At 71.3% G+C, this 57,671-nt stretch carries 49 protein-coding genes (2 of these 49 cut by a window edge); 30 read left to right on the top strand and 19 right to left on the bottom strand.

Features of this window, described 5'->3' with window-relative positions; translation table 11 throughout:
- A protein-coding gene (locus tag ACFVTF_RS30000; protein WP_363369779.1) for a TrkA family potassium uptake protein crosses the window boundary here: on the bottom strand, nt 1-110 show its 5' portion. The gene continues 559 nt to the left of window position 1, outside the view; 110 of the gene's 669 nt are visible here — the first part of the coding sequence; the start codon lies at nt 108-110; the stop codon falls past the left edge of the window.
- 229 nt (nt 111-339) lie between these two features.
- On the opposite strand from ACFVTF_RS30000, the gene ACFVTF_RS29995 reads away from it, so the two are divergent.
- Nucleotides 340-2,409, top strand: a complete 2,070-nt coding sequence (locus ACFVTF_RS29995) for an APC family permease (RefSeq protein ID WP_363588359.1) — start codon at nt 340-342, stop codon at nt 2,407-2,409.
- 383 nt (nt 2,410-2,792) lie between these two features.
- A complete protein-coding gene (locus ACFVTF_RS29990; protein WP_363588367.1) occupies nt 2,793-4,139 on the top strand; it encodes a class I SAM-dependent RNA methyltransferase in 1,347 nt (448 codons plus the stop codon).
- 155 nt (nt 4,140-4,294) lie between these two features.
- On the opposite strand, the gene ACFVTF_RS29985 is transcribed toward ACFVTF_RS29990, so the two are convergent.
- Nucleotides 4,295-4,492 (bottom strand): hypothetical protein, encoded by a 198-nt coding sequence (locus ACFVTF_RS29985; RefSeq protein WP_159398428.1) that lies wholly within the window; start codon nt 4,490-4,492, stop codon nt 4,295-4,297.
- A 387-nt stretch (nt 4,493-4,879) separates the two neighbouring features.
- Between ACFVTF_RS29985 and ACFVTF_RS29980 the strand changes: the two genes are divergently transcribed.
- The 3 genes from ACFVTF_RS29980 (at nt 4,880) to ACFVTF_RS29970 (ending at nt 9,766) form a co-directional block, all read left to right on the top strand.
- Nucleotides 4,880-5,839 (top strand): LysR family transcriptional regulator, encoded by a 960-nt coding sequence (locus ACFVTF_RS29980; protein WP_063347594.1) that lies wholly within the window; start codon nt 4,880-4,882, stop codon nt 5,837-5,839.
- A 230-nt stretch (nt 5,840-6,069) separates the two neighbouring features.
- Nucleotides 6,070-8,709 (top strand): collagenase, encoded by a 2,640-nt coding sequence (locus tag ACFVTF_RS29975; protein ID WP_387817489.1) that lies wholly within the window; start codon nt 6,070-6,072, stop codon nt 8,707-8,709.
- 349 nt (nt 8,710-9,058) lie between these two features.
- Complete coding sequence (locus tag ACFVTF_RS29970) at nt 9,059-9,766, top strand: DUF3800 domain-containing protein (protein ID WP_387817488.1); 708 nt, start codon at nt 9,059-9,061, stop codon at nt 9,764-9,766.
- A gap of 209 nt (nt 9,767-9,975) precedes the next feature.
- Here the strand turns inward: ACFVTF_RS29970 and ACFVTF_RS29965 are convergent, their stop codons facing one another.
- Genes ACFVTF_RS29965 through ACFVTF_RS29950 form a run of 4 tightly spaced genes read right to left on the bottom strand, consistent with a single transcriptional unit; the run spans nt 9,976 to nt 15,113 of the window.
- Nucleotides 9,976-11,133, bottom strand: a complete 1,158-nt coding sequence (locus ACFVTF_RS29965; RefSeq protein ID WP_387817487.1) for a TniB family NTP-binding protein — start codon at nt 11,131-11,133, stop codon at nt 9,976-9,978.
- A gap of 4 nt (nt 11,134-11,137) precedes the next feature.
- Complete coding sequence (locus ACFVTF_RS29960; RefSeq protein WP_387817486.1) at nt 11,138-13,267, bottom strand: transposase; 2,130 nt, start codon at nt 13,265-13,267, stop codon at nt 11,138-11,140.
- Nucleotides 13,264-14,034, bottom strand: a complete 771-nt coding sequence (locus ACFVTF_RS29955) for a TnsA-like heteromeric transposase endonuclease subunit (RefSeq protein WP_387817485.1) — start codon at nt 14,032-14,034, stop codon at nt 13,264-13,266. The genes ACFVTF_RS29960 and ACFVTF_RS29955 overlap by 4 nt, the downstream gene beginning before the upstream one ends.
- Nucleotides 14,031-15,113 (bottom strand): TniQ family protein, encoded by a 1,083-nt coding sequence (locus ACFVTF_RS29950; RefSeq protein ID WP_387817484.1) that lies wholly within the window; start codon nt 15,111-15,113, stop codon nt 14,031-14,033. The genes ACFVTF_RS29955 and ACFVTF_RS29950 overlap by 4 nt, the downstream gene beginning before the upstream one ends.
- Nucleotides 15,114-15,303: 190 nt before the next feature.
- Here ACFVTF_RS29950 and ACFVTF_RS29945 point away from each other — a divergent pair, with 190 nt between their 5' ends.
- The gene (locus ACFVTF_RS29945; RefSeq protein ID WP_387817483.1) at nt 15,304-15,543 is read left to right on the top strand and encodes a helix-turn-helix domain-containing protein; all 240 of its coding nucleotides are present in this window, start codon (nt 15,304-15,306) and stop codon (nt 15,541-15,543) included.
- A gap of 137 nt (nt 15,544-15,680) precedes the next feature.
- Here ACFVTF_RS29945 and ACFVTF_RS29940 read toward each other — a convergent pair whose 3' ends face one another.
- Nucleotides 15,681-16,685 carry a hypothetical protein gene (locus tag ACFVTF_RS29940; protein WP_387817482.1) on the bottom strand — a complete coding sequence of 335 codons (1,005 nt, stop codon included), beginning with the start codon at nt 16,683-16,685 and terminating at the stop codon, nt 15,681-15,683.
- A gap of 867 nt (nt 16,686-17,552) precedes the next feature.
- Here ACFVTF_RS29940 and ACFVTF_RS29935 point away from each other — a divergent pair.
- The gene (locus tag ACFVTF_RS29935) at nt 17,553-18,707 is read left to right on the top strand and encodes a hypothetical protein (protein ID WP_387817481.1); all 1,155 of its coding nucleotides are present in this window, start codon (nt 17,553-17,555) and stop codon (nt 18,705-18,707) included.
- Nucleotides 18,708-18,752: 45 nt separating this feature from the next.
- On the opposite strand, the gene ACFVTF_RS29930 is transcribed toward ACFVTF_RS29935, so the two are convergent.
- Together ACFVTF_RS29930 and ACFVTF_RS29925 are read right to left on the bottom strand one after the other, a co-directional pair.
- A complete protein-coding gene (locus tag ACFVTF_RS29930; protein ID WP_387817480.1) occupies nt 18,753-19,367 on the bottom strand; it encodes a hypothetical protein in 615 nt (204 codons plus the stop codon).
- 31 nt (nt 19,368-19,398) lie between these two features.
- Nucleotides 19,399-20,745 carry a transcriptional regulator gene (locus tag ACFVTF_RS29925; RefSeq protein ID WP_387817479.1) on the bottom strand — a complete coding sequence of 449 codons (1,347 nt, stop codon included), beginning with the start codon at nt 20,743-20,745 and terminating at the stop codon, nt 19,399-19,401.
- 162 nt (nt 20,746-20,907) lie between these two features.
- Here ACFVTF_RS29925 and ACFVTF_RS29920 point away from each other — a divergent pair, with 162 nt between their 5' ends.
- From ACFVTF_RS29920 to ACFVTF_RS29885, 8 genes are all read left to right on the top strand, one after another.
- Nucleotides 20,908-21,114, top strand: a complete 207-nt coding sequence (locus tag ACFVTF_RS29920; RefSeq protein ID WP_387817478.1) for a hypothetical protein — start codon at nt 20,908-20,910, stop codon at nt 21,112-21,114.
- A gap of 72 nt (nt 21,115-21,186) precedes the next feature.
- Entirely contained in the window at nt 21,187-22,230 is a 1,044-nt protein-coding gene (locus ACFVTF_RS29915; RefSeq protein ID WP_387817477.1) for a UDP-glucuronic acid decarboxylase family protein, read from the top strand.
- A complete protein-coding gene (locus tag ACFVTF_RS29910; RefSeq protein WP_387817476.1) occupies nt 22,227-23,105 on the top strand; it encodes a glycosyltransferase family 8 protein in 879 nt (292 codons plus the stop codon). The genes ACFVTF_RS29915 and ACFVTF_RS29910 overlap by 4 nt, the downstream gene beginning before the upstream one ends.
- 20 nt (nt 23,106-23,125) lie before the next feature.
- On the top strand, nt 23,126-24,658 hold the full coding sequence (locus ACFVTF_RS29905) for a glycosyltransferase (RefSeq protein WP_387817475.1): 1,533 nt from the start codon (nt 23,126-23,128) through the stop codon (nt 24,656-24,658).
- On the top strand, nt 24,655-25,302 hold the full coding sequence (locus ACFVTF_RS29900) for an AAA family ATPase (RefSeq protein ID WP_387817474.1): 648 nt from the start codon (nt 24,655-24,657) through the stop codon (nt 25,300-25,302). The genes ACFVTF_RS29905 and ACFVTF_RS29900 overlap by 4 nt, the downstream gene beginning before the upstream one ends.
- Entirely contained in the window at nt 25,299-26,267 is a 969-nt protein-coding gene (locus ACFVTF_RS29895; protein WP_387817473.1) for a Gfo/Idh/MocA family protein, read from the top strand. Before ACFVTF_RS29900 ends, ACFVTF_RS29895 begins: the two co-directional genes overlap by 4 nt.
- Nucleotides 26,254-27,222 carry a phosphotransferase family protein gene (locus ACFVTF_RS29890; RefSeq protein WP_387817472.1) on the top strand — a complete coding sequence of 323 codons (969 nt, stop codon included), beginning with the start codon at nt 26,254-26,256 and terminating at the stop codon, nt 27,220-27,222. The genes ACFVTF_RS29895 and ACFVTF_RS29890 overlap by 14 nt, the downstream gene beginning before the upstream one ends.
- 44 nt (nt 27,223-27,266) lie before the next feature.
- Entirely contained in the window at nt 27,267-28,475 is a 1,209-nt protein-coding gene (locus ACFVTF_RS29885; protein ID WP_387817471.1) for a DegT/DnrJ/EryC1/StrS family aminotransferase, read from the top strand.
- Here the strand turns inward: ACFVTF_RS29885 and ACFVTF_RS29880 are convergent.
- The 4 genes from ACFVTF_RS29880 to ACFVTF_RS29865 all read right to left on the bottom strand — a co-directional run bounded on the left by ACFVTF_RS29880 (nt 28,465) and on the right by ACFVTF_RS29865 (nt 31,342).
- The gene (locus ACFVTF_RS29880) at nt 28,465-29,526 is read right to left on the bottom strand and encodes a homoserine kinase (RefSeq protein ID WP_387817470.1); all 1,062 of its coding nucleotides are present in this window, start codon (nt 29,524-29,526) and stop codon (nt 28,465-28,467) included. The two genes, ACFVTF_RS29885 and ACFVTF_RS29880, sit on opposite strands and share 11 nt — an antisense overlap.
- A gap of 159 nt (nt 29,527-29,685) precedes the next feature.
- On the bottom strand, nt 29,686-30,474 hold the full coding sequence (locus ACFVTF_RS29875) for a restriction endonuclease (RefSeq protein ID WP_387817469.1): 789 nt from the start codon (nt 30,472-30,474) through the stop codon (nt 29,686-29,688).
- Complete coding sequence (locus ACFVTF_RS29870) at nt 30,471-31,139, bottom strand: restriction endonuclease (protein ID WP_387817468.1); 669 nt, start codon at nt 31,137-31,139, stop codon at nt 30,471-30,473. The genes ACFVTF_RS29875 and ACFVTF_RS29870 overlap by 4 nt, the downstream gene beginning before the upstream one ends.
- Nucleotides 31,139-31,342: a hypothetical protein gene (locus ACFVTF_RS29865; RefSeq protein ID WP_387817467.1), complete on the bottom strand. Its 204-nt coding sequence runs from the start codon at nt 31,340-31,342 to the stop codon at nt 31,139-31,141. The genes ACFVTF_RS29870 and ACFVTF_RS29865 overlap by 1 nt, the downstream gene beginning before the upstream one ends.
- Nucleotides 31,343-32,286: 944 nt before the next feature.
- Here ACFVTF_RS29865 and ACFVTF_RS29860 point away from each other — a divergent pair.
- Both ACFVTF_RS29860 and ACFVTF_RS29855 read left to right on the top strand, forming a co-directional pair.
- Nucleotides 32,287-33,582 carry an HNH endonuclease gene (locus ACFVTF_RS29860; protein WP_387817466.1) on the top strand — a complete coding sequence of 432 codons (1,296 nt, stop codon included), beginning with the start codon at nt 32,287-32,289 and terminating at the stop codon, nt 33,580-33,582.
- A 63-nt stretch (nt 33,583-33,645) separates the two neighbouring features.
- Nucleotides 33,646-34,758 carry a TniQ family protein gene (locus tag ACFVTF_RS29855; protein ID WP_387817465.1) on the top strand — a complete coding sequence of 371 codons (1,113 nt, stop codon included), beginning with the start codon at nt 33,646-33,648 and terminating at the stop codon, nt 34,756-34,758.
- A 315-nt stretch (nt 34,759-35,073) separates the two neighbouring features.
- Here ACFVTF_RS29855 and ACFVTF_RS29850 read toward each other — a convergent pair whose 3' ends face one another.
- Nucleotides 35,074-35,973, bottom strand: a complete 900-nt coding sequence (locus tag ACFVTF_RS29850; RefSeq protein ID WP_387817464.1) for a TniQ family protein — start codon at nt 35,971-35,973, stop codon at nt 35,074-35,076.
- Between the two features lie 209 nt (nt 35,974-36,182).
- On the opposite strand from ACFVTF_RS29850, the gene ACFVTF_RS29845 reads away from it, so the two are divergent.
- Together ACFVTF_RS29845 and ACFVTF_RS29840 are read left to right on the top strand one after the other, a co-directional pair.
- Complete coding sequence (locus ACFVTF_RS29845; RefSeq protein WP_063347592.1) at nt 36,183-36,419, top strand: toxin-antitoxin system HicB family antitoxin; 237 nt, start codon at nt 36,183-36,185, stop codon at nt 36,417-36,419.
- On the top strand, nt 36,416-36,838 hold the full coding sequence (locus tag ACFVTF_RS29840; RefSeq protein WP_387817463.1) for a fic family toxin-antitoxin system, toxin component: 423 nt from the start codon (nt 36,416-36,418) through the stop codon (nt 36,836-36,838). The genes ACFVTF_RS29845 and ACFVTF_RS29840 overlap by 4 nt, the downstream gene beginning before the upstream one ends.
- A gap of 95 nt (nt 36,839-36,933) precedes the next feature.
- Here the strand turns inward: ACFVTF_RS29840 and ACFVTF_RS29835 are convergent, their stop codons facing one another.
- Nucleotides 36,934-37,794: a GNAT family N-acetyltransferase gene (locus ACFVTF_RS29835; protein WP_387817462.1), complete on the bottom strand. Its 861-nt coding sequence runs from the start codon at nt 37,792-37,794 to the stop codon at nt 36,934-36,936.
- A 284-nt stretch (nt 37,795-38,078) separates the two neighbouring features.
- Between ACFVTF_RS29835 and ACFVTF_RS29830 the strand changes: the two genes are divergently transcribed.
- The 6 genes from ACFVTF_RS29830 to ACFVTF_RS29805 all read left to right on the top strand — a co-directional run bounded on the left by ACFVTF_RS29830 (nt 38,079) and on the right by ACFVTF_RS29805 (nt 43,525).
- On the top strand, nt 38,079-39,080 hold the full coding sequence (locus tag ACFVTF_RS29830; protein WP_387817461.1) for a RimK family alpha-L-glutamate ligase: 1,002 nt from the start codon (nt 38,079-38,081) through the stop codon (nt 39,078-39,080).
- The gene (locus ACFVTF_RS29825; protein WP_387817460.1) at nt 39,077-39,877 is read left to right on the top strand and encodes a RimK family alpha-L-glutamate ligase; all 801 of its coding nucleotides are present in this window, start codon (nt 39,077-39,079) and stop codon (nt 39,875-39,877) included. The genes ACFVTF_RS29830 and ACFVTF_RS29825 overlap by 4 nt, the downstream gene beginning before the upstream one ends.
- 143 nt (nt 39,878-40,020) lie before the next feature.
- Entirely contained in the window at nt 40,021-40,851 is an 831-nt protein-coding gene (locus ACFVTF_RS29820; protein WP_350886198.1) for a putative RNA methyltransferase, read from the top strand.
- A gap of 94 nt (nt 40,852-40,945) precedes the next feature.
- Nucleotides 40,946-42,298 (top strand): AAA family ATPase, encoded by a 1,353-nt coding sequence (locus ACFVTF_RS29815; RefSeq protein WP_387817459.1) that lies wholly within the window; start codon nt 40,946-40,948, stop codon nt 42,296-42,298.
- Between the two features lie 15 nt (nt 42,299-42,313).
- Nucleotides 42,314-42,733: a nucleotide pyrophosphohydrolase gene (locus ACFVTF_RS29810; RefSeq protein ID WP_387817458.1), complete on the top strand. Its 420-nt coding sequence runs from the start codon at nt 42,314-42,316 to the stop codon at nt 42,731-42,733.
- A 165-nt stretch (nt 42,734-42,898) separates the two neighbouring features.
- The gene (locus ACFVTF_RS29805) at nt 42,899-43,525 is read left to right on the top strand and encodes a DUF6099 family protein (protein WP_387817457.1); all 627 of its coding nucleotides are present in this window, start codon (nt 42,899-42,901) and stop codon (nt 43,523-43,525) included.
- Here the strand turns inward: ACFVTF_RS29805 and ACFVTF_RS29800 are convergent.
- Nucleotides 43,465-43,707 carry a hypothetical protein gene (locus ACFVTF_RS29800; RefSeq protein ID WP_371516953.1) on the bottom strand — a complete coding sequence of 81 codons (243 nt, stop codon included), beginning with the start codon at nt 43,705-43,707 and terminating at the stop codon, nt 43,465-43,467. The genes ACFVTF_RS29805 and ACFVTF_RS29800 overlap by 61 nt on opposite strands.
- Before the next feature lie 482 nt (nt 43,708-44,189).
- The gene (gene dapD, locus ACFVTF_RS29795) at nt 44,190-45,179 is read right to left on the bottom strand and encodes a 2,3,4,5-tetrahydropyridine-2,6-dicarboxylate N-succinyltransferase (RefSeq protein ID WP_387817456.1); all 990 of its coding nucleotides are present in this window, start codon (nt 45,177-45,179) and stop codon (nt 44,190-44,192) included.
- Between the two features lie 176 nt (nt 45,180-45,355).
- Between dapD and ACFVTF_RS29790 the strand changes: the two genes are divergently transcribed.
- The 3 genes from ACFVTF_RS29790 to argF all read left to right on the top strand — a co-directional run bounded on the left by ACFVTF_RS29790 (nt 45,356) and on the right by argF (nt 50,936).
- Complete coding sequence (locus tag ACFVTF_RS29790; RefSeq protein ID WP_387817455.1) at nt 45,356-46,984, top strand: 3' terminal RNA ribose 2'-O-methyltransferase Hen1; 1,629 nt, start codon at nt 45,356-45,358, stop codon at nt 46,982-46,984.
- Nucleotides 46,981-49,740: a polynucleotide kinase-phosphatase gene (locus ACFVTF_RS29785; protein WP_387817454.1), complete on the top strand. Its 2,760-nt coding sequence runs from the start codon at nt 46,981-46,983 to the stop codon at nt 49,738-49,740. Before ACFVTF_RS29790 ends, ACFVTF_RS29785 begins: the two co-directional genes overlap by 4 nt.
- 194 nt (nt 49,741-49,934) lie before the next feature.
- Nucleotides 49,935-50,936 (top strand): ornithine carbamoyltransferase, encoded by a 1,002-nt coding sequence (argF, locus tag ACFVTF_RS29780; RefSeq protein WP_387817453.1) that lies wholly within the window; start codon nt 49,935-49,937, stop codon nt 50,934-50,936.
- A gap of 39 nt (nt 50,937-50,975) precedes the next feature.
- Here the strand turns inward: argF and ACFVTF_RS29775 are convergent, their stop codons facing one another.
- The gene (locus tag ACFVTF_RS29775; RefSeq protein WP_387817452.1) at nt 50,976-51,587 is read right to left on the bottom strand and encodes a superoxide dismutase family protein; all 612 of its coding nucleotides are present in this window, start codon (nt 51,585-51,587) and stop codon (nt 50,976-50,978) included.
- Between the two features lie 479 nt (nt 51,588-52,066).
- On the opposite strand from ACFVTF_RS29775, the gene acnA reads away from it, so the two are divergent.
- Together acnA and ACFVTF_RS29765 are read left to right on the top strand one after the other, a co-directional pair.
- Nucleotides 52,067-54,712 (top strand): aconitate hydratase AcnA, encoded by a 2,646-nt coding sequence (acnA, locus tag ACFVTF_RS29770; RefSeq protein WP_387817451.1) that lies wholly within the window; start codon nt 52,067-52,069, stop codon nt 54,710-54,712.
- Nucleotides 54,713-54,898: 186 nt separating this feature from the next.
- A complete protein-coding gene (locus tag ACFVTF_RS29765; protein WP_387817450.1) occupies nt 54,899-56,236 on the top strand; it encodes a glycoside hydrolase family 18 protein in 1,338 nt (445 codons plus the stop codon).
- 56 nt (nt 56,237-56,292) lie between these two features.
- On the opposite strand, the gene pepN is transcribed toward ACFVTF_RS29765, so the two are convergent.
- Nucleotides 56,293-57,671 carry the 3' portion of an aminopeptidase N gene (pepN, locus tag ACFVTF_RS29760; RefSeq protein WP_387817449.1) on the bottom strand. The gene runs 1,186 nt beyond the window's last position, so the window shows 1,379 of its 2,565 coding nt (coding positions 1,187-2,565); its start codon lies beyond the right edge, outside the window; the stop codon is at nt 56,293-56,295.

The raw sequence follows: 57,671 nt of genomic DNA, 5'->3' as shown, positions 1-57,671 counted from the left end.
CGGAACGCGGTCGGGTCCTGGTCGACCACGGCCACCGAGTGGCCCTGTTTCTCCAGGGCTCTGGCGAGGGCCGAGCCCACGCGGCCGCAGCCCATGATGACGATGTGCACCGGCGCTACCTCACCCGTCCCGTAGGGTTCTTGACCTGCGCAAACACCGTTCATCTCCCTTTCCCGCCCGGCTTCCCTGGGCGAGCGTTCTCGTGGGGCGCCGACTCACAACGTGAGTGTTGCCCGCCGACTCGTATCCGACACGCTAGCCGGTCCATAGAACGCAGTCGCGACGAAGGGGGGGACAAACGGCGGAGCCCGGCCCGGGAAGCCCCTACGATTCCTTAACGTGCCTATGCCGACTGACCTACCGAAACGCATCCTGATCGGGCGCGCCCTGCGCAGCGACAAATTGGGCGAAACACTTCTGCCCAAGCGGATCGCGCTGCCCGTCTTCGCCTCGGACGCGCTCTCCTCGGTCGCGTACGCCCCCGAGGAAATCCTGCTGACGCTCTCCGTGGCGGGTGCCTCGGCGATCCACTTCTCCTGGCAGATCGGCGTCGTCGTCGCGATCGTGATGCTCGCGGTGGTCGCCTCCTACCGGCAGAACGTGCACGCCTACCCGAGCGGCGGCGGCGACTACGAGGTCGCGACCGTCAACCACGGCCCCAAGTCGGGACTCGTCGTCGCCAGCGCCCTGATGGTCGACTACGTGCTCACCGTGGCCGTCTCGACGACCTCGGGCGTCGCCAACGTCGTCTCCGCCGTCCCCGCGCTGCGCGGCCACGAACTGACCCTGTCGGTCATCGTCGTGGTGGTGCTGATGGGCATGAACCTGCGCGGCGTCCGCGAATCCGGCACCGCCTTCGCCGTCCCGACGTACGCCTTCATGATCGGCGTCATCGGCATGGTCGGCTACGGCTTCGTCCGGCACTTCCTGCTCGGCCAGGACATGCCCGCCGAGAGCTCCGGATTCCACCTCGCCGCCACCCCCGGCAACGAATCGCTGGCCGGGTTCGCCATGGTGTTCCTGCTGCTCAAGTCGTTCTCCTCCGGCTGCGCCGCGCTCACCGGCGTGGAGGCCATCTCCAACGGCGTGCCGGCCTTCCGCAAGCCCAAGAGCAAGAACGCCGCCACCACCCTGCTGATGATGGCCAGCATCGCCGTGGTGATGTTCATGGGCATCATCTGGCTGGCCCGCCTCACCGGCGTGCAGATGGCCGAGAACCCGGCCGAGCAGCTCGTCGGCTCCTCGCCCGGCTACCACCAGAAGACCGCGCTCGCCCAGATCAGCGAAGCCGTCTTCAACAACTTCACGCCCGGCTTCTACTTCGTCGCCGCCGTCACCGGCCTGATCCTGGTGCTCGCCGCGAACACCGCCTTCAACGGCTTCCCGGTGCTCGGCTCGATCCTCGCCCAGGACCGCTACCTGCCGCGCCAGCTGCACACCCGCGGCGACCGGCTGGCCTTCTCCAACGGCATCATCCTGCTGGCGATCGCCGCGATCCTGTTCGTCATCGCCTTCGACGCGGACCCCAACCGGCTGATCCAGCTCTACATCGTCGGCGTCTTCGTCTCCTTCAACATGAGCCAGTCCGGCATGATCCGGCACTGGACCCGGCTGCTGCGCACCGAGACCGACCCGGCCAAGCGCCGCCACATGCAGCGCAGCCGGGCGATCAACACCTTCGGCCTGGTGATGACCATGGCCGTGCTGATCGTCGTCCTGGTCACCAAGATCAGCCACGCCTGGATCGCGATCGCCGCGATGGTCGTGCTCTTCGTGATGATGAAGGGCATCCGCCGCCACTACGACCGGGTCTCCGAGGAGCTCATCGCCGCCGAGGAGCCGGACGACGTGGTGCTGCCCACCCGGGTGCACGCCATCGTGCTGGTCTCCAAGCTGCACAAGCCCGCGCTGCGCGCCCTCGCCTACGCCAGGCTCGCCCGCGCCCACACCCTGGAGGCCGTCACCGTCAACGTCGACCCGGCCGACACGGCGGCGCTGCGCCGGGAATGGGACGAGCGCGGCATCGAGGTGCCGCTCAAGGTGCTGGACTCGCCGTTCCGCGAGATCACCGGACCCGTCCTCGACTACGTGAAGAACCTGCGCCGCAGCAGCCCGCGCGAGGTGGTGTCGGTCTACATCCCCGAGTACGTGGTCGGCCACTGGTACGAGCACCTGCTGCACAACCAGAGCGCGCTGCGGCTCAAGGGGCGGCTGCTGTTCAAGCCCGGGGTGATGGTCACCTCGGTGCCGTGGCAGCTGGAGTCCTCCGAGCGGCGCAAGCCGCAGAAGGCCTGGTCGGCGCCGGGTGCCGTCCGGCGTGGCGAGCCTCGGGCGCCGAAGGCCGTAAAGTCGAAGGTCCCCGTTATGCCAGACGCCACCGCTGACAGCAGCAAGGACTCCGCCCAGTGACCCGCAACACCCCGTCCCGCTCCTCCGGCTCCTCGGGCAAGGGTGCCCGCAAGGGCGCCGCCAAGCCCGGCAAGGTCGCCCGGCCGCGCTGGGGCAAGCCCGTGCGCCCGGCCGCCACCGACCGCGACGGCTTCACCGCGCAGACCGCGCCGCTCGCGCCGGGCGAGCCCGCTCCCGCGCGTCCGGCGGAAGCCGACACGGGGAAGCCGAAGGCCGCCCGTACGCAGAAGACCGACGGTGCGCAGAAGGCCGAGCGCACGCAGAAGGCCGAGCGCTCCAAGGACGGTGCGCCGAAGGGCGACCGTGCGCAAGGATCCCGCGCGCAGGCGTCCCGCACGCCGGGGGAGCGTCCGCGCAAGCAGGCGGTGCGGCCGCCGAAGGCGCTGCGCACCGCGCCGCGGGCCGCGCGGCCCGAGACGCCGTCCGGCGATCCGCTGGCCGGCCAGCGCTACGAGGTCGAGGTCGGCCCGGTCGCGCACGGCGGCGGGCACTGCGTGGCCCGGCACGAGGGCCGGGTGCTGTTCGTCCGGCACGCGCTGCCCGGCGAGAAGGTGGTCGCACTGGTCACCGAGGGCACCTCCACCTCCCGGTTCCTGCGGGCCGACGCGGTCGAGATCCTGGAGCCCGCCAAGGAGCGGATCGCGCCGCCGTGCCCGTTCTCCGGGCCCGGCAAGTGCGGCGGCTGCGACTGGCAGCACGTCACCCCGGGCGGGCAGCGCAAGCTCAAGGGGCAGGTGCTGACCGAGCAGCTGGCCAAGCTGGCCGGCCTCACCCCGGCCGAGGCGGGCTGGGACGGCAGCGTCGAGCCGGTCGGCGGCAAGCTGCCGGCCGGGCAGGTGCCGACCTGGCGCACCCGCGTGCAGTACGCGGTGGACCAGGAGACCGGGAAGGTCGGCCTGCGCAAGCACCGCTCGCACGAGGTGCAGCCGGTGGACCGCTGCCTGATCGCCGCCGAGGGCGTCACCGAACTCGGCATCGAGGCCCGTGACTGGCCGGGCATCGCCTCGGTCGAGGTGATCGCCGCGAGCGGCTCCTCGGACCGCCAGGTGGTGCTCACCCCGCGCCCCGGCGCCCAGCTGCCGCTGGTCGAGCTGGACAAGCCGGTGTCGATCGCCCGGGTCGACGACCAGGGCGACATCCACCGCGTGCACGGCCGCAGCTTCGTGCGCGAGCGGGCGACCGGGCGGACCTGGCGGGTCAGCAACGGCGGCTTCTGGCAGATCCACCCCGAGGCGCCGGACACCCTGGTCGACGCCGTCCTGGACGGCCTGGACCCGCAGTGGGGCGAGAACGCGCTCGACCTGTACTGCGGCGTCGGCCTGTTCGCGGGCGCGCTGGCCGACCGGGTCGGCGAGGAGGGCGCGGTGCTCGGCATCGAGTCCTCCAAGCAGGCCGTGGCCGACGCCCGGCACAACCTGGCCGCGCTGGACAACGTGCGGATCGAGTGCGACCGCGTCGAGACGCTGCTGCCGCGCACCGGCATCACCGCCACCGACCTGATCGTCCTGGACCCGCCGCGCTCGGGCGCGGGGCGCGAGACCGTCGCGCACCTGGTCGGCCTGGAGGCGCGCCGGATCGCGTACGTCGCCTGCGACCCGGCGGCGCTCGCCCGGGACCTGGCGTTCTTCCGCGAGGGCGGCTACCGGCCGGTCTCGCTGCGGGCCTTCGACCTGTTCCCGATGACGCACCACTTCGAGTGCGTGGCGGTCCTGGAGCCGATCGGGAAGTGACCCGGCGGCCCTCCGGGGTGCCGGCCGGCTTCGACGGGCGCTGATCGCGTTCGAGGGAGTCCGAGGCGGTCCGGGGAGTTCGGCGGACGAGACGGCAGAGGAGGCGGCACCCGTTCACACGGGTGCCGCCTCCTCGCCGTTCCGGTGCGGGACGGTCAGGGCCGGTTGTGCTCCTCTTCGTCGGCGCTGTGCGGAAGGTCGATCCCGTGCTGGGCGGCGAGCCGGAGCAGTCCGGCGATCCGGCCCTCGTACGCCTGGACGCCGTCGGCGTCCCCTTCGGCCCGGGCCGCTGCGAGGTCCCGGCGGGCCTGGGCGAGCTGCTCGCGCAGCTCCTGGTCGAACATGGCTGTCATTGCCGGCCTCCAGACCGGTCGGTGCCGCTCCGCGGAACGCGCTCAGGAGAGTTCAGAGTCCCGGAAGGTGAAGAACTCTTCAAGTCTCGCTCGCCCCGGCGGGGCGGCGTCGGGCGCGGTGGCCGCGGAGGCGCTTCGCGGGTGCCGGGCCGGGCGGTCGCCGGGGTGCGGGTCAGGGAGTGGTCAGGGGGACGCAATGCGCCGGTAAAGGCCGCTGCCGGCGCGGCCGTTCGGCTCCCGGAGGGGGCTTGACGAGGTGATTCGCGCGGGGCGAAGGTGAGCGGCCGACATGTCATGTGTGCTGTTGCACAGCCACCGCCGGGGCCGCACCCTCCCGCCCGGAGCGGTCGGCCGGGAGGGTGCGGCCCTTGCGTGAGGGGGAGGGTCATGGAGCTGGAACTGCGGCACCTTCGCGTGCTGTGCGCCATCGCCGACACGGGGAGCGTCGGCAGGGCCGCCGTCCTGCTCGGCGCCTCGCAGCCCGCGACCAGTACGCAACTGCGCCGGATCGAACGCCACCTGGGCGCGCCGCTGTTCGAGCGCACGGCCGTGGGCGTCGCGCCGACCTGCTTCGGTGTCGAGGTGGTGGCCGCCGCGCGCGACCTCCTCACCCGCGCCGACTGCCTCGGCCGCCGCCCGGCGGCCCCCGGCGAGCCGGCCCGCCAGGAGCTGCGCCTGGCCGCGACCATCTCGCCGATCCTGCCCGGACTGGTCACCAGGGCCCGGCACCAGCGGCCCGACCAGCGCTTCACGGTGACCTCCGTCTACCGCTCGTCGGACATCGTCGACCTGCTGGAGCAGGGTGACGCGGAGGCCGCCGTGGCCGTCGACTACCCGGGCCGGGAACTGCGCCACTCGCCGGCCGTCGCGCACCGCGGCATCGTCACCGAGCCCGCCTTCGTCGCACTCCCGGCGGGCCACCGGCTCCGGCACCGCACCGAGATCGCCCTGGTGGACCTGGCCGAGGAGGACTGGTTCCTCACCCCCGACGACGGGGCCGGCTGGCACGGCGTGTTCTACGGCGCCTGCGCCGCGGCGGGCTTCACCCCGGCGACCGTCCACGAGTTCCTCGGCGGTCGGCTGGAGCTGCAGGAGATGATCTCCGCCGGGCTCGGGATCTCCGTCGTCCAGGCGACCACCAGGCCGCTGGCCGAAGTGGTGGTCAAGCCGCTCGCCGGGACGCCGATCTGGGTCCGCCACCTGCTGGCCTGGCGGGCCGCCGGGGTGAGCGGCGAGGTGGTGGAGACGCTGTTCGGCGCGGCGGCCGCGGCCTACCGGGACCTGATCGCCAGTTCGCCGACCTTCCAGGCCTGGGCGGCGCGGACGTACCGGCCGGTCCGGCCGTAGGGGGATCGGGTCCGGCGGCGGGGAGGCAGGGGCCGGAGGCGGGGAGGCCGGGTCCGGCCGTGGCCGGGGCGGGAGGCCGGTCCCGGTGGGGCGGTGTTATGCCGGACGCAGGAGATGTCATATGACCTGTGACATTGTTCTGGCCGGTCGCCCGATGGCAGGATCACGTCGACTTCCCCCAAGCCTCGGCAGTCGTCCAGTCACCTCCCCCACAGGAGAAGGACCCCGCAGTGCGCCTTCGCATACCCCTCCCCACGCTCATGGCCGGCGTCGTCGCCGGCTGTGCCACCGCCGCCACCCTGCTGCCCGTCCCCGCGCTCGCCGCGTCCGGGCCGGCCGCCCAGCCGTCGGCCGCCGCCCGGTCGTCCGCCGCCGCCCCGGCGACGGCCGACGCCGCGTCGGCCGTCCCGAAGCCGCTGGGGGCCTTCCTCGCGGCCGACCCCTCCGAGGCCGCCGCCCCCGCCGCCAAGCCGCTGCCGCCGGCGCTGCTGGGCCAGGCCGTGATGGGCCAGCCGGCCGGCACCGCCGTGCAGACCGCGCCCCGCCCCGCCCAGCCGCACGCACCCGCGGCCAAGCCGGGCAACTCCGCGGCCCAGCCCGGCAGTTCCGCCCGTGCCCTCGCGGGCGCGGCCGGTGCGGCCGCGCCGAGCTGCGCCCCCGCCGACTTCGGCGGCCGCAGCGGCGCCGACCTGGTCTCCTTCCTCGAAGGCTCGACCACGGACTGCGTGACCACGCTGTTCAACGTCACCGGCACCGACGCGGGCAGGATCTTCAAGGAATCCCAGATGCTCACCGTCGCCAACGCCTACCAGGGCCTGGCGGCGAACTACACCGGGGACAACTCCACCGGCATCCTGCAGCTCGTGCTCTTCCTGCGGGCCGGGTACTACGTCCAGTCCAACAACACGGACGCGGTCGGCCCCTACGACGCGGCGCTCACCGCCGCCTCCAAGGCCGGGCTCGACGCCTTCTTCGCCGGCCGGCACTGGACCGACGTCACCGACAACAACGGCACCGTGCTCAACGAGGTGCTGGTCCTGACCGACAGCGCCAACCTGCAGGGCAGCTACCTGGGCGTCTACAAGCAGGTGCTGACCAGCTACAACAACTCGTACAACACCTTCCCGAAGATGCTCAAGGCGGTCAACGCCGTGCTGTCCGCGCCGCTGTGGCGGGGCAACTGGAACAGCGACTTCGTCAGCGCGGTCGGCGCCGACCCGAGCATCGGCACCGTCCTGGGCGACTTCGCGCTCAACCACAAGGACCTGCTCGGCACCGCCAACGCCTACCTCGACGTCAACGCCGGCAACGACCTCGGCCGGATGGCCGGCGACGGCCCCGTCGTCGAGGCCGCCGTCAAGGGGAAGGTCAAGGCGGTGCTCGACGGCGCCCAGATCACCGGCGTCACCGGCCCGTTGTACGTCCACACCGCCTACCAGGCCAACGCCTTCGACCCCGGCCAGTGCTCGTACTACGGCACCTGCGACCTGCCGGCGAAGCTGACCGCGGCGGTGCTGCCGAACCAGCTGGTCTGCGACAACCGCACCATCCTGACCGAGTCGCTGTCGCCCGCCGACCTGGCCGCCGTCTGCACCAGCCTGCGCGGCGAGGACACCTTCTTCCACAACCTGGTGAAGGACAACGGCCCGGTCAACCCGTACGGCAAGAACATGACCCTCGCGGTCTTCGCCAACCAGGCCGACTACCTGAACTACTCCTGGGCGATCTTCGGGAACTCCACCGACAACGGCGGCCAGACCGTGATGGACCCGACCGACCCGAACAACCGCGCCGTGTGCGTGATGTACCAGAAGTCGTGGAACGACGGCTTCACCGCCAACGTGTGGAACCTCAACCACGAGTACACGCACTACCTCGACGGCATCTACGACATGAAGGGCAACTTCTCCACCGAGATCTCCGTGCCCGACATCTGGTGGATCGAGGGCGTCGCCGAGTACGAGTCCTACGCCTACCGCGGCACCACCGACACCCAGGCGATGGCCGAGGCCGCCAAGCACACCTACAAGCTCAGCACCGTCTTCCAGAACACGTACGGCAACTCGGACTCGGTGCGCACCTACCCCTGGGGCTACCTCGCCGTCCGGTACATGTTCGAGAAGCACCCGGCCGACGTCTACGCCATGCTCGGCCACTTCCGCACCGGTGACTACCAGGGCGGCTACGCGGTCTACAACGGCATCGGCACCGGCTACGACGCCGACTTCGACGCCTGGCTCACCGGCTGCGCCGCCGGCGCCTGCTTCGCGGACGGCCCGACCGCGCTGTTCGACCAGGCCGTCAACGGCGCCACCGTCACGCTGACCGACAAGTCCGTCCAGACCGGCCCCGGCCAGATCACCGCCTGGCACTGGACCTTCGGCGACGGGACCTCCTCCGACCAGCGGAACCCGAGCCACGGCTACGCCGCCGCGGGCACGTACACCGTCGCCCTGACCGTCACCGACGCCACCGGCAGGACCGCCAGCACCCCGGCCTCGGTCACCGTCACCACCGGCACCGGCGGCGGCACCACCCTGCCGACCTGCACCGACCCGCGCACCGACGCGCTCGGCCAGAACTGCTCCCGGTCCAACCTCACCGCCACCGCCGGCAACCTCGACTACCTCTACGTCTACCTGCCGGCCGGCGTCAGCACCCTGAAGATCAGCACCTCCGGCGGCACCGGCACCGCGTACCTGTACTACAACGCGGACACCTGGGCCTCGCCGAACGCCTTCACCGCCTCCTCCACCAACGCCGGCAGCACGCAGAGCATCACCGTCACCAACCCGACGGCCGGCTACCGCTACATCAGCCTCTACGCCAACACCGACTTCAGCGGGGTGACGGTCAGCACCCAGTTCTGATCCGGCCCTGCGTTCGCTCCCGGGCGGCCAGGCCCGCGGCACCCCGCCGCGGGCCCGGCCGCCCGGCGTCCGTGGGGGCGTCCGCCGGGTGTCGGACGGCACGAATGGTTTCAGTCGCAGTGCTGTTGACCTGGGAGCTGAAATCTTTCATGCGGTGGATCTTGTGGCTTCCACCGCACGAAAGATTTCAGTTCGCACATGGCCGTCTGAGGCAGGCAGACAGGAGTCACGCTCGGTGACACGACACGGCAGTACTTGAGGGTCCCCCGCCGCCCTATCTGGGCTGAGCTGTGTGAGGCCCTCACGTGCGTCCGTGATGCTCGCCACTCGGGAGGATTAACCTTGGTCCGTGCTGTTGACCTACGTTGACGAGAGCTACTCGGACACCAAGTACTACATCGCGGCCCTCCTGTGTCCCGACACCGAGGCGATCTCACTCGCCAAGGCGCTCGACAAGGTGGTCGCCGAAGCGGCGTGCTCCTACGACGTCCCTGCCGAGGCCGAACTCCACGGACACGACATCTTCCAGGCCAAGGGCCACTGGAAGAAGATGGGACCGCTGGTCCGAGCGAGGGTCGGTGTCTACAGCAGCGCCTTCCAGGCCATAGCCGACCATGACGTGAAGATCATTCTTCGCGGCGTCGATCTTGCTGGCCTGCAGAGGCGCTACGGCGATAACCATGACGCGCCCCACTCGATTGTCCTCACCCACCTGCTTGAGCGAGTCGAGGAGTACGCGCGTTCCAAGGACGAGTTTGCGTTGATGATCGCCGACGAGGTCCCCGGGCAGGACGGCTATCGCGAAGAGCTCGCCTACTACAAGTCTGTTGGAACATGGGGCTATCGCGCGACGCAGCTCACGCGCATCGTGGACACCATGCACTTCGCACCGTCCCGGTCGAGCAGACTCGTGCAGGCTGCGGACCTCATCGCGTACCTCCATCGACGCATCAGGAGCCAGGCGGACGTCGATGACCGCGCAAGGCGGGCCAACGAGAAGTTGTGGGAGCGGATCCAGCCGAAGATCCAGCACAGCTTGACCTGGTACCCCTCCTAGATGCACAAAGGCCCCGTCACGCGGACGGGGCCTAGGGCTCACCGGAAGACTTTGACGTCTCCCTGGCTCTAAGTTTAGCGATTTGCTGCTCGATGGGAACAACGGACAGCGTGTGCTGAGCCACTTTTGAGCCATCGGGACTATGCCCCGTGGGGCCGCTGAGCTGGCGCTTTAGTCTGTGATCACCGTGTTGGATTCTCGCCGAGGCTTCAGCCGGCGGCCGTCTCTCCGTTGTCGGGCTCGCTCGACGTGATGGGGAGCTGGGGCTCCTCGTGCCACGAGGTGTCGTAGGTGCTCTGAGCGTTCTCGTTGATCACGATGTTGCTCATGAGCTTGCGGTCGACGATTTCGGCGCCGGTCATGACGGCTTCGGCGGCGGACTCCCGGATCAGTTCTGCGAGCGAGCTGATGTTGCCTCCGGTGCGCTGGTGGAGGTACTTCCAGGCTCGCTTGAGAGTTCCGGGCTGGTGCCGGTAGAGCACGAGGGCGTCCTCCATCGACGCGATGACGCTGACCCAGTCGGCCTTGTCCTGCCGCGTCTCGATGGAGAACGGCTCGATGTGAAGCAGGGTGTTGCGGCCGGAGGTCTGGGTGACGCGGGAACCGCCGGCGCCCTCCAGGAACAGCCCGGAGTGCTTGAGGTCAACCCCGGTGTAGATGAAGGTGGCCGCCGTGTGGTTGGCGATGAACTTCAGGTGGTCGTTGACGACCTTGCCTTCCCTGAGCGACAGGTCCATGAAGTGGGCGTCGTCGATGATCACCAGCTCCACGCCGCAGCGACGCATCTCGTCCAGGAGCCGGTTGGTGATGGTGCTCTTGGTCGCGCCCGAGCGGTACCCCATGCCCATGTAGTCGGCCAGCGCGATGGACAGGTCCTTCGGGGTGGCCTGGGAGGGGATGTTGACGTACACCACGGGCGTGTAGTCGATCGAGCGGTTGTCGACGCGGTAGCTGCGTTCGAAGCGCTCGGGGAACTCCTGGCGCAGACTGTGCTCGAAGTCGTAGCCGAACATCTTGACGAGGGTGGACTTGCCCAAGGTGGCGGGGCCGTCCAGGACGATGCCGCGGCGGGCTCCCGCCGGCTGGTGGGCGTTGGTGACCATCCGGCGGCGGATCTGGTGGTGGATGGCTTCCATCTTGGCAGTGCGGACGATCACCAAGGCACTGTGGTGGGCGTTGCGGGCCTTGTTGTGGAGGCTCTTCTCTCGGGCGCTGAGCTGCTCGTACAGCTCCAGGGAGAGCTTCTCGGGCTTGAGGGGCGGCTCGAAGTCGAGGTACGCGCGCCATTCCTCCTTCGTGCGGGGCTCGGAGAGGCCCGGGTGCTCGAAGTAGTGAGGTTCGTCGTCAGGGAAGGCGATGGCGGTCACGTGCTCAGTTCTCCTGGTGGATGCGTGGGTTCCACACCGTTGCGGGTTGGATGGCGTCGAGATCGAGGTCGTCGTCCTCGTCCGGCAGGTCGGGAACGGCGTGCAGGCCGGTGATGGTGGGCTTGCGGGTTTCCGGAAGCGGAGCGGGCGGCGGCGCCGGCACGGCCGGGGTGGAGCGCAAGGCGTCGGCAGCCTGTGCGTGGGCGCGGTGGCGGTCGCGGGTCCAGCGCTTGCGGGTTCCCTTGGTCCAGGTCTCGGGCGCGTCGGTGCGGTTCTGCAACTCCCGCAGCGCCTGGGCGATGCTGGCCTGCTTGGAGGCGTCGGATCCGCGTTGGAGGAGGAGGCGTTTGGCTTCGCGCAGGGTGATGTCGGTGAACGGCTGCAGGTCGCTGAGCGCATGGGTCCACCGCAGCGTGTACCACTTCTTGTCGCGGGGGTTGTGGAAGTAGACGTGCAGGAGATTGCGCGGGTCATAGCGGATCGGCCACAGCTCGTTCGGGTAAGGCGACTTGGCCTTGCGGAACTGGTAGAGCACGTCGGCGTTGTAGACGAGGTGGTTGATCTCCACACCGTAGGAGTTGATGACCCGTCCGCCGTTGTCGGCGATCGGCAGCAGTTCGTAGTACAGGTTCGGATCCCTCGGGCAGTCGACGAAGCCAGCCGAGCCCAGGGCCATCGCGTACGCCTCGTTCGGCGAGACCTCCAGGTCGGGGAAGCCGTACAGGTGCAGTCCGGAGTGCGGGTGCTGCTGGTAGACGGCCACGACGTACTCGGCGAAGAACTCGGCGATCTCGTCGATGCTCCAGCGGGCCTGCTCCTCGACGGTGCGGCCCCGGGTGGCGACGTTGAAGCCCTTGTAGCCGGCGACGTGCATGGAGAACTGCTCGCGGATGGTGCCGAAGAGCCGTTCGATGTGCGGCTTGTCGGTGGGCTTGAGCTTGCGCGCGTCCTGGATGTCGATCTTCCAGGAGCGGCAGGCACGCCGTACCACGTCGGACTGATAGGGCTTTCCGTGGTCGAAGAGCAGGGTCTCGGGATAGATCACCGGTCGGGCGGCGGCGTGGGCGAGGCGCTCGTCCAGCGAGAGCAGGCGCTCGTAGGGCACCCGGAGCATCGAGTAGCGCAGGGCGTCGCCCCATGCCGGGCGCATCGGCTCTGGCGTCATCACGTCCGCCAGCAGGAGGCCGATGTCGATAGCCTTTGTGCCAGCGGGAGTGAGCCGCCAGGCCAGGATCGAGCGGGTCGCCACGTCGAGTGCGACGGTGAGTTCGACCCCGTACGTGCTGTCGGTGGCCGCATCCCACGCCAGGACGTCGAGCGGCGTGGTGTCGAGCATGACGACCTGGCCGGGGCGGTGCGCGATGACGTTGCCGAAGGTGCGGTCGGGCTGGTTGGCGGCCGACTGGCGCTGGTAGGCGGGATCGGAGGGTCGCCGGTCCAGCAGCGTCTTGACCAGGCGTCGGAAGGTGTCCTCCTTGGGCAGCAGTATCGTGCCCTCGCCGTAGTCGGCGTCGAGCCTGTTCTGCGTGCGCCTCAGGAACCGGGTGGTGACGGCGGAGGAACTGTCCATCCGTTCGGACGCAGACTGCTCGCGGATCGCCTGGATGACCCGCGGGTCGGTGTTGCGGAACGGGTTGCGGATGCGTGTCTTGCGCCCGTCGACCAGTGCGAACAGGCCCTTCTCGTCCCACTCTTCCAGCAGCTGCCAGAGGCGGCGGGAGGTGCGGCCGAGTTCCGCGGCTTTGGCTTCGATGCGTTCGGTCACCGGGAGGTTGGGGTCGTACTGCGGGCGGGGCTCGCAGGCCAGGGCCTTCATCGGGTCGCCGGAGCGAAAGCCCGTGGTGGCCTCCCACAGGTGAGCCTCCAGGTCCAGGGCCGCCTGGCGGACCTCGGGGGACACGGTGGCCAGCACCCCGCCCGGGTCTAGCCCCACGTCGTTGCTCCCGGTGCCGGGCGGCGGCTCGGCGTGAGCGCGGAAGGAGGGATCGGCCAGCAACTCCGAGAGCATGATGGTGATCCGGTGCCCGGTTATGGACCGCAGCCGCACCAGCGCGCCGTCGGTGCCCACGACCTGGTGGCGCTCGTCCTCGAACTCGATCCAGTCCTCGACGGCGATGCGGTAGCGCTGGTTCATCGCGTCCTCTCCGAAGCAGGGGCGGCCCACACCCGGGTGTGGTCGCGAAGCGGCCGGTCGATGTCGAAGAGCAGGTGGTGGTGCCACATCAGGTGGTAGATGACCGGACGCGCTACCTCGGGGTCATGGCGAAAGCTGACCAGGTCTCCGAGCGCGATCGGCTGGGTGGCGAGCGCGAGGATCGGATCGACCAGATCAGCGGTGGCGTTCAGCGGCCGGCGGTAGCCGCACAGCCATTCGACAGTTGCCCACAGCTGGGGATCGGGGTCACCGACCATGCGGTAGTCCCAGCCGAGGTCCTGGCAGGCCTTCTCGGTGCGCTCGGCCTGCTGGACGACGCGGAGCTTGGCCAGTTGCTGAGGGTTCTTCACATCCAGCAGGAGCACCGAGCCGTTGGTGCGGCGGACGAACAGGTCAGGGACGTGCGTCCACTTCCCCTGGGCGTCAACGCCTTCGAGGATGAACGGCTGCGCGGCGAGAGCGGCGACCTGGGAGTCGAAGTCCAGCAGCTTCATCCACTTGGCTTCGAGGTAGCTCTCGTAGTCCAGGACGGCGTCGCAGCTGGCTGCCCAGTACGAGCCTGGGGTATGTCGCATCCCCGCGTACGAGGGGATCTCGCGAGCGGGCAGGCAGTCCTCGAAGCGCACCGTGGCCGCTTGGGAGGCGGGTATCAGGCGCTCGGTCTGCTGGGCGTCGTAGTAGTGGACGAACAGCTGGTCGGGCGCATACCTGACCGGCCGTAGGGTCCGGGTTCTCTTCGGACTCACGTCCGTCCTTCCTCAAGGGCCGTGTCGTGGATCGCTCCGGTGGGCGGCTGCTCGCTGCTGTCGTCGCTCAGGCAGGCCGGGATCGTCAGGGGCTCCGGGACGGAGCGCTGCCAGCGGGCCAAGGCGGTGCTCATCGCAGTCCGGCGCGGGGCGACCAGTAGTGGGGCTGTCAGGGCGAGGACGGCGGCCGCGTGCGCGGCAGTAGGCGGGGCCATCCCGAGCTTGGTCCGGGCGCCGCCGTGGCGGGCACGCCGGCGCACGTCCTGGTAGGCCGTGAAGGCCTCGGCGGCCTCGGGAATCAGCGCCTGGCAGCTCGCTAGGTCGCTCGGTACGGCACCCGCTCGGGCGGCAGCGGCCAGGTAGCGCAGGGCGGCGAAGAAGTCAGCCGTCGCCACCGCCCGCCCGGCGACCACGGCCGGGCCCCCGTGCGCGGCCTCCAGCACCAGCTTCTGCACGTCCACGAGTTGCACCGGAACGGTCACGGACGGCAGCTCGGCCAGAGCCTGCTCACAAGGGACCGATCGCCGCCCGGGAGCCACTGAGCGGCGGTTGTTGCACCGCCGCAGGTCCAGGACACCCGATCGGGTCGGCAGACCGCCGGGATGCCCGGAGTGCGCGAGCCCGAACCGGTCACCGCATATCGGGCAGGTGTCCACCAGCAGCACCCGGTGGACCGGACACACCGCCGCAATGCCCAGGCGCCACCACAGCTGCCACACCGGACGCTCGCCCAGGCACTTCGGGCACGCCCGGGTGCCGGTGAACAGTGCCCACTCGCGGTTGCTCAGCCGGGTCACCGACGGCGGGTCGGCCAGGTCCAGACGTGAGAAGTCCAGAACACCGCCCGCGTACCGGGCCAGTTGCATGAACCGCAGCTCGATCTCGTCCAACCCGGTCGCCGCCCCGATCCGGCGCGCACCCAGCTCCGTCAGCGCCACGCCGTAGCACACCGGCCGCACCGCGCGGTCGCTCGAACGGCACTCCAGCCCCAGCCGCCGCGCGGCCTCACCAGGCGTCAGCTCCAGATCCACCGCGACCCGGTCCACCCACGAGGGGAAGGACTCCCCAACCGCTGGCACCAACACAGAGGGGAGCCTGCGCGGGACCGCGGACGGCAGCCGTCGCACCTCGGCTCCGCCTGTTGCCAGGGTCGGCACATTGGGATCAGGCAGCGGCTGTGCCGACGCGGACATGCGACCTCCCCCAGGCGCAATAAATTGATCTTGTAGGAGACTTCCTACACCTCGGACTGTACTACGGTTACTGCCCGTGGCGAATAGCGATTCAGATCCGGGCATCCCGGCCCAGCGCGTCCTCTTTGGGCGCCGCCTGCGGGCGCTTCGCGAGAGGCAGGGGTTGACTCAGACCGCCGTGGCGGCAGCAGCTGGCATGGACCGGTCCTTCTACATCGATCTGGAAACCGCTCGGCACAGTGTCTCGGTGGACCGCATTCCGGCCCTGGCGAAGGCACTGGGTGTCGAGCCCCACGAGTTGTTCACCGAGGACTGAGCGGCCCTCGGAAGCGGAAAACGCGTCACTACCAAGGGGCTCGTTCTTTCATGCCCACGGCCGCACCCGTACCTCTGTCCAGATGAGCACCCGCGCCCACACCTCGAACGAAATCCGGCTTGCCACAACGCACTGAGTCAGCCGCTGTCGGGCTCGTCCATCAGCCGGTCGTGCCCTCCGGCGGTGCGGGCTCCGCCCGACGGCCCGGTCAGCGCCTCGCGCAGTGCGTCGATCCCTGGATAGGGGTTCGCGCGTCGGCGGGTCTCACCGGAGTAGACCCATCGGGTGATCTGGCATCGCCCAAGGCCATCGGGGCCGTGGATGGTGGAGAGGGGGCTCGCGCCGAGCCGGAAAGCGCCGTCGAGCTCGTCGCGCACCGCGTCGCAGGCGTGGTTTCCCGCAGCGGTCAGCTCGAACCACAGGTCCATGAACAAATCGATGTTCTGCAGGTACTCGCGTTCTGCCCGGCGGCGCTCCGGTCCGTATTCGAGCACGAGGGAGTGGTCCCAGAGCTCGTAGAAGTTGTCGACCTTCGGGGAGAACGTGCTGGTGCTGGTGAAGAAGTTCAGCAGGTCCGACAGCGCGCGGCGGAAGTTGTTCATCGCGCTTGCGACCTTGGTGAACGGCCTTGGCCACTCGACCTCGACCATCCACAGCCGCAGCGCGGTCAGGCGGTCCTGAACCGCGAAGGGAATGCCGAGCGGCGGGATCAGCGACGCCTCGGAGGTCTTGCGCCAGGTGTCGAGTCCGGCCAGTTCGGACCAGCGCATCACGAGATCGACGGCCGACAAGCGGGCGGTCTCCTTGATCTCCTCGTCCACCGCGGCCAAGAGTTCCAGCCAGCCCTCGACATCACGGTCGGCGGCTGCGAGCTCGCGCCCGTGCTGGTCCGCGTACTCGGTGCAGCGTTCCACGAAGCGCTGGACGAAGTCGGCGGTCGGCAGGCTCTGGATCGACGGGCTCAGGTTCCGGTTGATCGTCGCGTGCGGCAACTGCTCCTTCCCGCTCGGCTGGTTCTTCTTCCTGCCGGCGAGCCTGGTCTCCGTCCCGGCTCCGCAGGAGGTCATCAGCTGCCGGAGGCGGCCGATGAACCACTGAGGATCTGCCTGGACGTCGAGGTCTCGCGCCGATTCCATCACCATGCCGGCGAGGCTATCGAGTGGAGCCCGGGCCGGGACGGCAGAACACCGGCCCCGGGTGTCCAGGAGTGTCCAACCAGGCCAAGAGTCCTGGAACCAGGAGCCGTTGATGCCGTTCGCTGGGATCGCCGGAACTCGCCGGCCTGGCTAGACAGAGGAAAACAGATGATCATCGCAGCAGACGTGCTCCAGCTCGTGAGGGAGGCGCTCGGCAGTTGGCCAGCGACCGTGCGGTTCTGCCTGCTCGCCGCCGTGCTCACGATCGTGTGGATGGCCGTGAGCCGACGGCGGGAGGACGGAAACCCGGCCCGGGGTCAACGCGCCGCCAGCTCTGACGGGCGGTTGGGCCGGTCCCGATCTGCGCGGTCGGGGCGACGGACGCCCTCGGCTCGCCGCCGGAGCTGACCCGTTGTGACATGTGACCATCGAACACGGCGTCGCTGAAGGTCGCGCCGTACTGGACGGCTGTGACGAGCCAGCGTTTGAGTGCAGCGACGACCAGCAGTACCGCCGGACTGTGCTCGTCGACGAGCACGGCCGGGTAGATCAGCCCGGCCGCGACGCAGGCCGGAGTTGTCTGGCCGGTCGGCGCAGTAGGGAAGTACTGCTTGCGCTTGGGTAGCGCCCCGAGCGCGCTGGGGCAGCGGCCGGACGACCTGGGCCTGGCTTCGCAGGTGCACCCTATGAAGCCACATCGACTTCGACATCCGGCCGCGGCGCGGCAGGGGCTTGCGTACGCTCGGAAAATCGCGGGTTTCGCAACTGCCAGCCGTCCGCTTGGGCTTGGATGACGACCTGTCGGTGGTGAGCGCGAAACTAGCGCTAAGCAACGGATCGGCCCAACGGTCGGGCGCGGTGAAGGGGGACGGGATGAGCTGGCTCGCAGTGCGATCCGGCGCTGGGCATTGGGTCCGGGGCAGGCTTGCCGCGCGCGGCCGGCGAGTGGATCTGGTCACCGCCACGCGCGCCGCCCGCGAACTGGTCCGGCTGGTCGGGCTGGACGCGGCCGACCGGGCGGCCTTCGCGCCGGTGCGTACCGCGATCGAGCGGCGGATCGGTGTCGAACGCTACCTCTACTACCTGCGGCTGTCGCCGTGGCTGGCCCCGTTGAGTGTGCTGCCGTTTCTCGTGGTGCTCGGTGGTCGCCCGCGCGCGGCCGCGACAATGGTTGCGCTGCTGTGGACGATCATGGTGGCCCGGATGCTGGCTGTCCGGTATCGGGCGGCCCGGTACCGGGTGGCAACCGTCCTCGGCCTGGCAGCCGCCACGTCGTTCTGGGTTAACGCGGTGACACAGCATGGGAGTTCGGCCGCTCCCTGGTACCTCCCGCAGATCGCTCGGGTGGCGCTGGTCCTGTTCGTCCTCGTTGAGGCCCCGCTCCTGGTCTTCTGGTGGCTGCATTACCGGGGCCGGGTGGATGAGGGCTGCCACGCCTATGACCGGCTTGTTGTTAGGGCGGTTGAGGTGGCGCACCGGATTCACCGGGAACGCTCCGGCTGGCGCTCGGCGTCCACCTGCCGCACGTGGACGCAGGAGATCGACAGCCTCGCTGTCGATGCCGCTCGCTGCCTGGCCCTGCCGGAGCGTACCGATGCGGCTGACCGGCGCCTTCGTGCTGAACTGCGTGTCGAGGCTGAACGGATCGCGGAGGGCATCCGGCTGCTGAAGGCGGAGCTGGTGCGGGCGCGCTCCGAGGAAGACGTGGCGGAGGTCGTGGCAGCGCTGGTGCGCGGCATGTTGTTGGTGGCCCGTTTCGACCGGGCCGCGCTGCTGGCGACCGCACCGCCGGCCCCGATCCCGCCCCGCTTCCTGGCGCGGCTGGGCGCACGGCTCGTCCCGGCTGCCGTGCTTCTCCTGGCTGCGTGGTTGGTCCCGATGATTCCCGTGGTCGCGGACCGGCCGGGCGTGGCCCAGGCTGCCATGTGGTCACTGATGATCTCGGCGGGTACGGTGCTGGCGACTGCCAACTCGGAGGTCCGCAACCGAATCCAGGACGCGATGGCCAAGGCTCTGCCGCCCGCATAGGCGCTCTTGTTCGGATCGTGTCTGACCAGAGCGCGGCCCCCGGCCCTAGTCCAGCGGCTCCTCGGTCAGCCACTTCTTGACGAGCTCTACCGGGAGTGGGATGGGCTGGTAAGGGTTGAGGGCTTCGGCGATGTGCTTGGCGAGCTCGTCGATCGTCTGCGGGGCGTACTTGGGCGGGGTGATCCAGATGCGCGGTTCGGCGTCCTGGTCGTCGTCGTTGTGGATGATCTGGGCATACAGGCAGCCCATCATCTGGTCGCGTCCCCAAGTGCTGTACGCGTCCCAGCCAGGCATGAAGAAGGCTTGGATGCCGCGGATGTTCTCGTCGGTGACGCGCGCGGCGCGGGGCGCGCTCGGCACGTGGTCGGTGTACGAGGGCCCGTAGACGATCTCCCAGCTTCCGTCCCTGTGCTCGAGGACGTCCATTCTGACGAGCTGCTTGAGGCCGCGGAGCTGTTGGCAGAACTCCTCGGGCAGCAGCCCGAGGTGTGTGGCAAAGCGCGGGACGTCGACCGCGTTCAGAAGGATTCCCATCGGGGTGTCCCGGGAGTCCCTGGGATCGTCGTACTGGGTGCGCTGGGCGAGCAGGAGGAAGACCCGCTCGGCCTGGTCGTCGCTGATGCCCAGGCTACGTACGTACGCTACGGCTCGCTCGCCCATGGGTGGGTTCTCTCTCCGGCTCGGTCGGTGCTCAGGCTGCCATGGCGGGCAGCGCGCGCAGGCGCTCGCGGAAGGCGGCGACGGCGGGTTCGGCCTGGTACGGCTTGAGGTAGCCGTCGAACTTGGTGAGGCGGCTGACGGCGCGCACGGAGTGGACCTGGGTTTCGAGGAGGCCGAGGCCGCGGTTGGCGGCGTCGAGGGCGCCGTCGAGGTCCTTGCCTGCGAGGCGGGCGGTGGCGAGACGTCCGGCGCGGACGGCCTGGTCGCGGGGGACGGCGTGGTCGATGGACGAGGCCAGCGCGCTGGTGGCCCGGTCGACCTGGCCGGAGCGGAGCATGATCTTGCCCTCGGTGGAGCTGAGCTGGGCGTCGCCGTACCAGGAGAGCCAGCTCGGGAGCTGGTCGCCGCCGTTCTTGGACCAGAGGTCGTGGGCGCGGTTCAGGGCGGAGCCGGCCTTCTGGTGCTGGCCGTCGCGGGACAGGCTCTCGGCGTGATGGAGTTCGAGGTAGCTGCGGACGCCGGGCTGCATCTTGGCGGGGGTGTTGGCGAGGGCGGTCTCGACCTGGGCGATGCGCTCGGCGGGGTTGCCGGCGTCGGAGAGGTGGACGCCCATCTCGGCGAGCAGGAAGCCGCCGAGGGCGTCGTCGCCGATGGTCTTGGCGGCGCGCAGAGCGCCGAGGTAGTACTGCTGGCCGGCTGAGCGCAGGCCGCTGTCGTAGGCCATCCATCCGGCGATGTAGTTGACCTGGGCGGCCAGACCGAGCAGGCGGGCTTCGACGGCTTCGGTGTGGCGGCCGTGCTTGAGCAGGGTCGTGATGATGGCGAGGTCGCCGCGGGCCTGCTCGATGAGGCGGGCGCCGCCCATCTGCGCGTCCAGGGTCTGGAGGGTGGCGACGCGGGCTTCGAGGGTGTCGACCATGGAGTCCGTCACCTGGTCGCCCCCGAGAGCGGAGGCGAACGCGGGCGAGGCGGAGGCCCAGCTCGCGGCGACGGTGGCCATGGCGGCCCCGGTGATGGTGAGAAAGCCCCGCCGATCCATATGCCCACTCCTGACCAGTTCCACCAGTACGTCCACGGTACCGGCCTTCGTCCATGGCGCCGTGATGCCGGTCACTTCCCAGACCGGGAGCCACCTGGGCCACGGATTGGCAACCAGAGTACGGGGATTGACGCCGAGAAGGTCGGCCAGCACGAACTGCGCATCCGGCTCGGGCTCCTGGCCCTGCTCCCACTTCCACACCAGCGTCCGGTTGGTCGCCAGGTGGATCTTCAGTGCGGTGCCGTGGTCACGCATCATGCGCGCGAACTGGATCTTTCCCCAGCCGCGTAACCGCATCAGATGGGTGAGCGGATGGACTGCCGGAACGTCTGAGCTCATCTCAACCCCCGGCGATTCATGACCTGTTGGTGAGCGTACTGCTACCCGCTGTGGCACGGGCCGCATCGAGCAGAAACCCCCCAGAAACGTTCCGAGTTGCGCTGCGGCACGGCGACGCTGTACCGCACCGCCCGGCCCCGGAGGCCGGCGAGGGGAGGAGCCATGGAGGCAGTCGAGCGGCCGCATCAGGGCAGGCATCGCGGCGCACGCCGTGACCCGGTGGGGACCGTGCTCACCGTGCTGTGGGGCCTGGGCCACGTCGTCACGCTCGCGCTGCTCGGGGTCACCGCCGGCCACCAGCTCAGCACCGATCACCCGGTCGCGGCACCGCCCGCACGGTCCCTTCCCGATCACGACCCGGACGTCTGAAGCGCTGGCCCACGCTGCCTCGACGGCCCTTCGTGAACCCCGCTACCCCCGACGACCTGGAGGACACGCACCGTGCCACGCCTGCAAGCACCACCGATTCTCCCGCGCGATCCGGCGGCCTCGGCCGAACACGGCGTCTTCGCCCGCCGCATCGCGGTCGTCACCGGTGCCGCCGGTTTCATCGGCTCGCACCTGTGCGAGCGACTGCTGGACCTCGGGGCCGAGGTGGTCGGCGTCGACAACCTGCTGACCGGCCGCCTCGACAACCTCTCGCACCTGCGCTCGGCCGACGGCTTCCGATTCCAGACCGACGATGTGACCAGCCCCTTCCAGGTGGCCGGTCCGGTGGACTTCGTCTTCCACCTGGCCTCGCCCGCCTCACCGCTGGACTACGCCCGCCACCCGCTGGCCACCTTGAAGGTCGGCGCGATGGGCACGCTCAATGCCCTGGAACTCGCCGAAGCCAAGCACGCCCGGTTCCTGCTCGCCTCGACCTCCGAGGTCTATGGCGACCCGCTCGTGCACCCGCAGCCCGAGCAGTACTGGGGCAACGTCAACCCGACTGGCCCCCGCAGCGTCTACGACGAGGCCAAGCGGTACGCCGAGGCCCTGACCTCCTGCTTCCAGCGCTCCGGCGGCACCCGCACCCGGATCGTGCGGATCTTCAACACCTACGGCCCTCGGATGCGCGCCGACGACGGCCGCGCGGTGCCCGCCTTCATCCAGCAGGCACTGGCGGGACGGCCGATCACGGTTGCCGGTGATGGCAGCCAGACCCGCTCGCTGTGCTTCGTGGCCGATACCGTCGAGGGCCTGCTCGCCGCAGTTACCGCGGACCACCCCGGCCCGGTGAACCTCGGTAACCCGCACGAGATCACCATGCTCCAACTCGCTGAGGAGATCCGGACCATGACCGGCTCCGTCTCCGCCGTCACCTTCATTCCGCTGCCCGCCGACGACCCCAAGCGCCGCTGCCCCGACATCACCGCCGCCCGCGCCCACCTCGGTTGGGAGCCCACCACCCCCCTGCGCGACGGCCTGCGCCAGACCCTCGACTGGGCCCAGCAGCACTTCCCCCGCCAGGCCACCGCCGCCACCGGAAGGAGCGCCTCGTGAACACCTCCCCGCGCCCGCTGCCCGCGATCGTCTGCGGAGTCGACGACGGATACGCCCGCCCGCTGCGAACGCTGATGCACTCGATCGCTGCCGCCCACCCGGGCACCGTCGGTGAGCTTCGCCTGATCGTCCTCGACCAGCAGATCAGCGAGGCCAACCGGAAGGCGATCCTGCGCGACGCCGACCGCATCGGCCTCGCCACCGAGCTGCGGCCGGCACCGATGACCGACCCGCGCTACCCCGTCTCCGACTGGGTCAGCGGAGCGGTGTACGTGCGCCTGGCCATCCCGGAGGTCATCCCCGACGAGCACAGGGTGCTGTACCTGGACGCCGACACCCTGGTGCTCGGCGACCTCCGCCCGCTGCTTCGGCAGTCCCTCGACGGGCGTCCGGTCGGGGCAGTGCGCGACCCGCAGAACCCGGTCATCGGTCGCGGCATCCAGCTGCCCGGCTGGGAGAAGCTCGGCGTCCCGTACGGCCGGGACTACTTCAACAGCGGCGTCATGCTCATCGACCTCGAGCGCTGCCAGCGACTCGGCGTCTTCGACCGCTCCCGGCAGTTCCTGTCCGAGCACCCGGACAAGGTCCGCTTCTGGGACCAGGACGCCCTGAACTGGGCCGTCGACGACAACTGGCAGCGGCTGGACCAGCGGTGGAACACCTTCGCCATGTCGCCGCAGGCCGCCCAGGCCGGCTTCATCCACTACGCCGAGGCCGACAGCCCGCTCGCCCAGCTGCTGGAGGACGAGAAGACCGCCGCCCTCGTGCACTTCGCCGGTCCCGACAAGCCCTGGCAGGACACCTATCCGGCCGGCGAACTCCGTGACACCTACCGCCTGTTCCACGACTACGTCGCCAACGGCAGTGCCGAGTGAACACGCGAGGGCGCAAGCCGATGCGACGGAGCGCCACCTGGTGGATCGCCGCCGCTGTGGCCGCGCGCAACGTCAACGGACTGCGGCACATCCGCCGGACGCTGGCCTGGGCCGACCAGCCCGTGCGGGCCGGGAACCGAAGGGCGATGGAGCCGATGGTGCTGCACGTCGTCGTCCCGGTGCTGCGGGAGCAACAGCAGATCACCGCCGCTCTGGCCTGGTTCGTCCCGCTCCTGCGCGACTTCCCCGGCTCGACGCTGACCCTGGTGACCACAGCCTGCGAGGAGGCCGAGCGCCAGCACCTGGCCGCCCGGCTGACTGGGGCGACGGCGGCCAACCTCACGGTGGAGCACTTCCCGCAGCTGACCGGCGACGAGCTGGCCGCCCTCGGCAAGGCCCTGACCGGCACCGGTGAGGGCACACTGACCGATGCCGTGGCTGCCGAGGTGCTGTCCGGCTTCCCCACCACGGCGGACGTCGTCACGGCGGAACTCGCATGGCTGCCGCAGTCCGACCCGCTGGTCCGGCACGTCCACTACCGGGGCGACGGGCGCAAGGCGGCGCAGGTCAACGCCGCCCTCGAACAACTCGCCATCGCCGACGCGGACCAGGAGTACATCGCGGTCTACGACGTGGACTCCCGCCCGAGCCGCGAGCTGCTGGAGCGGACCGCCGAGTTCCTGGCCCGCCGCCGGGCCGCCGACGGTGAACTCCCGTGCGTCGTTCAGCAGTCCGCCCGCTTCGCCACCCAGCGTGCGGCCGGCGCCTGGTGGGAGCGGAGCCTGTGCCGAGGCGCCGCCCGCGCTCAGACCCTGTGGACCCTCCGCCGAGAGGTCCCCAACCTCCGCCAGCACGCCGACGCCACCCGCCGCCCGCACACTGGTCCCGGCCTGCCGGGGCTGGCCCAGACCGTCGGCCATGGCCTGCTCGTTCGCATGGACGTCTTCCGGAAGGTCGGCGGTCTGCCGACCTTCACGGTCCTCGACGACGTCGCCTTCGGCTACCGGCTCACCCTGGACGGCATCCCGGTCGACAGCCTGCCCTTCACCACCACCGTGCCGGCGGCCGAGCACCTGAGCGAGCTGCTGGCCCAGGGCGAGCGCTGGTTCCAGAGCTACCTCGACTACCCGAAGTGCGCCGCCCGCTGGCACGCCGAAGGCCACGGCAGCCGCCGCGACCACGCGGCGGCCCTGACCATCGGCGCCTACCGGGGCATGGCGTGGCTGCTGGTCTCGCCCGCCACCGCGCTCTGCCTTACCCTCGCGCTCGGCCCGCGCACACGTCTGCCCGTCCGGGCGGCGGCCGCGACCGCACTGTGGGCGGCCACCGTCGCACCGGTCCGTGCTCTCGCCGTGGCCGAGGGCCGGCAGCTGGCCGCACGGGAGACCGCCGTACGGAGCGCGGAGACCCTGGCCGGGCTCCTGCTCAAGAGCATCGGCCCGCTGACGGCCCTCGGCCGCTGGGCGGTCACCGGTACCCGCCACACCGCGTTGGCCCCCAAGAGCAACCGCCGCACCACCCCATCCACCACCACGGACAGGGAGTTCGCGTGATCCTCGGCATCGAGGGCGTCAGCTGCGTCGGCAAGACCACGCTGGCCGCCCAGCTCGCACCCCACCTGAACCGGCCGGCCGTCATCCCCTGCTACTACCACGCCAGCCCCGACCCCACCCGGCTGCCGGCCCCCGAGCCGTTCACGGCAGAGCACCAACTGGCCAACATCGCCCAGTTCCTGGACGTCGAGGACCTGCGGCTCGCCCGGGCCAGGCAAGCCATCGCCGAGGGCCGGGACGTGATCCTCGACCGCACCGTGGACACCCTCCTTGCTCACGCCCACGCCGTCGGCCGGATGCACGGCTTCGACTGCGACGACCAGGCCAGACTCCTGGTCACCACCCGGTCGGTGGCGATGCCCGACCTGACGATCGTGCTCACCGCCGACCCGGACGTGCTCGCCAGCCGGGCCCGCCTGCGCAAGGGCATGCCGACGATCTTCTACGACCGCCACTTCAGCGAGCACTTCAACGCCTACCTCGCCCACCCGCTCGCCCCGGCCGTCGCCCAGCTCGACGCCGCCGACTGCGGCTCGCTCGACGACCTCACCGCCCGCGCCCTCGACCACCTCCACCGCCATCAGGCCGCCCAGCACCGCCCCAGCCCGACCCTGGGGCCGCACCCGCTCAAGGAGGCGTCGTGAAGGCCGCGATCATCGGCTGCGGCGCCATCGCCAGCCGCTGGGTCCGCTCCCTGCTCGCCGACGGCCGCATCGAGATCACCGCCCTCATCGACCCCGACCAGCAGGCCGCCCAGGCGCTGGCCGACCGCTACGGGCTGAGCCCGGCCCTCGCCACGACGCTTCCCGAGGCGCTCGCCCAGGCCGAGGCCGACGTCGTCGTCAACCTCACCCCGCCCGAACTCCACTACCCCGTCACCCGCTCGGCGCTCGCCCAGGGCCTGCACGTCCTGACCGAGAAACCGCTGGCCCTGAACCTGCCCGACGCCCTCGACCTCGTGCACCTCGCCAAGGAGCGCGGCCTGCTGCTGGCCGTCATGCACAACCGGGGCGCCGACCCGGATTTCCTCGCGTTCGCCGACACGGTCCGCTCCGGCGGACATGCGCCCTTCGCCGTCACCGCCGACACCCTGGTCACCCTGCCCGGACCGGGCTTCCGCGCCGGCCAGCACCTGCCCGTCACCACCGACCTCGCCGTCCACGCCTTCGACCAGGTCCGCGCGCTGATCACCGCGCCACCCACCGAACTCACCTGCACCGAGACGGCGACCGGCTTCCTCGCGGCCCACAGCGCGATCGCCACGATCACCGTCCACTTCGCCGACGGCTCCCTGTTCACCTACCGAGGCGGCTACATCGTCGATCCGGCCCTTCGGACCGACGCGAACGGCGATTGGCGCGTGGAGGGCCGGGGCTTCGCCACCCGGTGGGCACCGGACCCCCACCGTCAACGGAACGCTCCTGAGGCCGGGCCGCCGGCCTACCAGCGGGGCATCACCGCCATGGTCGACGCCCTCCACCAGGACGGCCTCCTGCCGGTGCCCGCCGCCGACAACCTCGCCTCCATCGCCCTGCTGGACGCTTCCCTGGCCTCCGCCGCCAACCGCCGCCCCGTCGCCGTGCCGGAGGTACCCGATGCTCGCCGCTGACACGGCGCTCAGCCGCCCGCACCCTCTGCTGGTCGACGCGCTCACCGCGGCGGGCTTCGGCGCCGCCGAAGCGCGCTTCACCCCGCTCACGGCCGGGACGGACAGCCTCCCCTTCGCGGTCACCACCCGTGGCGGTGACGACCTGGTCGTCAAGGTCCGCCGCGCGGGCAGCCGCTCGCGCTACCCGACCGCCGCCTGGGCCTCGGCCCGCATGCGCGAGGCCGGCCTTCCGGCCGCCGAGATCCTCTGGCACAGCCGGGAAGCGTGCGTGGAGACCCGCTGCCCCGGCCGCCCCGTCGAAGCCGAACCGCCCACACCGCAGGACCTGGACGCGGCGAGGTGCGCGGGCGAGATGCTCCGGCAGCTGCACAGCATCGAGGTCGGCAGTTTCGGCCAGCTCGACGGCCACGGCATCGGCCAGCACGTCACCATCCAGGGCTGGTTCCTCAGCCTCGCGCCCCGCAGCGTTCCGAGCGTCGACGGCCTGGACCTGCCCGGGCTGCTGCACCGGACCCGCTTCATCCTCGACGTCGGAGCTGGCCGCCTGGCCCAGGGCCCGCCCCGGCTCCTGCACGGCGACTGGGTCGGCCGGCACCTGTTCACCGACGGCCGGCGGATCACCGGCGTCGTCGACCTGGAGAGCGTGCGCGGCGGCGACCCGCTGGCCGAACTCGCCGGCTGGTCGCTGCGCGAATCGGCCCCCATGACCGAGGCCCTGCTCGACGGCTACTTCGACGGCCCGATCCCCGCCGACCGCCTGCTGCCGCTGGTCCTGTTCCGCCTGCGCATCGCCTACTCGCTGCTGCACTTCCACGCCTCCTGCGACGACCAGGACATGGTTCGGCTGCGGGCCGCCCAGCTCCAGGCCGACCTCGACGACCTCGACCACGGCCACCTCGCAGCCGTCCCGCGCATCACCCCCGACGCGGACTCCAGCGCACGCCGCCGCCCGTAACCCCGCCAGCCTCCCGCTCACTCGCCCCGCCCGGAAGGACACCCGTGAACGACACCGCCGTCACCCTCCCGTTCCCCCGCGAACCCAAGTACGGGCAGGCCGAGAAGGACGCCGTCCTCAAGCTCCTCGACGACGGCCACCTGTCCGAGATCAACCTCGGCCCGGCCACCAACGCCCTCGAAGCCGCCTTCGCCCGCCTCACCGGCACCCGCCACGCGCTGTCGTTCAACTCCGGCACCGCCTCCCTGCACGCCGCCCTCCACGCCGTCGGCGCAAGCCCCGAAGCCGGTGTCGCCGTCTCCCCGATGACCTGGGTCTCCGCCATCACCGCCGTCTTCCAGGCCGGCAGCTACCCAGTCTTCTGCGACATCGAGCCGGACAGCCCGAATATCGCCGCCACCGCCGTCGCCGAGGCCGCCAGCACCTGCTCGGCGGTCCTGGCCACCCACACCTGGGGCATACCCGCCCGCATGGACCAGCTCGCCAAGGCCGCCGGCCTGCCGATCGTCGAGGACTGCTCGCACGCCCACGGAGCCCTCTACCAGGGCCGCGCAGTCGGCTCCTGGGGCGCGGCCGGCTGCTTCAGCCTCCAGGAGTCCAAGTCCGTATCCGGCGGAGAAGGCGGCATCCTGACCACCACGGACCGCGAGGTCTACGAGCGGGCCCTCACCCTCGGCCACCACCCCGCCCGCCTGGCCGCCGAGCTCACCCTCCCCGACCTGCTGCCGTTCGCCACCACCGGAGCCGCCTACAAGTACCGGATGCCCGCCGTCTCCGCCGTCATCGCCCGCCAGCAGCTCCGGTCGCTGCCCGACCGGATGCTCGCTGCAGAACAGAACCTCGCCACCCTGCGCAAGGTGCTGGAGGAGTACGACGCGCCCGTCACCTGGCCGGAGATCGGCGAACTGTCCGTTCGCGGCTGGTACGGCACACCGCTGACGATCGGCGTCCGCGTGCCGGACCCGGCCGAGGTGAGCAGGCGGTTCAAGGCGGCCGGCGTCCCCGTCCGCTCCCTCTACGAGGACTGGACCCAGGCCCCGCTCCTCCAGCGCCCCGACCTGGCCGCCCGCTTCTGGCCGCACCTGGCCCGCAGCCCCTACCGGCCGCCGACCAGGGACGAGCTGCCGAACTTCCACAAGGCGATGCGCCAGATGATCGTCCTCAAGGTGCCGCAGATCCTGGCCCCGGACTACATGGAGCAGGTCGCCGAGGCCCTCGCCGCCGTGCTGGCCCGGACGGTGGTCACGGCATAGCGGCGAACGCCTCCTGCACCGCCTCTCGCCGCTCGGTCCACCAGGCCAGGAAGCGCTCGGCGGGCAGGAACAGGTGGTCGCAGGAGTGGTCGTCGCGGTCGTAGTGGAAGTCCAGCTGCCAGTAGTCCGACATGCGCTTCCACCACAACCGCTGCACCGCGTCCGCCAGCGCGGGCACCGGGATCGGCACTACCGACCGGTAGCCGGCCACGAACGCGGAGGTCCGCTCCAGGTCGAGGAAGCCGTCCTCCCCGCCGAACTGCACGGTGGCGGTGCGGGCGACCTCCTCGCCGAACGGGCGCACGCGGATACGGTCCCAGTCGATCACCCCGGCGACCTTGCCGTCCCGCCACAGCACATTGCGGTGCTGCACGTCACCGTGCGTCCAGCCCACCGGGCCGGCCGCCACCTCGGTGGCGGGGTGAAAGTGGGCGTACCTGTCGAGCAGTACCTTGCGCTCGCCCAGCGCCTGGGCGGCCTCGGTGTCGAAGGCCGTAGGGCAGTCCAGGGCAGCGATCCGCGCGAGGAAGCGGTCCGCTTGGACGCGCGCCCAGTACGGGGTGATCACCTGGGCTGTCGGGGGCTCCGACGGCGGCGGCAGCAGCCGGGCGGTCCGCTCGTCGTTGAGGCTCCGGTGGATCTGACCGAGCAGGACGCCGAGGTCTCCGGCCTGGTCCAGCGTGAGCTCCGTCCCCGGCTGGTGGCTGCCTTCCAACCAGGGGATCAAGCAGTAGCCGCGGTCCGCGACCTCTGCCACAGTCTCTCCGGAGGAGGTGGCCATCGGCCGTCCGACCGGGACTCCGGCGTCGGCCAGCTCGGACAGGACCGCGAGGTTGCGGCGGGCGAGCGGCAGCGGCACATCCATGATCCGCTTCAGTGCGAACGCGCCGTCGGCCGTCGCGAGCCGCCAGTTGCCGTTCATCAGGCCGTTGGGCAGGAAGCGGCACGCCTGGACCTCACCGAGCCCGAAGGACCCGCCGAGAACCGCCAGGTCCTCCTCGATGATGCTGTTGCGCGAGCCACACGAGGGGTCGTCCATCGCTTCCGTCACCCAATGCAGGCTAGCGGAGCACGGCACCCAGCGAGACCGGTTCGGCCTACCGCTCGCCCGGTCGAGTGCAGACCGTCGCGGGCTCTCGACTCACCGGGTGGCCCCAGTCTGTGCGGTGCAGTCGCGGGCCCGCTCCGGGATTGGGGCGGGGCGGGCCTCTCACTTGCGGCGGGCCTTCTTGTGGTCGCGGTCGGAGGGGTGACGCTTGGGCGCGGGAAGGTTGTCGATCAGGTCCCACAGCAGTCCACCGCCGGCCGCCCACGTCTCCAGCAGGTGCCGGTCGACGAGATGGATGCCGTGGGTCTTGCCCCACGGGATTGCCTTGGAGGAGAAGCCTCCGTTGGTGACGATGAGGGCGAACGTGGCGCCGTGGACGGGTTGGGCGGTGCCTTTGACCTGCTGGAGGACCGGGACGCCGATCTTCTTTCCGGCGGCACCGTCACGCCGGTGCTTGACCTGGACGGCCCAGATCCGCCCGTCCGGGTCCACGGCCCGCACGTCGCAGGCGTCGTCCCCGCCACCGCCGGTCCGCTCTGCTCGGAAGCCGTCGCGGCGCATCAGGTCCCGCACCGCGTACTCGAACTTGCGGTAGTGGAGGGCGTCGAGTTGCGCGAGGGAGTACTTCAGCCCGGTACGACGGAGTCGCTCCTCCCACTTCTGGCGGCCCTCTCGCCGGTAGCCCCACACCGCGAAGAGGAAGCACGCCGGCCCCAGCACGGTGGTGGACGGCCACCAGATGCTGTCCAGCCAGTTGCCGAGCACCACGATTCCGGCGATCAGGGCCAACCCGCCCAGCACCGCGGTGGCCACCGTCGCCACCTCCGGCCAGCCCCACGTGTCGTCCGGGGCTGGTTCACAGGACGATCCCGTGGTCGCGCCCGGCGGCACGCCGTCCAGTGCGTCGTCCACCGACTCTGCGGCGAGCATCGAGGTCCTGGCGATCGTCATGCCGCCGCCCTGAGCCGACCGCGCCGGGACAGGTGCAGGAGGTCGGGCAGGGCAGTGCCGCCCTCGGCCCAGCGTCGCAGGGCCTCGCGGTCCACCCAGTAGATGCCGTGCTTGTCGCCCCACGCCTTGGCGTCGCGGGTGAAGGAGCCGTTGGTGACGACCACCGCGACATCGGCACGGTGCACGGGCTGGGCGGTGCCCTTGACCTGGTACATCACCTGCGAGCCGACCTTGCCGCCGACCTTGGTGTGCTTGGCCTGCACGACGATCCGGCCCCACCGGGCGTCCTGCCCGATCACGTCGGCGGCCTGGTCGCCCTGCTGGCCGACCTGCCGGGCCTCGATCCCGTCGCGCAGCAGCAGGTCGCGCAGGGCGAACTCGAACTGCTTGTCGTCCATCGCGTCGAGCTGGGCAAGGCTGAGCCGCAGCGAGGCCAGTCGCTGGCGGCGCGCGGCCGCAGCCACGCGCCGCAGCCACCACCAGACGGCCACGCCCGCCGCGCCGAGAGCGGCCAGGACCACGAGCAGGGGCAGGCCGTCGGTGACCACCCACCGCAGGCCCTGCGCGGCCCACGACACCACGACCAGCGCGATAACGACGGCGGCGACGCGTTCGGCCCCAGTACGCGGCGCCCTCAGCCCGAGCCGGCGGAGCTTTCGGCGCATCAGTGGCCCGCCGCCGGGGCGGAGGCCGGGGCGGTGGTGCCCGGGTTCGTGTTCGTGGTGGTCGACGAGCCGCCGCTCTGCCCGTACAGCCACAAGCCGCCGACGACGAGTGCGGCGACGAGCCAGCCGCTCGTCTTGTTGATCCTCGGCCGCGGCTTTCGGCGGATGTGGCCCTTCACGTAGGTGTATCCCTCGGGCACCATGCGCTTCCCCTCCCGCAACGGTGGACCGCCCGACGCGGTCCACCCTCGGGAATTGGTGTAGCAGCGGCCCCCGACAAATCCTGACTGATCATCAACAATGATCATCAGCTGCAGCGTTAACCAGCCATCGACCAGCCTGCCGGGGCGCAAGCCCCGGGGCAAAGCGATGACCAGTGCCGATACCCCAGCGCCTCGAGGCTGTCCGGATCCGCTGCGGCATGGCACCACTACGGGCATTGGGCTGGGGAATGCGGATCGCCTGCGGAGGGGTACGAATCGGCCCGGTGACTCCCACGGACGCTTCGGTCGCCACAGATGGCGGGTTCACGGCGGCGCACGCCCGCGCACGGTGGTCGCGCGCTTGCGAGGGCAACTGCCTGTTGCGGCGGGCGCCGTGGCCACCTCATGGTTCTCGGTGAGGGTCGAGAGCGACCTGTGTGAAGCTCTTTACTGCCTTAAGCGTCGGCCGTCGGCAGCGGACTCGACGTCCGCCGAGGTGAGTTTGGCGAGTGGGCGCTCGACTGAAGCGCCGGTCACGACCGCGACGGCGGCGATACCTGGCGGGCCCGACACGCGCTGCGCCGCGAGATGGTCGATTCCGCCGCAGCCTCCCTCGGCCCTAGTCATCTCTTCACCGTGGAACGACGCGAGGACTGGACGCCCCGGACCACCATCACTGGCTTGCGGCCCAGGCCCAATGCCCCAGTATCCGATCCCGTGCGACGCGTCGGCATCGATTCCGGCCGCGGCTGTCCGGGCACCGCCCTCGGGCTGGCGTTTATCACCGAGGAGCCGCGGCGGCTTCCACCCAATCCCACCCACCCGGGATGCACCGCAACAGGGCGGTATTCCGAGGAGTTCCTATTCTGATTGGGGGTTCATGTCCGCCCGCTGAGCTAACGTCAGCGCCCACGAAGCGCCCACCACCGAGAGAGAAGAGCCACGTGGCCGTCAGCAAGCGTCTCCGGTTCGAAATCCTCCGCCGTGACAACCACACGTGCCGCTACTGCGGGGCCACGGCCCCCGACGTGAAGCTGACAGTCGACCACGTCACCCCCACCGCCCTTGGCGGAAGCGACAGCCCGGAGAACCTCATCGCCGCATGCGAGCCCTGCAACAGCGGCAAGTCCTCAGTCCCTGCTGACGCGGCCATCGTCGCCGACGTGGCCCAGGACGCTCTGCGCTGGGCGGCAGCGCTCAAGCAAGCCGCCGCCGAACTCGAAGCGCAGGAAGCGCCCAGGCTTGCCTACAGGAAGGCGTTCCAGCGGGCCTGGGAAACGTGGACGTACGAGAGCGGCGGTCAGCGCCTGTCAACCCCGCTCGACGAGAATTGGCGTACCAGCATCGAGCGCTTCCGGGTAGCCGGCCTGCCCGTATCGGTGTGGCCCGACATCGTCGAGACAGCCATGACGAACCCTACGGTCAAGTTGCCCAACGTTTTCAAGTACGTGTGCGGCATCGCGTGGCGCATGATCGACGGACTTCAGGAGCGTGCCAAGGCCATCGTCAGCGCCGAGGACAAGTTGGCCTCTGATGGCGATGAACGCGACCCGATCGCCGAAGCAGCCGTTGACGTGTGGGTCAACGAGTGGCCAGGCAGCATAAGCAACGACCAGGGCCGGACCTTCTCGGCAAGTGTCGCGCGATGCCGCGAAGATGGTGGTGAGGAGCCTCATCGGCTCCTGCAGGGAGCGCAGTTCGCTGCCTGGTTCCATCTCACCGACGTCACCGAGGCCCTTGCAGCATTCGACCGTGGTGAGGTGCTCGAGGCATGGTCGATATCTTGGCTGATCAAGGCGGGCGAGTACCCGCCTGCCGATCTGGTCGACCGGGTCAAGGCCCAGTGTGACGAGCTGCTGAACGAAGGCGTGTACGTCGTTCGCGTCCTGCGGGCCGCCATCTATGCAGGTGCGCATCGCTCCTCGAACCTCTACTTCGGCCTCGGCGAGGCTGAATTGGCGATCACCAAGAAGCCGGCGTTCTTCACCCGCATGTGCGAGATCTGGGCCGAGGCGTTCTTCTCCACCGCGACGCGGTGGCCGAGCCGAGACGAGGTCGGGGCCTTTCAGGACGGGGTGCTTCGTGCGGGCCGGGAGTACGAGTTCGCGGTTCAAGACCTGTTCACAGCCGCTGCTTGGGCGGGTGCGTACCAGGACTCTGACATCATGACCTGCCTGCCGTACTACGGCTCGACTCTGGAAGCGGCCAGTCGACTTCCCCTCGGCGTGAGTGGTCGCTGATGCCCCGGATCCGATGTCGATCTGCGTCCAGCCCGCCGCTAAGACACGGGGAGAACGGTCACCATGCCGCAGGAGATGACGTCGACGGTGCCTCGGCGGTTGGCCTCGGTGCCGCTGCCATTGGTAGGCGAATCACTGCATAGCTGGGTTGAGCACGTAGCGGCAACCTATGAAATCGGTCGCAGGCATGCCATGTCACTGCTCGGTCTGGAAGTGGAAAACAGTGCCGGCAGACGCCTTGCCTATCGCACCATCCAGCTCACCACCGCCCAAGCAGCCAACGTGAGCGCCGCCACCGGTCTGACCCTCGATGAGGTTTTCGCGATGACGCTCAGCCCCTTGTATGTCGATGGCAAGGGTCAGCGGATACCGGACCTGTGGATCAACGCAGGAGGCAGGAACAGCTTCCGCTCCACTAAGGTACTGGGAGGAGTCTGCCCAAAGTGCCTGTATGAGAAGGACAACCGGTGGCCTCTGCTCTGGTACAGGAGATGGTCGGTGATCTGCCTGGAACATTCCTGCTACTTGGTGCGCGAATGCACTAGCTGCGACGCGCCGATCCAGCCCTGGAGATTCCGGGACAGGAGTCCGGGCTTGTGTACAGGGCCGATGTCGGTGAGCCCGAGCCTCCGACGGCCTGCCGCTGTCGAACGCACCGGCGCCCTCTGGTGCGGAAAGCCATTGAAGGAGCTTCCGGTGCTTCGCACCCGTGACCGCGCCCTGTTGGAGATCCAAGCGTGGCTCAACACCGTGCCACTCGTCGATGGCCCAGGGCAGGAATGCGACCGGGCCGCAGAGAACGACTTCAACGTCCTACTCAAACTGGTCTCGTGGCATGCCGAGCCCCGCCACCTCGCCGGGGCCGACAAGGCAGTCCGTGAGGGCTTCCCCGCACGAACCCGGTCCAGGAAGGCCGCCAACTCCTTCCCTGGCCTTGGGATGGCCGGCATGGTCCGGATAGCGGGACAGTTGGCCATCTGCGAGGACATGGACGAGGCGACGCGATGGCTCCTGGGCAACGAGGAAGTGGATTCACCACGGCCGTACCCTGATCATCCGTGGGACGACAACGACATCTGGCTCTTCCTCTTGGGGAGCCAGCGTCTCCAGCCGATCTTGAAGCTTTCACTGGGGCCGCTTTCTTATGACAAACTTACCTGGCGCCGCGATCTCTGATCTGGTCAGCGGCTCTGGCAGGTTGGGTGCGCATGATTCAGGAAGGCCAGCCGCGAGAAAATTTGGAATTCTCCTGCACTGCCTCTACGATCGGCCTAATTTGCTCGCCGGAGTGGACGGGTGGCCGAGTGATCCAGGAACGGCGGAGCGGTCGAACGGCAGGATCTGCCGGATGCTTTCTTAGATCGGCCAGTGAAAGGGCAGCCTGCAAGGGGTTGTCTGCGAAGACGACCTGGGATGCCACGCGCAAACACCCGGTGAGAACCAGCATCCCAGGATGGAACCGATCCCTCTCCCTCATGAGCCTACCGTGTTTCACGAAGTATCTTCGGGAAAAAGAAGAAAGGCGTCATGTATCACTGGATCGGCGCCGTTCAGATGCGCGGGAGTCGCTAGGAACAAGGCCACCACGGCGATTTCCGAGAGATCTTGGAAGTCGGCACGGGCTCGGTCGCGTGAAGCCTCGCTGTCGGCCTGGAGATGCTCGAGGAGCAGCTTCTGGAGTCGAATCAGCTCGGGATCCCGCAGCGGTGGCGCTTCTGCGTCCCGGAAGCGCCCAGGACAGCGAAGGGCCGGGTCGGCTCCGCGCTCCCGAGCAGCACGGCCGCAGACCCCTCGTGCGAGGCTGACTTCGGCGGGCCGCACCTTCATGCGGCACGTCGGACAGATGGTAATCAGATAGCACCTGTGGACGAGGCAGCAGAACACCCAGGGCAGTGACCAGGCCAAAGGCCACCTTCCATCGTCGGCGGCAACGCACCCTGGGCAGAAGCGGAGCTCGGTGTGATCGACCCAGGGCTCGGCTGCGACACCGCGTCCGGACGATGAACCGGCACGCGTCGGCCTTGTCCGCAACGCTGTCCCCACGAAACGGCTCAAGGTCAAGTTCCTGGCCTCGCTGCCCGCCAGCCCTGTCGCGGCTTCGATCCGAGTCGTGGTCTCGTCATCCAGGCTGAAGACGGGCGAACGTGTGGAGGTGAGAGAGAGCCGGGCAGGCGCTTCGTCGACAGCTATGACCCCGGTGGCCTGGGCGGCTTGGTCCCGGCTGACGTCGAAGTCAAGCGCGACCGCATCGAGCCAACTCAGGAGAGACTCGCCGGGCCGAGGAAGCGGAACCGAGGATAGTCGTCGCGGGAGGGGGCGAGGCCTCGGCAGGCCGGCGACTGCAACGAGTGACGGCTGGGGTTGCTGGGCACCCTCATCATGCGAGTTCACGCGTCACAGGATCCCAGGAAGCCTCGCGTCGAAGATCGAACACTCCCTGTAGTCGGGAGGTGCTCACTGAAACCTTCGGTGCGGTACTGAAGAACCTACTGAAATGATTCTTGCGCTACTGAAGTCTTTCGCGCCGTCCGACACGGGTGCGCGCGCCCGGCGTGCGTGCGCCCTTGTTGTGCTAGCACTTCAGCGCTAGCTTGAGATTCATGGGTAAGAAGCAGCTGAACGTCCGGGTGGACGCCACGACCGCGGAGATGGCCCGGGAACGGGCGGAGCAGCAGGGGATCAGCATGAACCAGTACATCGAGCGCCTGGTCCAGCAGGACATGGGCGAGGCGGGGCGGGCCTTCGTCGACGCCGCCGCCCAGTTCATGAAGGAGTACGAGACGGCCTTCCTGGCCGAGTTCGCGGAGCCGGGCGACCTGAAGGACGTGCGCCGTTGAAGCTGGAGGTCGACCTCTCGTGGCTGCTCATGACCGCCGAGCAGTACACGCCCGGTGACCCGCAGGTCACCGACTACGGGTCGTTGCTCGCGGCCGTCTCCCGGCACCAGGCCGAGATCTTCGACATCGACGTCTACCCCGAACCGCACGACCGCGCCGCCGCCCTGATGCACCAGCTGATCCGGGTGACGGCCCTGGAGAAGACCAACGAGCTCTACGCGACCGCCGTCGCCTACGCCTACCTCGTCGCCAGCGGCTGCACCGTCGCCACCACCGCCCGCGAGGTGCGCAGCCTCGCCCGGGCCATCCGGGAGGGGCGGCTCGGCGTGTCCGGGGTCGCCGAACGACTGGCCGGGTGGGTCGTCGACGAGGCCGAGGGGGAGGGCGTCAGCGGGGCGGAGGACGAGGACGACGACTGACCGGGCGGGCTTGCGCCCGGTCGCGTCGTCCTCGTCGGCCTCGTCGTCCGTTCCGCGGGGCTCCGGTCGGGGCTCCGGCCGGTGCGCTCGGCGGGTCAGTCGCCGGGCCGGTCCGGGGCCGGCTCGGCGATCAGGGCCGTCGCGAACGGACGGAAGCCCGCCCGGCGGTAGATCCGGGCGACCTCCTCGTCGGCGGCGGACAGGAACACCGTCCGCACGCCGTTCGCCCGCGCGTGCGCGACCAGGACCGCGGTGACCGCCAGGCCCAGCCCGCGCCGCCGCGCGGCCGGCAGCGTCCCGACCCCGGCCACCTCGGTGACCGCGCCCACCGGATTGTGCTGGCCCGCGCACAGCGCGGAACCGTCCTCCAGTGCGGCGGCCAGCACGGTGGCGCCGTCGGTGATCCGCCGGGCGATCCGCTCCACCGCGCCCTCCGCCACCAACCGCCCTGCGGCCTCGGCCAGTTCGGCCGCACCCACGACGCCCACGCCGGTGCCCGGCTCGGCGAACGCCAGGTGCGGAACGGCGACCGCCGACGCCAGCTCCGGCGCGTCCGCGCCCAGCACCTCCACCCGCACCTCCTCCGGCAGCTCGGGCGCCGGGGCCGGCTCGTCCTGCGGGCCCAGCACCAGCAGCGGGTGCTCGTGCACCGCGAGCCCGGCCGCCTCCACCGCGGCCCGCAGCTCCGGACTCCGCTCGGCCACCCACTCGAAGGCCTCCGGCTCGCCCAGCTCGCGCTGGCGGGCCAGCACCCGCAGGACGTCCTCGGCGGTGGTGGCGGGGCCGTCGTGGTCGAGCGTGGGGCGGGCGTAGTAGGGCCAGCCCGCGCTCTCGCGGACGAACAGGGTCAGCGGGCCGAAGTCCTCGGCCCGCGCGGCGCTGCGCGGCACCGCGTCGTAGTAGTGCTCGATCGCGTCGAGGAGGGAAGGGTCGGGAGCATGATCGACAGAAGTCACGGCGTGCATCCAAGCAGGGGCGTCGGCGGCCCGCCACCGCATTGTTCACGGCATTGTTCCCAGGCTTCGCGCCGGGGACGCCGGGGGCGGTGACGGGCGGGGCGGTGCGTCGCGCCGGGGGCGGTGACGGGCGGGGCGGCGCGGGCGCCCGATTGTTGCTGAACGCTTACCGGCTCGCAGCGATCTTGTGCGTATACCGCGTGGCATGCTGATGCCTTGACAGCTCCGCCGAAGGGGGACGGCGGACGTCCGCACTCGGCTCGGCAAGGGGGGAAGACAGGCCCATGAGGCTCTGCTTTCTGGTGGAGGAGCACTACCGGCACGACGGCATGCCGCTCGACGTGGCACGCCGGCTCACCGCGTGGGGGCACCGGGTGGACGTGCTGCGCCCCGGGGACTCGCTGATGGCGGTCTCCGAGGCGATCCGGGCCGGCAGCCACGACGCCTGGGTGCTCAAGACCGTCTCCGGCGGGCCCGGGCTCACCCTGCTGGACGCGGCCGCCGCCGTCGGCCTCACCACCGTCAACGACGTCCGCTCCATCCGCGGCGTCCGCGACAAGGCGCTCGCCTCCGTCATCGCCAGCACCCGCGGCCTGCCCGTCCCCGTCACCTACGCCACCGCCCGCTGGGAACGGCTCGCCGAGATCCCGGCCGCCGAGTACCCGCTCGTCGTCAAGCCCGCCGACGGCAGCTCCGGACGCGCCGTCCGGCTCGTGCCCAGCCCCGACCACCTCCTCGACCTCGGCGCCGAACTCGCCGACGAGGGGCTGTTGATCGCCCAGCCCTACGTGCCCAACTCCGGCACCGACCTCAAGGTGTACTGCGTCGACGGCGAGCTCTTCGCGACGGAACGTTCCTCCCCGCTCCACCCCGGGCAGGACGTGTGCGAACGGCAGGTCCCGTTGTCCGGGGAGGTCGCGCGGATCGCGGCGCAGGTCGGTGAGGTGTTCGGGCTCGACCTCTACGGCGTCGACGTGCTGCTCGGGCCGGACGGGCCGGTGGTCGTCGACATCAACGACTTCCCGAGCTTCCGCCAGGTGCCGGACGCGGTCGCCAGGGTCGCCCGGGCGGTGCTGCGGCTCGCGCGCAGCGGGACGGCCGTGTCGGCGCCCGCGCCCGCGTTGGTGCCGGCGGGTGGTGGCGCTGGGTACGGGCAACTGGGCTTCGGCCGTGGGGAGTTCGGCGGATCCGGCTTTGACGGGGGCGGCTTCGACGGGGCCGGCCTGGGCGGGGCCGGTTTGGGTGGAGCCGGCCTGGGCGGAACCGGCCTGGGCGGGGCGATATGAGGATCGGCCTGATCGCCGCCGACCCCGGACACCCGGTGCTCGCGGCGACCGCCGCCCTGCTGGCGGACCGGCACGAGGTGACGATCGTCGACCCCGACGGCCCGGCGGGGCCAGCGCTCGCCGACGTCTATCTGCTCAAGGCCCGCACCCGTCGATCCCTCGCACTCGCAGAAGAGTTGGAGCGGCGCGGGGCGCCTGTCGTCAACTCGGCCGCGGCCACCGAACTCTGCCAGGACCGGGTGCGGATGGCCGAACTCGCGCGCGCGGCCGACCTGTCCTTCGCGGCCACCCGCGACGCCGGGCGGCTCGCCGAACTCGCCGATCCCGCCTACCCGTTCGTCGTCAAGAGCCGCCACAGCCGGCGCCACGACCTGGTCGCCCGGGTCGACGGCCCGGCCCGGTTGCGCGAACTCGTCGCGCGCTGGCCCGACGAGCCCGTCGTCACCCAGCCGTTCGTCCCGGGGACCGGCTGGGACCAGAAGCTGTGGGTGGTCGACCGGCAGGTGTTCGCCGCCCGACGGCGGTCCGAACTCGCCGACGGCCAGGGGGAACCGGGACAGGGGCAGGACTGGGAGCCGCCCGTCGAACGGGCCGCTCTGGCCCTGCGCGTCGGCGAGGTGTTCGGGCTCGACGTCTACGGCGTCGACCTGCTCGACGGGCCCGCCGAACCCGTCATCGTCGACGTCAACGCCTTCCCCGGCATCCGTGGCCGCTCCGGCGCGCCCGAGGCGCTCGCCGCCCTCGCCCTGCGCGTCGCGGCGGAGCGCGGGCGCGTCGCGCAGGCGCGGGGCCGGTAGGCCGGGCAGCGGGGCCGTCGGACCCGGGGGCGGGTTCCGGCGGGCCGTCGGGGGCGAGCGGGGTCGTTAGGCTGGTCGCTCAGGGCCACCGGACCCGCAAGACCCCCGGGCGCCCGGGTCGAACGGCGAGAGAAGACGGAACGTTGCTGCAGGACATCGAGCACTACCTGGCCTGCCCCCACTGCGCGCAGGCCCTCACCCGGCACGAGCGCGCCCTGCGCTGCCCCGCCGGCCACAGCTTCGACCTCGCCAAGCAGGGCTACGTCAGCCTCCTCGCTGGCGACGCCCACACCGGCACCGGCGACACCGCCGAGATGGTCGCCGCCCGTGCCGACTTCCTCGCCGCCGGCCACTACCGGCCCATCGCCGACGCCCTCGCCGAGGCCGCCGCGGCCGCCGACCCCGAAGGCCTCGTCGCCGACCTCGGCGCCGGCACCGGCCACTACCTGGCCCACGTCCTCGACGCCCTGCCCGGCCGCGTCGGAGCCGCCCTCGACATCTCCAAGTTCGCGCTGCGCCGCGCCGCCAAGGCCCACCCCCGGATCGGCGCCGTGGTCTGCGACGCCTGGCGGCCGCTGCCGCTGCGCGACGCCTCCGCCGGGCTGATGCTCAACGTCTTCGCCCCGCGCAACGGGCCCGAGATCCGCCGCGTGCTGCGCCCCGGTGCCACCCTGCTGCTGGTCTCGCCCACCGCCCGCCACCTGCGCGAACTCGTCGGCGCACTGGGCCTGTTGTCGGTCGACGAGGAGAAGCAGCGGCGGATCGACGAGAAGCTCGGCCCCTACCTGACCCCCGCCGGGCAGCGGCAGGTCGAGTTCACCCTGCGGCTCGGCCCGGACGACGTGCGCACCGTCGTCGGCATGGGCCCCAGCGCCTGGCACACCGACCCGGACCGCCTGGCCGCCGCGCTCGCCGACCTGCCGGACCCGGTCGAGGTGACCGCCTCCGTGACGGTGGCCGCCTACCGGCGCTGAACGCCGGGCGCGCGCGGGGTGCGGCCGCCACGTTGGGATGAATCTGCTGAGCAGGCACGTTTCTGCCGACCGGCCTGCGGCTAACGTCCGACGGGTGAACCGCGACGCCACCCGGCCCGCCGCGCCGGCCCACCCCCGACCGGGCGCCCCGGGGCCCGATCGGCCATCCGTAACACGTCCCACCGTCGAGGAGCTCCGGCTCACCTCGTTCAAGTCCTACCGGCGCGCGATCCTGCCGCTCGCGCCCCTCACCGTCCTGCACGGGCCCGCCGGCGTCGGCAAGTCCAACGCCCTCGACGCACTGGCCGTGCTCTCCCGGCTCGCCCTCGGAGAGGAGATCGCCGACTCCTTCGACGGGCTGCCCGACCGCACCGGCCCCCTGGCCAAACCCGTCCGCGGCGGCCTGACCGGGTGCGTCCCGCACGGGCGCGACGCTGTCATCCTCGGCTGCACCGTCCGCTCCCCGCACGGCCGCATCCGGCTCGACGTCGTCGTCCGCACCGACGGCCCGGTGCGGATCGCCCGCGAATCGCTCACCCTGGACGGCCGCACCCTCGTCGACACCGGCGAACAGGACGTCCGCAAGCGGCGCGTCAACGTCTGCTGGCACAACGACACCCGCCAGGGAGACATCCGGGCGCCCTTCCCCAGCGGCACCATGATCACCGCGCAACTGCCGCTCCGGGTGGCCGGCTCCTCCCGGGGCGAACGGCAGGTCCTCTCCGCCACCGAGGACCTGCTCACCGCCCTGCGCGAGGTCTTCCCCGTCCACCCCGTCCCCGCCCTCATGCGCGGCTGGGCCCGGCCCGACCCGCAGGCCCGGCTGCGCAGCAACGCCGCCAACATCTCCGCCGTCCTCGCCCGGCTCGGCAACGAGTGCCCGCGCCGCTACGGGCAGCTCCTGCGCGCCGTCCAGTCCGCCGCCCCGCACCCGCTGCTCGGACTCTCCCTCGCCCACCGCGGCAGCGGGCCCGACCAGCGCGTCCTCGCGGTCTTCGACGAAGGCGTCCTCGGACGCACCGGGGCCGACCAGGCCTCCGACGGCATGCTGCGCCACCTCGCGTTCGCCGCGGTGCTGCTCACCGGGGCCGGGGTGCTCGACCTCGACGTGGCCGCCGAGGTGCCGTGGGCGCACCGGCAGCTCACCGTGCTCGCCGAGGACCTCGGCGCCGGGCTCGCCACCGAACAGACCGCCTCACTGCTACGGCTGGCCCGGGACATGTCCGGGCGCAACCAGCTGCGCGTCCTCGCCGCCCTTCAGGAGCCCGCCGCGGCGCGGGAGGCGCTCGGCGCGGCCGAACCGCGGTCGGGCGCGGCCGTGCTGGTCGAGTGCCGGCGCGACCCGGACTCGGGGCACACCGTGCTGCGGCCCGAGACGACCCGGGTGCCGGCCCAGTGCGGGCGCGGGGACGGCGCCGACCCGGGGGCGGACGAGGCGGACGGGTGAGGTAGACCTGGACGGGTGAACGAACGAGTGACGAGGCCGGGGGAACCGGCCGGGCCCACCGGGCCGACCCTGGAGGCCCTGCGGCAGCGGCTGGCGGACTTCGCGGCGGCCCGGCGCTGGGAGCCCTTCCACACGCCGAAGAACCTGGCGGCCGCGCTGAGCGTGGAGGCCGGCGAACTGCTGGAGATCTTCCAGTGGTTGACGCCCGAGCAGGCGGCCGCGGTGATGTCCGATCCGGAGCGGGCCCACCGGGTGCGGGACGAGGTCGCGGACGTCCTCGCCTACCTGGTGCAGTTCTGCACGGTGGTCGGAGTGGATCCGCTGGAGGCCCTCGCGGCCAAGATCGAGCGGAACGAGCTCCGCTTCCCGGTGCCGGACGGAGCGGCGGACACCGACCAGGGCGGGGCGGGTGTCAACCCGGACGTGGACGAATAATCCTTGTGAGGGACGGGAGTTATCCACAGCCCCGGACTTGTCCACAGCTTTCCCGATGACGGATGCGGCCTCGCCGACTTCGCCGCACGCTTTCGCCGTGACCACCTGACCGCCCCACCGGCGGTCGTGGTCCCACGGCGACAGCGAGCGGAAGGAGAGGCGGCCATGGAGGCGCTGCGACTGATCAAGAGGGCCCGGCACGCCCTGGCCGAGGCCAGGCACGTGCCGGATGTGCTGGCCGAGGCGCGGCAGGCCGCGCTGCTCACCGAGGCGGTGGGGGCCAGGCTGGCGGAGCTGGACGACGACGAGCTCACCGGGCTGGGGCAGCAACTGGCCGAGGCCGCGGCGCACGCGGGGGTCTGCCTGGAACGCTCGGTCGTCAGGGCCGCCGTGCTGAGCGGCGGCCGGGCCGGGCGGCTCACCGAACTCGGTGAGCTGGCACCGGCCTTGGGTGCGCTGGACGGGCTGCTGCGGGACGTCGGGGAGACGCTGGTGGTGTTGGCCTGCGGGGCCGACACCGAGAGCCTCTACTGGACGTGCATCGACGGCGTGGACGCGGTGTCGGAGTGCAAGGACCTGGCCGGGCGGCTGCGGAAGGCGGCGGGCGGGCTGGAGGGAGAGGAAGGCGCGGTGCTCGGCGGGGCGCCGGCCGAGCGGGGCTCGCCCTTACTCGTGGTCCGGCTCGGCCCGCCGGACGAGGGCGGGCCGACGGGGGAGGCGCAGGCGCCGGGCTATCGGGTGCCCGGCGTGGCCGGAGCGTCGGAGGAGGAGGTGTCCGTGCCAGTGGGATAGGTGGCCGGGCCGTCCTCCCGGACGCCGGGGGACTGCAACTCGGCGAGATCCGCGGACACCGAGGCGAGCAGTTCGTGCAGCTGTTCCAGCAGGCTCTTCTGCGCGGTGGGCCGGGACGAGGTACCGGCGGCCGAGCCCGCCGGGCTGCTCGGGAGCTGCGGCGTGGCAGTTGGTTCGGTCATGACGGGACCTCTTCGGATCGGTAGTGCGGCGTGAAGCGGCCGGCGGTGGCTCGGCCCGCGCGACGGGGGTGCCTGATGCCTGGCCACCGAGGCACACGCCCCCGCCGCAGCAACCAACGAACCGCTCCGGCGGCCGGTCACCGCGCGCCACCCGATGTGGTCCAACTCCGTTACGCCGTAAGCCTCCCGGGTGATCCCGGCTTGCCGCCGCGAAGCGGCCTGGGCTAGGCGCGCGACGAGACACACCCGGCTTGCTCGGCGCCGAGCAAGCCGGGTGCCCGACCAAGCCGGGTGCCTGACCCAGCCGGGGCAGGGCCAAGGCTTCGGGCGAGGGGAAGGAGGAGAGGGCGGAGGGGAGGGAGGGGGGGGGGGAGGGGGGAGGGGAGGGGGGAGGGGCCCCGCATGTCCGCCGAAAGCCGTAGCACGCACTCGGGGTCCGGAGCCCGAATCGGCTCCGGACCCCGATGGCGTGGTCCCGCAGGTCAGTTGTGGGCGTGCAGGTCGGCGTTGAGGCCGCCCCAGGAGCCGGAGCGGGCGATGACCTCGACGGCGCCGGTCTGCGAGTTGCGACGGAACAGCAGGTTGTCCTGGCCGGACAGCTCGACGGCCTTGGCCACGGTGCCGTCCGGGGTGGTGACCCGGGTGCCGGCGGTGACGTAGAGGCCGGCCTCGACGACGCAGTCGCTGCCGAGCGAGATGCCGATGCCGGCGTTGGCGCCGAGCAGGCAGCGCTCGCCGACCGAGACGACCTGCTTGCCGCCGCCGGAGAGGGTGCCCATGATCGAGGCGCCGCCGCCGATGTCGCTGTGGTCGCCGACGACGACGCCCGCGCTGATCCGGCCCTCGACCATGGAGGTGCCGAGGGTGCCGGCGTTGAAGTTGACGAAGCCCTCGTGCATCACGGTGGTGCCGACGGCCAGGTGGGCGCCGAGGCGGACGCGGTCGGCGTGGGCGATGCGCACACCGGACGGGGCGACGTAGTCGGTCATCCGCGGGAACTTGTCGATGCCGTACACGGCGAGCTGGCCGCCCTGGGCGCGGACCGCGAGGCGGGCCTGCTCGACCGCGTCCACCGGGACGGGGCCGATGCTGGTCCACGCGACGTTGGCGAGCAGCCCGAAGACGCCGTCCAGGTTCTGGCCGTGCGGCTTGACCAGGCGGTGGCTGAGCAGGTGCAGGCGCAGGTACACGTCGTGGGTGTCGAGCGGCTTCTCGTCGAGCGAGGCGATGGTGGTGCGCACGGCGACCACCTCGACGCCGCGGCGGGCGTCGGCGCGCAGCGCCTCGGCCGCGCCGGCGCCGAGTTCGGCCTCGGCCTGCTCGGCGGTCAGGCGGACGGTGCCGGCCGGGCCGGGCTCGGCGGCCAGGGCGGGGGCGGGGAACCAGGTGTCGAGGACGGTGCCGTCAGCGGCGATGGTGGCCAGGCCGGCGGCCACGGCCCCGTTCGGGAGGGAGGTCGATTCAGCAGTCACACCGTGCACGTTAACCAATGCGGGGCCCTGCTGCCGAACACGCCCGTCGTGCGGACGCGGCCGCCGGTCGGTACGCCCCCGCCGTGCGTACACGGCCGCCGACGGGCTGCGGCGGACGGCCGCCGAGCCGGAAAACCCGGTGTTCAGCGAAGGTTTGCTCGGCGATACTCGGACGGGTGTTCATGTCGATCTCCACCACCGGCAGCGTCGAGGGCCCGGCCACCGATCTCGGCTTCCTGCTGCACAAGCACCCGGGCAAGGTCCAGCGGTTCGCGACGTCGCACGGCGAGGCGCACGTCTTCTACCCCGAGGCGGGCGACGACGTCTGCACGGCGGCGCTGCTGCTGGACGTCGACCCGATCGCGCTGGTCCGCAAGGGCCGGGGCAAGGGGCGCGGCGGTTCGCCGGACTTCGCGCTCGCCCAGTACGTCAACGACCGCCCGTACGCGGCGTCCTCGCTGCTCGCGGTGGCGCTGCGGACGGTGTTCCGGTCCGCGATGAAGGGCGCCTGCCCGGCCCGGCCCGGGCTGGCGGACCGGCCGCGCCCGCTGCGGATCACGCTGCCCGCGGTGCCCGCGAACGGCGCGGGCGAGGGCGGTGGCCCGGCGATGGCGGTCCGGCTGTTCGAGCCGCTGGGCTGGCGGGTCGAGGCGGTGGCGCTCCCGCTGGACGAGGCGTTCCCGGAGTGGGGCGAGTCCCGGTACGTGCGGCTCACGCTGGTCTCGGACGCCGTGCGGCTCGCCGACGCGCTCCAGCAGCTGTACGTGCTGCTGCCGGTGCTGGACGGCGCCAAGCACTACTGGGTCGCCCCGGACGAGGTGGACAAGCTGCTCGCCGCCGGCGAGGGCTGGCTGGCCGCCCACCCGGAGCGCGCCCTGATCACCCGCCGCTACCTGTCCCGGAGCCGGGCGCTGACCCGGGTGGCGATGGAGCGTCTGGAGCTGGCCCGGCTGGCGGAGGCGGACGACCGGGAGCCCGAGGAGGTCGACAACGCGGTCGACGACCGGCCGGAGGAGCCCGCGGAGGCCGCCGGGGCGACGTCGGAGCCCAGGCCGCCGTCCCTCGCCGGGCAGCGCCGCGCCGCGATCCTCGCCGCCCTGCGGGAGGTGGGTGCGACCCGCGTCGCCGATCTCGGCTGCGGCCGGGGCGAGTTGATCGGCGAACTGCTGAAGGACGCCCGGTTCACCGAGGTGCTCGGCGTGGACGTGTCGGCGCGGGCGTTGCAGGCGGCGGCCCGCGGACTGCGCCTGGACCGGATGCCGGAGCGGCAGGCGGCCCGGGTGACGCTGACGCAGGGCGCGCTGACGTACACGGACGCCCGGTTGAAGGGCTTCGACGCGGCGGTGCTGTGTGAGGTGGTCGAGCACCTGGACCTGCCCAGGCTGCCCGCCCTGGAGTACGCGGTGTTCGGCGCGGCCCGGCCGGGGGCCGTGGTCGTCACCACGCCGAACGCCGAGTACAACGTCCGCTGGGAGAGCCTGCCGGCGGGCGCTGCCCGGCACGCCGACCACCGCTTCGAGTGGTCGCGCGCCGAGTTCCGCGCGTGGGCCGAGCGGGTCGCGGCCGCGTTCGGTTACACGGTGGTGCTGCGCCCGGTGGGGCCGGAGGACGGGGAGGTCGGCGCGCCGACCCAGCTGGCCCTGTTCCGCCTCGACACCAGCCCTGCCGAGCAGGCCACGACCGGCACCACCCGGACCGGCCCGGCCGCGACCGACCCGACCCCGACCGAGCACACCCCGACCGACCCGGCCCCGACCGACCCGACCCCGACCGACCCGGCGCCCGAAGGAGGCGAATCCCGATGACCGACGAAGCGACCCCGACGCCCGAGCAGCACCAGGACCAGGAGCACGACCAGGGTCAGCCCCAGGACCACCCCGCCCCCCGCCGCCTTCCCGTTACCGACGTCTCCCTCGTCGTCCTGGTCGGCACCAGCGGCGCCGGCAAGTCGACCTTCGCCCGTCGCCACTTCCTGCCCACCCAGGTCGTCTCCTCCGACTTCTGCCGCGGCCTGGTCGCCGACGACGAGAACGACCAGTCGGCCTCCGCCGAGGCCTTCGACGTCCTGCACTACATCGTCGGCAAGCGCCTCGCGGCCGGCCGGCTGACCGTCGTGGACGCCACCAACGTCCAGCCCGAGGCGCGCCGCCAGCTGGTGCGGATCGCCCGCGAGCACGACGTGCTGCCGATCGCGATCGTGCTGGACGTCCCGCCGGGCGTGTGCGCCGAGCGCAACCGCTCCCGCCCGGACCGCCAGCTGCCGGCCCACGTCGTCCCGCGCCAGCACCGCGAGCTGCGCCGTTCCCTGCGCGGCCTGGAGCGCGAGGGCTTCCGCAAGGTGCACGTGCTGCGCGGCGAGGCCGAGGTGGCGGCGGCCGAGGTGGAGCTGGAGAAGCGCTACAACGACCTTCGCCACCTGACCGGGCCGTTCGACATCGTCGGCGACATCCACGGCTGCCGCTCCGAGCTGGAGACCCTGCTGACCCGCCTCGGCTACACGCTGACCCGGGACGCCGGGGGCCGGCCGGTGGACGCGGTGCCGCCGGCGGGCCGTACCGCCGTGTTCGTCGGGGACCTGGTCGACCGCGGCCCGGACACGCCAGGCGTGCTGCGCCTGGTGATGGGCATGGTCGCGGCCGGGCACGCGCTGTGCGTGCCGGGCAACCACGAGAACAAGCTGGGCCGGGCGCTGGACGGCAAGAAGGTCACCGTCGCCTACGGTCTGCAGGAGTCGCTGGATCAGCTGGCCGGCGAGTCCGAGGAGTTCCGGGCCGAGGCGCGGGAGTTCATGCGCGGCCTGGTGAGCCACTACCTGCTGGACGGCGGCGCGCTGGTGGTCTGCCACGCCGGTCTGCCGGAGCGGTACCACGGCCGCAACTCGGGCCGGGTGCGCTCGCACGCGCTGTACGGGGAGACCACCGGCGAGACCGACGAGTACGGCCTGCCGGTGCGCTACCCGTGGGCGGAGGAGTACCGGGGCAAGGCGCTGGTGGTGTACGGCCACACGCCGGTGCCGTCGGCGAGCTTCGTCAACAACACCGTCTGCCTGGACACCGGTTGCGTGTTCGGCGGCACCCTGACGGCGCTGCGCTACCCGGAGCGGGAGCTGGTGAGCGTGCCGGCCGAGCGGGAGTGGTACGCGCCGGTGCGCCCGCTGTCCACGGACGCGCCGGGCGCCCGCGAGGGCCGTCCGCTGGATCTCGCCGACGTGGCGGGCCGCCGGATCGTCGAGACCGGGCTGCACGGTCGGGTCGCCGTCCGGGAGGAGAACGCGGCGGCGGCGCTGGAGGTGATGAGCCGCTTCGCGCTGGACCCGCGGCTGCTGGCGTACCTGCCGCCGACGATGGCGCCGAGCGCCGCCTCCCGCCGGGACGGCTTCCTGGAGCACCCGCAGGAGGCGTTCGCCGCCTACCGCGCGGACGGCGTGCGGCACCTGGTGTGCGAGGAGAAGCACATGGGGTCCCGCGCGGTGGTGCTGGTCGCCCGGGACGACGCGGCGCTGGAGCGGCGCTTCGGCGTGGCCGGTCCGGGCGCGATCTGGACCAGGACGGGCCGGGCGTTCCTCGCCGACGACGGCCTGACCGCGGCCGTGCTGGGCCGGGTACGGGCGGCCGCCGAGCGCTCGGGGCTGTTCGACGAGCTGGGCACCGGCTGGCTGCTGCTGGACGCCGAGCTGATGCCCTGGTCGCTGAAGGCCGTGGAACTGCTGCGCCGCCAGTACGCGGCGGTCGGCGCGGCGGCGGGCGCCGCCCTGCCGGAGGCGCTGGCGGCCCTGGAACGGGCGGCCGGTCGCGGGCTGGACCTGGCGGAGCTGACCGCCAAGCAGCGGCGGCGCGCGGCCGACGCGCAGGCTTTCACCGAGGCGTACCGGCGGTACTGCTGGCCGACCGAGGGGCTGTCGGGCGTGCGGCTGGCGCCGTTCCAGGTGCTGGCCGCCGAGGGGGCGAACCTCGCGGTGCGCCCGCACGACGAGCACCTGGCCTGGATCGACCGCCTGGTCGCGGCCGACGAAACGGCGTCCGAAACGGCGTCCGAAACGGCGGCCGAAGCGGCGGCCGAAGCGCGGGCCGGAGCCGCACTCGGAGCCGCACTCGGAGCCACGCCCGAAACGGCGTCCGAACCGGACGGCGGCCGGGCACCGGTCCTGCACCGCACCGGCCGCCTCCTGGTGGACACCGAGGACGAGGCCGCGGTGGCGGCCGCCACGGCCTGGTGGGAGGAGCTGACGGCGGCCGGCGGCGAGGGCATGGTGGTCAAACCGCTGGCCTCGGTGGTGCGCACGGAGCGGGGCGGGGGCCGCCCGGGCGGGCTGGTGCAGCCGGGGGTGAAGGTGCGCGGCCGGGAGTACCTGCGGATCGTCTACGGCCCGGACTACACCGAGTACCTGGACCGGCTGCGCGAGCGGTCGCTGGGCCACAAGCGCTCGCTGGCGCTGCGCGAGTACGCGCTGGGCCTGGAGGCGCTGGACCGGCTGGCGGCCGGCGAGCCGCTGTGGCGGGTGCACGAGCCGGTGTTCGCGGTGCTCGCGCTGGAGTCCGAGCCGGTCGATCCGCGCCTGTAGGCCGCCAGCGTCCGGGAGGCCCACGCCTGTAGGCCGACCGGGCGCCGAGGGGGCCCGCGGCTGTAGGCCGACCGGGCGTTGAGGGGGAGTCCGCGGCGGGGCTCCCCCTCTTCCACCCCCGCCTTGTATAGAAATTCCGAGCATCGTATAGACTTGCTACTTTCCCGTACGCCCCGTCATCCCAGGAGCCCGGTATGGCCTTCAACCTCCGGAACAGGCACTTCCTCAAGGAGCTCGACTTCACGCCCCAGGAGTTCCGCTTCCTGGTGGACCTCGCCGCCGGGCTCAAGGCGGCCAAGTATGCGGGCACCGAGCAGCCCCGGCTGCGCGGGAAGAACATCGCGCTGATCTTCGAGAAGACCTCCACCCGCACCCGCTGCGCCTTCGAGGTCGCCGCCCACGACCAGGGCGCCACCACGACCTACCTGGACTCGTCCGGTTCGCAGATCGGCCACAAGGAGTCCATCCGGGACACCGCCCGGGTGCTCGGCCGGATGTTCGACGGCATCGAGTACCGCGGCCACGGCCAGGAGATCGTCGAGGAGCTGGCCGCGAACGCCGGCGTCCCGGTCTGGAACGGTCTCACCGACGAGTGGCATCCCACCCAGATGCTGGCCGACGTGCTCACCATGACCGAGCACGGCACCAAGCCGCTGACCGGGACCGCCCTGGCCTACCTCGGCGACGCCCGCTCCAACATGGGCAACTCGCTGCTGGTCACCGGCGCCCTGCTCGGCATGGACGTCCGGATCGTCGCCCCTAGCTCCCTCTGGCCGGCCGAGGGGGTCCGGAAGGCGGCCGAGACGCTGGCCGGGGCGACCGGCGCCCGGATCACCCTCACCGAGGACGTGGCCGAGGGCGTGGCCGACGTGGACTTCCTCTACACCGACGTCTGGGTCTCGATGGGCGAGCCCAAGGAGGTCTGGGCCGAGCGGATCGAGCTGCTCAAGCCCTACCAGGTGTCGATGGACACCGTCCGGGCCACCGGCAACCCGGCCGTGAAGTTCCTGCACTGCCTGCCCGCGTTCCACGACCTCGGCACGGTGGTCGGGCGGCAGATGTACGAGGCGACCGGCATGACCGAGCTGGAGTGCACCGACGAGCTGTTCGAGTCGGCGCACTCCGTCGTGTTCGACCAGGCCGAGAACCGCCTGCACACCATCAAGGCGGTCCTGGTCGCCACCCTCGGCTCCTGAGGCGGGAGCTCCTGAAGAGGGAGCTCCTGAGGCGGGAGCTCACTTCTCCAGCTTGACGCAGGCCGCCCGGTCGCCCGCCGCGTGCGGGCCGGCCGGGGTGCCCGCGTGCATCACCAGCGAGCGCGCCTCGCCCGGCCGCGGCTGCCAGGGCACCGAGGCCGTCGCGATGCCCTCGCCGTGCGCGTCGGTGCGCAGCGCCAGCCGCAGTTCGTTGCGCCCGTTGGCGTACGCGGGGTCGGTGGACGGCTGCACCGGGTCCACGGCGTCCTGGTAGTGCGGTCCGGACGAGGCCGGGTCGGCCCCGCAGGAGCCGGTGTGCAGGTGCACCGGGAACTCGTGGTCGGGGGCGAGCCCGGTGACGGTCATGGTGAGCACCGTCCGCCCCGAGGTGGAGCGGTCGGTGACGATCCGGGTGCGCGCGCCGTACGGCACGAGGTCGTCCGCGTAGCTGACGGCGGTCGGCGGCACGAAGGCCGTCGCGGGGTCGAAGGCGGCCTCGACGACGGAGACGGGCGAGGCGGCGGAGCCCGACGAAGCGGCGGAGCCCGGCGAGGCGACGGGGGCCCGCGGGGTGACGGGGGCCGACGAGGCGGCGGCGGGGGCGAGCAGGGCCAGCGGCAGCAGCGCGGCGGCGAGCGGAGTGGACATCATCGGGCCTTCCACGGGCGGGGCGACGGACACCGTGCTCAACGGCGCCGGGCGCCGGCGGACACCCTCGAACGGAATCGGAGGCGGGCGGGCCGCACGGGCGCGCTCCTGCTCGTCCCGTCGCCGACCGGCGGTTCCGGTGGTGAGCTGGTGTGAGCCGGTGCCGGGTCGACACCGAGCCGACACCGAGCCGGTGCCGGGCCGGCGGTGGGCCGGCAGCACTGCCGTTGCCGGCTGGCCGCCGCCCGAACGGCCGCTGACCTGCGCTTTTGCCGACCCAGGCATGCCTGCGGTGGTGAAGGCGACGGCATGCACTATGGTTTATCTCGACATCGAGATAACTGCCCCATAGGATATATCTCGACATCAAGATACTTGCCGAGCGGAGCTCGCCGGCGATGCGGGCAAGGTAAGCCTAAGTAAGGCTGACCTTACCACCGTGGCGGCCGGATACCGCACGAAGCACCCAGAAGGAGTCAGTCGTGTCCGCGAACAGCTTCGACGCCCGCAGCTCGCTGCAGGTGGGCGACGAGTCGTACGAGATCTTCAAGCTCTCCGCCGTCGAGGGTTCCGAGCGGCTGCCGTACAGCCTCAAGGTGCTGCTGGAGAACCTGCTCCGCACGGAGGACGGCGCGAACATCACCGCCGACCACATCCGCGCGCTCGGCAACTGGGACGCCAGCGCCCAGCCGAGCCAGGAGATCCAGTTCACGCCGGCCCGCGTGATCATGCAGGACTTCACCGGCGTGCCGTGCGTGGTCGACCTCGCCACCATGCGTGAGGCCGTCAAGGAGCTGGGCGGCGACCCGGCCAAGATCAACCCGCTGGCCCCGGCCGAGCTGGTCATCGACCACTCCGTCATCGCCGACAAGTTCGGCACCCCGGACGCCTTCGTCCAGAACGTCGAGATCGAGTACGGCCGCAACAAGGAGCGCTACCAGTTCCTGCGCTGGGGCCAGACCGCCTTCGACGAGTTCAAGGTCGTCCCGCCCGGCACCGGCATCGTCCACCAGGTGAACATCGAGCACCTGGCCCGCACCGTCATGGTCCGCGGCGGCCAGGCCTACCCGGACACCTGCGTCGGCACCGACTCGCACACCACCATGGTCAACGGCCTGGGCGTGCTGGGCTGGGGCGTCGGCGGCATCGAGGCCGAGGCCGCCATGCTGGGCCAGCCGGTCTCCATGCTGATCCCGCGCGTGGTCGGCTTCAAGCTCAACGGCCAGCTGCCGGCCGGCACCACCGCCACCGACCTGGTGCTCACCATCACCGAGATGCTGCGCAAGCACGGTGTGGTCGGCAAGTTCGTCGAGTTCTACGGCGAGGGCGTCTCCGCGATCCCGCTGGCCAACCGCGCCACCATCGGCAACATGTCGCCGGAGTTCGGCTCGACCTGCGCGATCTTCCCGATCGACGCCGAGACCATCAACTACCTCAAGCTCACCGGCCGCGACGAGCAGCAGCTCGCCCTGGTCGAGGCGTACGCCAAGGAGCAGGGCCTCTGGCACGACCCGTCGGTCGAGCCGGTCTTCTCCGAGTACCTGGAGCTGGACGTCTCCACCGTCGTCCCGTCGATCTCCGGCCCGAAGCGCCCGCAGGACCGCGTCGTCCTGGCCGAGGCCGCCACCCGGTTCGCCGAGGCGCTGCCGACCTACTCCGCCGAGGCCTCGAAGCCGACCGTCGTCACCGCCCCCGACGGGTCGAAGTACGAGATCGACAACGGCGCGGTCGTGATCGCCTCGATCACCTCCTGCACCAACACCTCCAACCCCTCCGTCATGCTGGGCGCCGCCCTGCTGGCGAAGAAGGCCGTGGAGAAGGGCCTCACGGTCAAGCCGTGGGTCAAGACCACCCTGGCCCCCGGGTCCAAGGTCGTCATGGACTACTACGAGAAGGCCGGCCTGCTCCCGTACATGGAGAAGCTGGGCTTCAACCTGGTCGGCTACGGCTGCGTCACCTGCATCGGCAACTCGGGCCCGCTGCCCGAGGAGGTCTCGGCCGCCGTCAACGAGGCCGACCTGGCGGTCGTCTCGGTGCTCTCCGGCAACCGCAACTTCGAGGGCCGGATCAACCCGGACGTGAAGATGAACTACCTGGCCTCGCCGCCGCTGGTGGTCGCCTACGCCCTGGCCGGCAACATGAACATCGACATCACCCGCGACGCCCTGGGCCAGGACGCCGACGGCAACGACGTCTTCCTCGCCGACATCTGGCCGTCGGAGCAGGAGGTGGCGGACACCGTCGCCGGCTCCATCGACGAGGCGATGTTCGACAAGGGCTACCAGGACGTCTTCGCCGGTGACCACCGCTGGCAGTCGCTCCCCGTCCCGACCGGCAACACCTTCGAGTGGGACGCCGAGTCCACCTACGTCCGCAAGCCCCCGTACTTCGAGGGCATGGCCAAGACCCCGAGCCCGGTGACCGACATCGCCGGCGCCCGCGTCCTGGCCAAGCTGGGCGACTCGGTCACCACCGACCACATCTCCCCGGCCGGCAACATCAAGCCGGGCACCCCGGCGGCGCAGTACCTGACCGCCAACGGTGTCGAGAAGCGCGACTTCAACTCCTACGGCTCGCGCCGCGGCAACCACGAGGTGATGATCCGCGGCACCTTCGCCAACATCCGTCTGCGCAACCAGATCGCGCCGGGCACCGAGGGCGGCTACACCCGCGACTTCACCCAGGCCGACGGCCCGGTGTCGTTCATCTACGACGCCTCGCAGAACTACCAGGCCGCCGGCACCCCGCTGGTCGTCCTGGCCGGCAAGGAGTACGGCTCCGGCTCGTCCCGCGACTGGGCCGCCAAGGGCACCGCGCTGCTGGGCGTCAAGGCCGTCATCGCCGAGTCGTACGAGCGCATCCACCGCTCGAACCTGATCGGCATGGGCGTCCTGCCGCTGCAGTTCCCGGAGGGCCAGACCGCCGAGTCCCTCGGCCTGACCGGCGAGGAGACCTTCTCCTTCACCGGCGTGACCGAGCTCAACGAGGGCCGCACCCCGAAGACCGTCAAGGTCAAGGCCGGTGACAAGGAGTTCGACGCGGTCGTCCGCATCGACACCCCCGGTGAGGCGGACTACTACCGCAACGGCGGCATCCTGCAGTACGTGCTGCGCTCGCTCATCGGCTGAACCGAGTTCTAGTTCCGGGGGCTGAGCGCCCCGGTGGCTGAGGGGCCGGACCGCATCGCGCGGTCCGGCCCCTTTTGCATGCTGCCTCTCCTGAGCCCTGCCCCTTGTGCGGTGTGCCGCGATGGACTAAACCTCTATCCCATCTGGTCCAGACCAATTGACGCTCATTCAGAGAACAGGTCCGGTATGCCCACTCGCGCCTCAGCCCTGCTCGCCGCCGCCACCGTCGCCGCGCTGCTCGCCGCCCCCGCCTCCGCCACCGCCGCCGACGGCGGGCACGGCCCCAAGCTGAAGGGCCAGCGGGTCGGCTACTTCACCCAGTGGGGCGCCGACAGCTCCGCCAAGCGCGTCCAGGACTCCGGCCAGGCCGGGAAGCTCACCGTCGTCAACTACGCCTTCGGCAACGTCTCCGCCGACGGCACCTGCTTCGAGACCAACGACGCCGGCCAGGGCGACGCCCACAACGACTACCAGCGCGCCTTCTCCGCCGCCGACTCGGTCGACGGCGTGGCCGACGCCCCCGGCCAGAAGCTGAAGGGCCACTTCAACCAGCTGCGCAAGCTCAAGGCGAAGAACCCGCAGCTGCGCACGGTCATCTCGCTCGGCGGCTGGAGCTGGTCCAAGTACTTCTCCGACGCGGCCGCCACCGACGCCGCGCGCAAGAAGTTCGTCTCCTCCTGCATCGACCTCTACCTCAGGGGCGACGTGCCGGTCCTGCCCGGCTCCCCGGAGGGCGGCGCCGGCGCCGCCGCGGGCGTCTTCGACGGCATCGACATCGACTGGGAGTACCCGGGCGGCGGCGGGGACCCGGGCAACGTGGTCCGCCCCGAGGACGGGCGCAACTTCACCCTGCTGATGCAGGAGTTCCGCCGCCAGCTCGACGACTTCGGCAAGAAGGGCGGAAAGGAGGGCGGCAAGAAGGGCGACAAGGGCAGGCACTACCTGCTGACCGCCGCCGTCGCCGCCAACGAGACCGTCGCCGACCGGCTCGAACTGCCCGAGCTGAGCGAGTCGGTGGACTGGCTCAACCTGATGACCTACGACCTGCACGGCCCCTGGGAGGGCAAGGGCCCGGCCAACCACCAGGCCAACCTCTACTCCGACCCGGCCGACCCGGACGCCCGCCGGCGCAGCGCCGACACGGCCGTCGACCACTACCAGGAGCGCGGCCTGCCCGCCGAGCAGCTCGTGCTCGGCGCCCCGCTGTACGGCCACGGCTGGACGGGCGTCGCGCCCGGCAAGCGCGGCGGCCTCTACCAGAGCGCCACCGCCGCCGCCCCCGACCTCTCCTACCGGGAGGTCAACGCGCTGCCCGGCAAGGTGTACGTGGACCGCGACCACGGCGCGTCCTGGAAGTACGACGGCACCACCTTCTACAGCTACGACACCGCCGAGGTGCTCACCCAGAAGGCGCGGTACGCGCGCTGGAACGACCTGGGCGGCGTGATGGTCTGGTCGCTGGACGGCGACGACGCCCAGGGCAGCGCGATCGCCGCCCTGGACCGCGGCCTGCGCCGCGACTGACGCGCCGACGCGAAGGGGCCCGCCGTGTCCGCACGGCGGGCCCCTTCGCGGCTGGGTCAGGCCCGGTCGCAGGCCTGTGCCCGCAGCGCGCGGGCCAGGTCGTCGCGGCACTCCAGGACCAGGCGGCGCAGCGCCGGCGCGGCCTGCGGGTGGCCGTCCAGCCAGGCGTCGGCCTCGGCCAGGGTCTGCTCGCTGGTCTGCGCGCGCGGGAAGAACCCGCTGACGATCCGCATCGCGATCTCGATGGTCCGCTCGGCCCAGACCCGCTCCAGCAGCTTGAAGTAGGGCGCCGCGTAGAGCGCGGTCAGGTCGCGGTGGGCGGGCAGCGCGAAGCCCGCGATCTCGGCCTCGACGAGGGCGTTCGGCAGTTCCTCGGAGTCGACCACGGCCGACCAGGCGGCGGCCTTGGCCTCCGCGGTGGGCCGGGCGGCCAGGCACTGGGTGTACTGGCGCTTGCCGCTGGCGGTGTTGTCGGCGGCCAGCTCTCCGGCCAGTTCCTCGTCGCCGGCCTGGCCGGCGGCGGCCAGTGCCAGCCACAGCGACCAGCGCAGCTCCTGGTCGACCTCCAGGCCGTCGATCCGGGCGCTGCCGGCCAGCAGGCCGCGGACCAGGCCGAGGTGCTCGGCGCCGCCAGCGGTCTGGGCGAGGAAGCGGGCCCAGGCCAGCTGGTGGTCGCTGCCGGGGACGGCCTCGCGCAGTTCGCGCAGGGCGCCGTCGGCCAGCTGCCGGCCGCCCTCGCCGCGCCAGGCCGGGTCGGCGTACAGGTCGACGGCGGTCTTGGCCTGGGCGTGCAGCGACTGCAGCACGCCGATGTTGCCCTCCTGGCCGGCGAAGCGCAGCACCAGGGCGACGTAGTCGCGGGCCGGCATCAGGCCGTCCCGGGTGAGGTTCCAGACGGCGGACCAGGCGAGTGCCCGGGCCAGCTCGTCGTGGATGTCGCCGAGGCCGGTGCGCAGCGTCTCCAGGGACTCGGAGTCGAAGCGGACCTTGCAGTAGGTCAGGTCGTCGTCGTTGAGCAGCACCAGCGCGGGGCGGGGGCGGCCGGCGGCCTCGGTGACGACGGTGCGGTTGCCGGTGACGTCGAGCTCGATCCGCTCGGTGCGCACCAGGGAGCCGTCGGCGTCCCGGTCGTAGAGGCCGATCGCGATCCGGTGCGGGCGCAGCACCGCCCCGTCCTGGAGGACGGCGAGTTCGGTGATCCGGCCCTCGGCGTCGGTGGTCACCTGCGGGGTGAGCGAGTCGACCCCGGCGGTCTGCAGCCAGGCGGCGGCCCAGGCCTTGAGGTCGCGGCCGCTGGTCTCCTCCAGGACGTCCAGCAGGTCGCCGAGTTCGGTGTTGCCGAAGGCGTGGCGCTTGAAGTAGCGGCGGGCGCCCTCGAAGAAGGCCTCGGAGCCGACGTACGCGACCAGCTGCTTGAGGACGGCGGCGCCCTTGG

The organism is Kitasatospora sp. NPDC057940 (assembly GCF_042887425.1).
GTDB lineage: Bacteria > Actinomycetota > Actinomycetes > Streptomycetales > Streptomycetaceae > Kitasatospora.
The sequence above is the reverse complement of the archived record's forward strand: the minus strand, read 5'-3'. Positions and strand labels throughout refer to the sequence as shown.

Bases quoted from the DNA above. Each gene is read 5' to 3' on its own strand.
- ACFVTF_RS29960 (WP_387817486.1), bottom strand. From the start codon at position 13,267: ATGAACCAGCGCTACCGCATCGCCGTCGAGGACTGGATCGAGTTCGAG.
- ACFVTF_RS29775 (WP_387817452.1), bottom strand. From the start codon at position 51,587: ATGATGTCCACTCCGCTCGCCGCCGCGCTGCTGCCGCTGGCCCTGCTC.
- ACFVTF_RS29940 (WP_387817482.1), bottom strand. From the start codon at position 16,685: ATGGTGATGGAATCGGCGCGAGACCTCGACGTCCAGGCAGATCCTCAG.
- ACFVTF_RS29830 (WP_387817461.1), top strand. From the start codon at position 38,079: ATGAGGCTCTGCTTTCTGGTGGAGGAGCACTACCGGCACGACGGCATG.
- ACFVTF_RS29845 (WP_063347592.1), top strand. From the start codon at position 36,183: ATGGGTAAGAAGCAGCTGAACGTCCGGGTGGACGCCACGACCGCGGAG.
- ACFVTF_RS29920 (WP_387817478.1), top strand. From the start codon at position 20,908: ATGGAGGCAGTCGAGCGGCCGCATCAGGGCAGGCATCGCGGCGCACGC.
- ACFVTF_RS29875 (WP_387817469.1), bottom strand. From the start codon at position 30,474: ATGACGATCGCCAGGACCTCGATGCTCGCCGCAGAGTCGGTGGACGAC.
- ACFVTF_RS29805 (WP_387817457.1), top strand. From the start codon at position 42,899: ATGGAGGCGCTGCGACTGATCAAGAGGGCCCGGCACGCCCTGGCCGAG.
- ACFVTF_RS29800 (WP_371516953.1), bottom strand. From the start codon at position 43,707: ATGACCGAACCAACTGCCACGCCGCAGCTCCCGAGCAGCCCGGCGGGC.
- ACFVTF_RS29890 (WP_387817472.1), top strand. From the start codon at position 26,254: ATGCTCGCCGCTGACACGGCGCTCAGCCGCCCGCACCCTCTGCTGGTC.
- ACFVTF_RS29855 (WP_387817465.1), top strand. From the start codon at position 33,646: ATGCCGCAGGAGATGACGTCGACGGTGCCTCGGCGGTTGGCCTCGGTG.
- ACFVTF_RS29905 (WP_387817475.1), top strand. From the start codon at position 23,126: ATGCGACGGAGCGCCACCTGGTGGATCGCCGCCGCTGTGGCCGCGCGC.
- ACFVTF_RS29870 (WP_387817468.1), bottom strand. From the start codon at position 31,139: ATGCGCCGAAAGCTCCGCCGGCTCGGGCTGAGGGCGCCGCGTACTGGG.
- ACFVTF_RS29925 (WP_387817479.1), bottom strand. From the start codon at position 20,745: ATGAGCTCAGACGTTCCGGCAGTCCATCCGCTCACCCATCTGATGCGG.
- ACFVTF_RS29765 (WP_387817450.1), top strand. From the start codon at position 54,899: ATGCCCACTCGCGCCTCAGCCCTGCTCGCCGCCGCCACCGTCGCCGCG.
- ACFVTF_RS29865 (WP_387817467.1), bottom strand. From the start codon at position 31,342: ATGGTGCCCGAGGGATACACCTACGTGAAGGGCCACATCCGCCGAAAG.
- argF (WP_387817453.1), top strand. From the start codon at position 49,935: ATGGCCTTCAACCTCCGGAACAGGCACTTCCTCAAGGAGCTCGACTTC.
- ACFVTF_RS29935 (WP_387817481.1), top strand. From the start codon at position 17,553: ATGAGCTGGCTCGCAGTGCGATCCGGCGCTGGGCATTGGGTCCGGGGC.
- ACFVTF_RS29930 (WP_387817480.1), bottom strand. From the start codon at position 19,367: ATGGGCGAGCGAGCCGTAGCGTACGTACGTAGCCTGGGCATCAGCGAC.
- ACFVTF_RS29785 (WP_387817454.1), top strand. From the start codon at position 46,981: ATGACCGACGAAGCGACCCCGACGCCCGAGCAGCACCAGGACCAGGAG.
- ACFVTF_RS29980 (WP_063347594.1), top strand. From the start codon at position 4,880: ATGGAGCTGGAACTGCGGCACCTTCGCGTGCTGTGCGCCATCGCCGAC.
- ACFVTF_RS29825 (WP_387817460.1), top strand. From the start codon at position 39,077: ATGAGGATCGGCCTGATCGCCGCCGACCCCGGACACCCGGTGCTCGCG.
- ACFVTF_RS29985 (WP_159398428.1), bottom strand. From the start codon at position 4,492: ATGACAGCCATGTTCGACCAGGAGCTGCGCGAGCAGCTCGCCCAGGCC.